The sequence below is a fragment of the Mesorhizobium sp. GW821-FHT07A06 genome, from assembly GCF_059419085.1.
Map to the genome: position 1 here is coordinate 190150 of NZ_JBWKRC010000004.1, position 55136 is coordinate 245285.

General features: G+C 63.5%; 55 protein-coding genes, 1 tRNA gene and 2 rRNA genes (2 of these 58 only partly in view). 20 read left to right on the plus strand and 38 right to left on the minus strand.

Going from position 1 to position 55136, the window contains the following annotated elements; all coding sequences use genetic code 11:
• From AC07SZ_RS15150 to AC07SZ_RS15160, 3 genes are all read left to right on the plus strand, one after another.
• Positions 1-963, plus strand: a 23S ribosomal RNA gene (locus AC07SZ_RS15150) (it extends 1835 nt beyond the left edge of the window).
• A gap of 153 nt (positions 964-1116) precedes the next feature.
• Positions 1117-1231 (plus strand): 5S ribosomal RNA (rrf, locus tag AC07SZ_RS15155).
• A 276-nt stretch (positions 1232-1507) separates the two neighbouring features.
• Positions 1508-1584, plus strand: a tRNA-Met gene (locus AC07SZ_RS15160).
• Positions 1585-2132: 548 nt separating this feature from the next.
• Here the strand turns inward: AC07SZ_RS15160 and AC07SZ_RS15165 are convergent.
• Positions 2133-2930, minus strand: coding sequence for a hypothetical protein (locus AC07SZ_RS15165; protein ID WP_494914872.1), 798 nt, complete (start codon positions 2928-2930; stop codon positions 2133-2135).
• Between the two features lie 163 nt (positions 2931-3093).
• On the opposite strand from AC07SZ_RS15165, the gene AC07SZ_RS15170 reads away from it, so the two are divergent.
• Complete coding sequence (locus AC07SZ_RS15170) at positions 3094-3876, plus strand: DeoR/GlpR family DNA-binding transcription regulator (protein WP_494914874.1); 783 nt, start codon at positions 3094-3096, stop codon at positions 3874-3876.
• A gap of 14 nt (positions 3877-3890) precedes the next feature.
• Here AC07SZ_RS15170 and AC07SZ_RS15175 read toward each other — a convergent pair whose 3' ends face one another.
• The 7 genes from AC07SZ_RS15175 to AC07SZ_RS15205 form a co-directional block, all read right to left on the minus strand.
• Positions 3891-4139, minus strand: coding sequence for a hypothetical protein (locus AC07SZ_RS15175; RefSeq protein WP_494914875.1), 249 nt, complete (start codon positions 4137-4139; stop codon positions 3891-3893).
• Positions 4140-4299: 160 nt separating this feature from the next.
• The gene (locus tag AC07SZ_RS15180; RefSeq protein WP_494914876.1) at positions 4300-4806 is read right to left on the minus strand and encodes an L-2-amino-thiazoline-4-carboxylic acid hydrolase; all 507 of its coding nucleotides are present in this window, start codon (positions 4804-4806) and stop codon (positions 4300-4302) included.
• Between the two features lie 84 nt (positions 4807-4890).
• The gene (locus tag AC07SZ_RS15185) at positions 4891-5667 is read right to left on the minus strand and encodes an ATP-binding cassette domain-containing protein (RefSeq protein ID WP_065005526.1); all 777 of its coding nucleotides are present in this window, start codon (positions 5665-5667) and stop codon (positions 4891-4893) included.
• Positions 5664-6461, minus strand: coding sequence for an ABC transporter ATP-binding protein (locus AC07SZ_RS15190; RefSeq protein ID WP_494914877.1), 798 nt, complete (start codon positions 6459-6461; stop codon positions 5664-5666). The genes AC07SZ_RS15185 and AC07SZ_RS15190 overlap by 4 nt, the downstream gene beginning before the upstream one ends.
• The gene (locus tag AC07SZ_RS15195; protein ID WP_056568261.1) at positions 6458-7288 is read right to left on the minus strand and encodes an ABC transporter permease; all 831 of its coding nucleotides are present in this window, start codon (positions 7286-7288) and stop codon (positions 6458-6460) included. Before AC07SZ_RS15195 ends, AC07SZ_RS15190 begins: the two co-directional genes overlap by 4 nt.
• Positions 7285-8271, minus strand: coding sequence for an ABC transporter permease (locus AC07SZ_RS15200; RefSeq protein ID WP_056568264.1), 987 nt, complete (start codon positions 8269-8271; stop codon positions 7285-7287). Before AC07SZ_RS15200 ends, AC07SZ_RS15195 begins: the two co-directional genes overlap by 4 nt.
• A 132-nt stretch (positions 8272-8403) precedes the next feature.
• Positions 8404-10014, minus strand: a complete 1611-nt coding sequence (locus AC07SZ_RS15205) for an ABC transporter substrate-binding protein (protein WP_494914879.1) — start codon at positions 10012-10014, stop codon at positions 8404-8406.
• A 367-nt stretch (positions 10015-10381) separates the two neighbouring features.
• On the opposite strand from AC07SZ_RS15205, the gene AC07SZ_RS15210 reads away from it, so the two are divergent.
• Complete coding sequence (locus AC07SZ_RS15210) at positions 10382-11569, plus strand: M24 family metallopeptidase (RefSeq protein ID WP_056568270.1); 1188 nt, start codon at positions 10382-10384, stop codon at positions 11567-11569.
• A 157-nt stretch (positions 11570-11726) separates the two neighbouring features.
• Here AC07SZ_RS15210 and AC07SZ_RS15215 read toward each other — a convergent pair whose 3' ends face one another.
• The 3 genes from AC07SZ_RS15215 to AC07SZ_RS15225 are packed head-to-tail and all read right to left on the minus strand — an operon-like array spanning position 11727 to position 14229.
• Entirely contained in the window at positions 11727-12152 is a 426-nt protein-coding gene (locus AC07SZ_RS15215; RefSeq protein WP_056568274.1) for a cupin domain-containing protein, read from the minus strand.
• 5 nt (positions 12153-12157) lie between these two features.
• A complete protein-coding gene (locus AC07SZ_RS15220) occupies positions 12158-13021 on the minus strand; it encodes a phosphoenolpyruvate hydrolase family protein (RefSeq protein ID WP_056568278.1) in 864 nt (287 codons plus the stop codon).
• 11 nt (positions 13022-13032) lie between these two features.
• Positions 13033-14229 (minus strand): Tm-1-like ATP-binding domain-containing protein, encoded by a 1197-nt coding sequence (locus AC07SZ_RS15225; protein WP_172372094.1) that lies wholly within the window; start codon positions 14227-14229, stop codon positions 13033-13035.
• A 51-nt stretch (positions 14230-14280) separates the two neighbouring features.
• Here AC07SZ_RS15225 and AC07SZ_RS15230 point away from each other — a divergent pair, with 51 nt between their 5' ends.
• The 7 genes from AC07SZ_RS15230 to AC07SZ_RS15260 all read left to right on the plus strand — a co-directional run bounded on the left by AC07SZ_RS15230 (position 14281) and on the right by AC07SZ_RS15260 (position 20991).
• Complete coding sequence (locus AC07SZ_RS15230; protein WP_056568280.1) at positions 14281-14976, plus strand: TetR/AcrR family transcriptional regulator; 696 nt, start codon at positions 14281-14283, stop codon at positions 14974-14976.
• 357 nt (positions 14977-15333) lie between these two features.
• The gene (locus AC07SZ_RS15235) at positions 15334-16650 is read left to right on the plus strand and encodes an ABC transporter substrate-binding protein (RefSeq protein WP_172348494.1); all 1317 of its coding nucleotides are present in this window, start codon (positions 15334-15336) and stop codon (positions 16648-16650) included.
• Between the two features lie 68 nt (positions 16651-16718).
• On the plus strand, positions 16719-17624 hold the full coding sequence (locus AC07SZ_RS15240) for a carbohydrate ABC transporter permease (RefSeq protein WP_056568286.1): 906 nt from the start codon (positions 16719-16721) through the stop codon (positions 17622-17624).
• A 1-nt stretch (position 17625) separates the two neighbouring features.
• Entirely contained in the window at positions 17626-18585 is a 960-nt protein-coding gene (locus AC07SZ_RS15245; protein ID WP_172372097.1) for a carbohydrate ABC transporter permease, read from the plus strand.
• A complete protein-coding gene (locus AC07SZ_RS15250) occupies positions 18582-18806 on the plus strand; it encodes a hypothetical protein (RefSeq protein ID WP_056568293.1) in 225 nt (74 codons plus the stop codon). The genes AC07SZ_RS15245 and AC07SZ_RS15250 overlap by 4 nt, the downstream gene beginning before the upstream one ends.
• Complete coding sequence (locus tag AC07SZ_RS15255) at positions 18803-19906, plus strand: ABC transporter ATP-binding protein (RefSeq protein ID WP_056568296.1); 1104 nt, start codon at positions 18803-18805, stop codon at positions 19904-19906. Before AC07SZ_RS15250 ends, AC07SZ_RS15255 begins: the two co-directional genes overlap by 4 nt.
• Complete coding sequence (locus tag AC07SZ_RS15260; RefSeq protein WP_494914884.1) at positions 19906-20991, plus strand: ABC transporter ATP-binding protein; 1086 nt, start codon at positions 19906-19908, stop codon at positions 20989-20991. The genes AC07SZ_RS15255 and AC07SZ_RS15260 overlap by 1 nt, the downstream gene beginning before the upstream one ends.
• 48 nt (positions 20992-21039) lie before the next feature.
• Here AC07SZ_RS15260 and AC07SZ_RS15265 read toward each other — a convergent pair whose 3' ends face one another.
• The gene (locus AC07SZ_RS15265; RefSeq protein ID WP_494914886.1) at positions 21040-22026 is read right to left on the minus strand and encodes an AraC family transcriptional regulator; all 987 of its coding nucleotides are present in this window, start codon (positions 22024-22026) and stop codon (positions 21040-21042) included.
• A 91-nt stretch (positions 22027-22117) separates the two neighbouring features.
• Between AC07SZ_RS15265 and AC07SZ_RS15270 the strand changes: the two genes are divergently transcribed.
• Positions 22118-23332: an MFS transporter gene (locus AC07SZ_RS15270; RefSeq protein WP_494914888.1), complete on the plus strand. Its 1215-nt coding sequence runs from the start codon at positions 22118-22120 to the stop codon at positions 23330-23332.
• Between the two features lie 37 nt (positions 23333-23369).
• On the opposite strand, the gene AC07SZ_RS15275 is transcribed toward AC07SZ_RS15270, so the two are convergent.
• Entirely contained in the window at positions 23370-23948 is a 579-nt protein-coding gene (locus tag AC07SZ_RS15275) for a TetR/AcrR family transcriptional regulator (RefSeq protein ID WP_210261340.1), read from the minus strand.
• A gap of 97 nt (positions 23949-24045) precedes the next feature.
• On the opposite strand from AC07SZ_RS15275, the gene AC07SZ_RS15280 reads away from it, so the two are divergent.
• The gene (locus AC07SZ_RS15280) at positions 24046-24954 is read left to right on the plus strand and encodes an SDR family oxidoreductase (protein WP_494914890.1); all 909 of its coding nucleotides are present in this window, start codon (positions 24046-24048) and stop codon (positions 24952-24954) included.
• Positions 24955-24970: 16 nt separating this feature from the next.
• Here the strand turns inward: AC07SZ_RS15280 and AC07SZ_RS15285 are convergent, their stop codons facing one another.
• Positions 24971-25318 (minus strand): GFA family protein, encoded by a 348-nt coding sequence (locus tag AC07SZ_RS15285; RefSeq protein ID WP_494914892.1) that lies wholly within the window; start codon positions 25316-25318, stop codon positions 24971-24973.
• Between the two features lie 128 nt (positions 25319-25446).
• Between AC07SZ_RS15285 and AC07SZ_RS15290 the strand changes: the two genes are divergently transcribed.
• A complete protein-coding gene (locus AC07SZ_RS15290) occupies positions 25447-26736 on the plus strand; it encodes an amidase (RefSeq protein ID WP_494914893.1) in 1290 nt (429 codons plus the stop codon).
• Positions 26737-26762: 26 nt separating this feature from the next.
• On the opposite strand, the gene AC07SZ_RS15295 is transcribed toward AC07SZ_RS15290, so the two are convergent.
• The 5 genes from AC07SZ_RS15295 to AC07SZ_RS15315 form a co-directional block, all read right to left on the minus strand.
• On the minus strand, positions 26763-27080 hold the full coding sequence (locus tag AC07SZ_RS15295) for a hypothetical protein (protein WP_244494007.1): 318 nt from the start codon (positions 27078-27080) through the stop codon (positions 26763-26765).
• A gap of 101 nt (positions 27081-27181) precedes the next feature.
• Entirely contained in the window at positions 27182-28174 is a 993-nt protein-coding gene (locus AC07SZ_RS15300; RefSeq protein WP_244494006.1) for a hydroxyacid dehydrogenase, read from the minus strand.
• Between the two features lie 2 nt (positions 28175-28176).
• Positions 28177-28893 (minus strand): FadR/GntR family transcriptional regulator, encoded by a 717-nt coding sequence (locus AC07SZ_RS15305; RefSeq protein WP_494914894.1) that lies wholly within the window; start codon positions 28891-28893, stop codon positions 28177-28179.
• A gap of 2 nt (positions 28894-28895) precedes the next feature.
• Complete coding sequence (locus AC07SZ_RS15310; protein ID WP_056568326.1) at positions 28896-30065, minus strand: mandelate racemase/muconate lactonizing enzyme family protein; 1170 nt, start codon at positions 30063-30065, stop codon at positions 28896-28898.
• A 60-nt stretch (positions 30066-30125) separates the two neighbouring features.
• Positions 30126-31013 carry a sugar phosphate isomerase/epimerase family protein gene (locus tag AC07SZ_RS15315; RefSeq protein ID WP_010911615.1) on the minus strand — a complete coding sequence of 296 codons (888 nt, stop codon included), beginning with the start codon at positions 31011-31013 and terminating at the stop codon, positions 30126-30128.
• Between the two features lie 399 nt (positions 31014-31412).
• Between AC07SZ_RS15315 and AC07SZ_RS15320 the strand changes: the two genes are divergently transcribed.
• The 3 genes from AC07SZ_RS15320 (at position 31413) to AC07SZ_RS15330 (ending at position 34862) form a co-directional block, all read left to right on the plus strand.
• On the plus strand, positions 31413-32468 hold the full coding sequence (locus AC07SZ_RS15320) for a sugar phosphate isomerase/epimerase family protein (protein ID WP_056568335.1): 1056 nt from the start codon (positions 31413-31415) through the stop codon (positions 32466-32468).
• A 144-nt stretch (positions 32469-32612) separates the two neighbouring features.
• Positions 32613-33800, plus strand: a complete 1188-nt coding sequence (locus tag AC07SZ_RS15325; protein WP_494914895.1) for a Gfo/Idh/MocA family protein — start codon at positions 32613-32615, stop codon at positions 33798-33800.
• A gap of 210 nt (positions 33801-34010) precedes the next feature.
• Entirely contained in the window at positions 34011-34862 is an 852-nt protein-coding gene (locus tag AC07SZ_RS15330) for a sugar phosphate isomerase/epimerase family protein (protein ID WP_056577920.1), read from the plus strand.
• Positions 34863-35019: 157 nt separating this feature from the next.
• On the opposite strand, the gene phnE (AC07SZ_RS15335) is transcribed toward AC07SZ_RS15330, so the two are convergent.
• From phnE (AC07SZ_RS15335) to phnG, 13 genes are all read right to left on the minus strand, one after another.
• The gene (phnE, locus tag AC07SZ_RS15335) at positions 35020-36387 is read right to left on the minus strand and encodes a phosphonate ABC transporter, permease protein PhnE (RefSeq protein WP_056577966.1); all 1368 of its coding nucleotides are present in this window, start codon (positions 36385-36387) and stop codon (positions 35020-35022) included.
• Positions 36388-36476: 89 nt separating this feature from the next.
• The gene (phnE, locus tag AC07SZ_RS15340; RefSeq protein WP_494914896.1) at positions 36477-37391 is read right to left on the minus strand and encodes a phosphonate ABC transporter, permease protein PhnE; all 915 of its coding nucleotides are present in this window, start codon (positions 37389-37391) and stop codon (positions 36477-36479) included.
• Positions 37392-37503: 112 nt separating this feature from the next.
• The gene (gene phnD, locus AC07SZ_RS15345; RefSeq protein ID WP_494914898.1) at positions 37504-38412 is read right to left on the minus strand and encodes a phosphonate ABC transporter substrate-binding protein; all 909 of its coding nucleotides are present in this window, start codon (positions 38410-38412) and stop codon (positions 37504-37506) included.
• Positions 38413-38513: 101 nt separating this feature from the next.
• Positions 38514-39371 carry a phosphonate ABC transporter ATP-binding protein gene (gene phnC, locus AC07SZ_RS15350; protein ID WP_494914899.1) on the minus strand — a complete coding sequence of 286 codons (858 nt, stop codon included), beginning with the start codon at positions 39369-39371 and terminating at the stop codon, positions 38514-38516.
• 130 nt (positions 39372-39501) lie between these two features.
• Positions 39502-40212, minus strand: coding sequence for a DUF1868 domain-containing protein (locus tag AC07SZ_RS15355; RefSeq protein ID WP_056577911.1), 711 nt, complete (start codon positions 40210-40212; stop codon positions 39502-39504).
• Positions 40213-40301: 89 nt separating this feature from the next.
• Positions 40302-40919, minus strand: coding sequence for a DapH/DapD/GlmU-related protein (locus tag AC07SZ_RS15360; RefSeq protein WP_056577910.1), 618 nt, complete (start codon positions 40917-40919; stop codon positions 40302-40304).
• A complete protein-coding gene (phnL, locus tag AC07SZ_RS15365) occupies positions 40916-41623 on the minus strand; it encodes a phosphonate C-P lyase system protein PhnL (RefSeq protein ID WP_494914901.1) in 708 nt (235 codons plus the stop codon). Before phnL ends, AC07SZ_RS15360 begins: the two co-directional genes overlap by 4 nt.
• A 69-nt stretch (positions 41624-41692) precedes the next feature.
• Positions 41693-42469 carry a phosphonate C-P lyase system protein PhnK gene (gene phnK / locus AC07SZ_RS15370; RefSeq protein WP_056577906.1) on the minus strand — a complete coding sequence of 259 codons (777 nt, stop codon included), beginning with the start codon at positions 42467-42469 and terminating at the stop codon, positions 41693-41695.
• Positions 42466-43365 carry an alpha-D-ribose 1-methylphosphonate 5-phosphate C-P-lyase PhnJ gene (locus AC07SZ_RS15375; protein ID WP_056577904.1) on the minus strand — a complete coding sequence of 300 codons (900 nt, stop codon included), beginning with the start codon at positions 43363-43365 and terminating at the stop codon, positions 42466-42468. The genes phnK and AC07SZ_RS15375 overlap by 4 nt, the downstream gene beginning before the upstream one ends.
• Positions 43362-43781 (minus strand): FosX/FosE/FosI family fosfomycin resistance hydrolase, encoded by a 420-nt coding sequence (gene fosX, locus AC07SZ_RS15380; RefSeq protein ID WP_056577902.1) that lies wholly within the window; start codon positions 43779-43781, stop codon positions 43362-43364. The genes AC07SZ_RS15375 and fosX overlap by 4 nt, the downstream gene beginning before the upstream one ends.
• A complete protein-coding gene (locus tag AC07SZ_RS15385; RefSeq protein ID WP_056577900.1) occupies positions 43778-44890 on the minus strand; it encodes a carbon-phosphorus lyase complex subunit in 1113 nt (370 codons plus the stop codon). Before AC07SZ_RS15385 ends, fosX begins: the two co-directional genes overlap by 4 nt.
• A 2-nt stretch (positions 44891-44892) precedes the next feature.
• A complete protein-coding gene (gene phnH, locus AC07SZ_RS15390; protein ID WP_056577898.1) occupies positions 44893-45504 on the minus strand; it encodes a phosphonate C-P lyase system protein PhnH in 612 nt (203 codons plus the stop codon).
• Positions 45504-45965: a phosphonate C-P lyase system protein PhnG gene (gene phnG, locus AC07SZ_RS15395; protein ID WP_494914904.1), complete on the minus strand. Its 462-nt coding sequence runs from the start codon at positions 45963-45965 to the stop codon at positions 45504-45506. Before phnG ends, phnH begins: the two co-directional genes overlap by 1 nt.
• A gap of 121 nt (positions 45966-46086) precedes the next feature.
• On the opposite strand from phnG, the gene phnF reads away from it, so the two are divergent.
• Positions 46087-46836, plus strand: a complete 750-nt coding sequence (phnF, locus tag AC07SZ_RS15400) for a phosphonate metabolism transcriptional regulator PhnF (RefSeq protein WP_494914906.1) — start codon at positions 46087-46089, stop codon at positions 46834-46836.
• 15 nt (positions 46837-46851) lie between these two features.
• Here phnF and AC07SZ_RS15405 read toward each other — a convergent pair whose 3' ends face one another.
• From AC07SZ_RS15405 to AC07SZ_RS15430, 6 genes are all read right to left on the minus strand, one after another.
• Positions 46852-47868 carry a zinc-binding alcohol dehydrogenase family protein gene (locus AC07SZ_RS15405; protein ID WP_494914908.1) on the minus strand — a complete coding sequence of 339 codons (1017 nt, stop codon included), beginning with the start codon at positions 47866-47868 and terminating at the stop codon, positions 46852-46854.
• A 123-nt stretch (positions 47869-47991) separates the two neighbouring features.
• A complete protein-coding gene (locus tag AC07SZ_RS15410) occupies positions 47992-48960 on the minus strand; it encodes an ABC transporter permease (protein ID WP_056577896.1) in 969 nt (322 codons plus the stop codon).
• On the minus strand, positions 48957-50510 hold the full coding sequence (locus AC07SZ_RS15415) for a sugar ABC transporter ATP-binding protein (protein WP_056577894.1): 1554 nt from the start codon (positions 50508-50510) through the stop codon (positions 48957-48959). The genes AC07SZ_RS15410 and AC07SZ_RS15415 overlap by 4 nt, the downstream gene beginning before the upstream one ends.
• Before the next feature lie 167 nt (positions 50511-50677).
• The gene (locus tag AC07SZ_RS15420; RefSeq protein WP_494914910.1) at positions 50678-51673 is read right to left on the minus strand and encodes an ABC transporter substrate-binding protein; all 996 of its coding nucleotides are present in this window, start codon (positions 51671-51673) and stop codon (positions 50678-50680) included.
• Positions 51674-52002: 329 nt separating this feature from the next.
• Positions 52003-53001 (minus strand): aldo/keto reductase, encoded by a 999-nt coding sequence (locus AC07SZ_RS15425; RefSeq protein ID WP_494914912.1) that lies wholly within the window; start codon positions 52999-53001, stop codon positions 52003-52005.
• 124 nt (positions 53002-53125) lie between these two features.
• On the minus strand, positions 53126-54631 hold the full coding sequence (locus AC07SZ_RS15430; RefSeq protein WP_056577888.1) for a UxaA family hydrolase: 1506 nt from the start codon (positions 54629-54631) through the stop codon (positions 53126-53128).
• A 256-nt stretch (positions 54632-54887) separates the two neighbouring features.
• On the opposite strand from AC07SZ_RS15430, the gene AC07SZ_RS15435 reads away from it, so the two are divergent.
• Positions 54888-55136: the start of a GntR family transcriptional regulator gene (locus tag AC07SZ_RS15435; RefSeq protein ID WP_056577886.1), read on the plus strand. The gene runs 663 nt beyond the window's last position; only the first 249 of its 912 coding nucleotides appear in the window; it begins with the start codon at positions 54888-54890; the stop codon falls past the right edge of the window.

Here is a 55136-nt window from a genome sequence, read left to right on the forward strand (position 1 = left end):
CCTAAGGTAGCGAAATTCCTTGTCGGGTAAGTTCCGACCTGCACGAATGGCGTAACGACTTCCCCGCTGTCTCCAGCATAGACTCAGTGAAATTGAATTCCCCGTGAAGATGCGGGGTTCCTGCGGTTAGACGGAAAGACCCCGTGCACCTTTACTATAGCTTTACATTGGCATTCGTAGTGGCATGTGTAGGATAGGTGGTAGGCTTTGAAACCTGGGCGCCAGCTCAGGTGGAGCCACCCTTGAAATACCACCCTTATTACTATGGATGTCTAACCGCGGCCCGTTATCCGGGTCCGGGACAATGTATGGTGGGTAGTTTGACTGGGGCGGTCGCCTCCTAAAGAGTAACGGAGGCGCGCGATGGTGGGCTCAGAACGGTCGGAAATCGTTCGCTGAGTGCAATGGCATAAGCCTGCCTGACTGCGAGACTGACAAGTCGAGCAGAGACGAAAGTCGGTCATAGTGATCCGGTGGTCCCGCGTGGAAGGGCCATCGCTCAACGGATAAAAGGTACGCCGGGGATAACAGGCTGATGACCCCCAAGAGTCCATATCGACGGGGTTGTTTGGCACCTCGATGTCGACTCATCGCATCCTGGGGCTGGAGCAGGTCCCAAGGGTATGGCTGTTCGCCATTTAAAGCGGTACGTGAGTTGGGTTCAGAACGTCGTGAGACAGTTCGGTCCCTATCTGCCGTGGGTGTAGGAATATTGAAAGGATCTGTCCCTAGTACGAGAGGACCGGGATGGACGGATCTCTGGTGGACCTGTTGTGGCGCCAGCCGCATAGCAGGGTAGCTATATCCGGACGGGATAACCGCTGAAGGCATCTAAGCGGGAAACCCACCTTAAAACGAGTATTCCCTGAGAACCGTGGAAGACGACCACGTTGATAGGCCGGGTGTGGAAGAGCGGCAACGCTTGAAGCTTACCGGTACTAATAGTTCGATCGGCTTGATCGTTCTCATTCCTTATGCTCATCACTCCCAATCGGGACGATGAAGGCACAACAAGACCAGCGAAAAAGCCCCGAGAGGCGACCGACAGCTCCGCTGCCGACGTCTCTCTATGCTTCTTCGCTCAAAAAGCTTCTCGAACAACGTGCGTTTTGCCGACCTGGTGGTTATGGCGGAGCGGCTGCACCCGATCCCATTCCGAACTCGGCCGTGAAACGCTCCAGCGCTGATGGTACTTCGTCTCAAGACGCGGGAGAGTAGGTCGCTGCCAGGTCTGCTAAACGCACGTTCGTCTCTCATCCAGGATCAAAATGATCCGGACGCAGAGAAATCTTCTCTTTATGAACAGGCCCGCCAACGGGATCTCGGGCCGCGAAAGCGGCCCTTTCATTTGGTGAGCCATCTACCTATCTGTAGGCCATCCTATTCGTAGGTGTGCGCTTACCGCCAAAGCAAGCAAACGCTTGCTCGGATCAGCAAGCAAACGCTTGCTCAGTTCGGCAAGCAAACGCTTGCTCAGTTCGGCAAGCAAACGCTTGCCTAGGGTTGACGCGGGGTGGAGCAGCCCGGTAGCTCGTCAGGCTCATAACCTGAAGGTCACAGGTTCAAATCCTGTCCCCGCAACCAAATCAAAAGAGCCCGCCTTGTGCGGGCTCTTTTGTATTTGGCCGTGGTGGCCGACCGGTTTTAACCCGTCATCAGAGCCCCGCAAGGCGGCAAAGCCGACGCCGCGGGACAGAAACCCAAATCCCGTCACCAAAACCAGACAATAAACGGCCCGCCCGGCATCCCGCCGGCGGGCCGTTTTGCTATCCGGATGAACCACAACACCCAAATCAGCCCGCCTGGCTCACAGCCCGCGGGCCGCTCCCGTCCTGGAAGGCGGCCGCCGCCATCAATCCGCTCCCCGGATCCGGGTGCTCAGCCTCCGCTGACGCCGCCGCAAAGCGCAGACCCTTCCGAAGCCGGACCCAACGCCCGACCCAACGGCGAAAGCCGAATCAGAGCGACCATCCCAAACCAAGCCCAGACGAATCTAGCCGCTCAGGGGTCTTTCCCTCCGCCTTCACCGCGCGGAGAACCAGAAGATCGGCCCACCCAAACAATCGCAATCCAAGCTCCAAGACGGCGACAGCGTCACGCTTCTCGCCTCAGGCAAGGGCGGAAAGCCGGGCCTAACGGAGCCCGGCCGATGCCAGTCGCATCAAGGCTTCACGGACATCGACGCGCCGATAGGTTTCGGTGACGAGGCCGTCCCGTCTCAACTCTTGGCGGCGGCGTTCGACAAAGGTGCGTTCCTCGGCGGTCAAATCGTGCTCGCGCTTGCGAAGCCAGTCCTGGTAAGACGAGTCGAGTTCCTTGACCGGCTTGGCCGCCGTTGAAAAAGAAGCCGGCCGGCTCCCGGTGTAACGCGGTCGCAAGGCACTGTTGGGGTTGTATTCGGTTCGCTTGTCGTTGCCAGAAATGACGAGGTCGGGATCCGGGACCCGGCCCGACGGACTGTAGACGAATGCCGAGGCGATGCGGTCCAGCGCGGCATCGACTTCCTTCGGCCGATGGACTACCTCGCGCGGCGGGCGGTCGGGAACGGCCAGCCTTGTGATGCCGCGATCATTGATGGCGTCGAGCACCTCGCGATGATCACGCGAGGTGATCACCTCACGCCTGGCCGGCCAGAAATCATACGGTGCATGCGCGCCATAGCCCTTGCCGATGTGGAAGGCATAGATCTCCGGATAGACCGTGAGTTCGGTGCGCCGGCTTGGCTTGATGTCGTAGAAGGAGGTGATGGCGATCTGCAGCAGATGGGTGGCACCGATGCCGCCAAGCGCATCGTCGATCACCAGGCCGAACCGGTCATGCGGGTTCCAGTCCGGCAAGGCCTGCGAGATCGAAGCGGGCTTGCCGTCGATCTCGACGTCGAACATATCGGCCTTCAGCAATGTCACGACATGCATTGCGATCTCCGGCATTTTGCGGCGATTCGTCAGAACGTCATCTGATCAGCAACGCTTGCGCTTGTCAGCCGGCATCCGGCTTGACCCGTTCGAATCGAGGCAATCAGCCGGGTCTCGCGAGACTCTTTCCCATCTGCTTCGGCATGGTTAATAGTGTCGACTTCGCGGAGGATCGATCATGGAACAAAGCCGGCTATCGAAGAAGGAGCGGCACGAGCTCATTCTCTCGGAAGTGCGGCGCTCGGCCTCTATCCGTATCTCCAGGCTCGCGACTCGCCTTGGTGTCGCCGGCGAGACGATTCGGCGCGATCTCATCGAGCTCGGCGGCGCGGGGCTGCTCAATCGAACCTATGGCGGCGCGACGATCTCGCTGGTGACGTCCGAGCCGGTAATCGCCGAGCGCAGCCAGACCATGATCGAGGAGCGCGCCCGTATCGGGCGTGGCGTGGCCGGACTGGTTGAGAAAGGCCAGGTCGTGATGATCGACGGCGGCTCGACGACTTACGAGGCGGCGCGCAATCTCTCGCAGCTGAGGCGCGACTTGACCATCATCACCAACTCCATCGGCGTGGCCTCGGTGGCCGGCGCCAATCCAACCTTCCGGGTTATCCTGTGCCCCGGCACCTATGACAGTCGCGAAGCCAGCGTGCTCGGCGAGGACACGGTGGAATTCGTCAGGCGCTACAATGCCGATGTTGCGATCATCGGCGCCTCGAGCCTGTCCGTGGACGGGCCCAGCGACATGATCTCGGGGGCGGCCGCGGTGAAACGGGCAATGATTGCACGAGCGCTGTCGACAGCGCTTGTGGTGACCCACGACAAGTTCGGTCGCAACAGCCTCGAACGCGTATGCGCAATCGGCGAGCTTTCCGACATCGTCACCGATCGCGAGCCGCAGCCGGCGCTACGCGCCGTCATCGAAGCGGCTGGGACGGAACTCCACGTCCTGGGCGGCGGCTGAACGGGGCCGTCCGACTATCTATGCGTCGCCAGCAATTTGGGTCGCAGCCAGGCCGTGATGGCGTCGAAGTCGATCGGCCTGGTCGTGGCGACGTCGAAGAGCGGCCCGCGCCGCAGCGGCTTGGCGCGCTTGGCGAGTTCGATCAGTTCGGGGATATAGGCCGCACCGGGATGGCCGGCGGGCGCCGGTCGAGCCTGGCGTGACTGGACAGGGCAAAGGGCGAAACCGGAACCGCTTGCGGCCCCGCCGCCAGCGCCGACCACACCGGCGTCGTCGCCGAGCTGGGCGGGTTCGACCTGACATTGATACCTGGGCGCCAGCGCCGGCGCGCGGCCGAGTTCTGCGTGTGCCGCCCGGCCGAGGCCTCCGCCTGCAAACGCTCGGCCTGACCTGAATCCCGCCGCCCCTTGGACTCTGGATCGCCTAGCCGGCATCGCGGTTGGTCAATGCGATGTGGCAGCAGCCGGAGCCGTGGCCGGGCGTCCAGGTGACGTTGTCGAAGCGCACGCCGGTCGCCTCGAACAGGCCACGGTCGAAGGCGCCGGCGATGCGGCAGAGCGTGGCGAGCTTTTCATCGCCAACGCCGGCCTCGACCCAGGCATCCTTCAGCGGGCAGCGCTTAACCTTGAAGGCGATGCGGTCATCGCCGCGCTCGACATCGGTCGGATACATCTGGCCGCCATCAGGGCTGACGGCCAGGAAGGCCTCGCCGATGGCGCGCGCGTCATTAGCGCCGAAGCTGGCAAAGGCCGCGGCCGCCACCTCCTTGCCGCGCTGTTCGATGGCGCGGATCATGATCGCCTCCGCCCTTTCCGGGCCCAGCTCTCCGGTCAGTTCGTCGAGGAAAAGGCGATAGAGATCGGCGCGGTTGCGGAAGGCGGTATCGAGTTCGCGCGACAGTTTCTCGGCTCTGGCTTGCGGATCAGTCATGATGTGTCCTGGTTTGTTGTTTGACCATGATCTCTGGACAAAACGGTTCCCGTCTGTCCGAGAAAACCGGGTCCCACTTTCGAATCATGGTCTGGTCCTGTTCAATCTCGGCGCCGCCGCCACCAGCGCCTTGCCGATGGCCGATTGCGGTGCATCGATGACGGCACGGGCGTCGCCGCTCTCGGCAATCCGTCCGGCATCGAGAAGGATGACGCGGTGGGCGGCGGCGCGGACGACGCCGAGGTCATGGGAAATGAAGAGATAGGCGATCCGTTCCTGCCTTTGCAGGTCAAGCAACAGATCGAGGATCTGTCCGCGCACCGAGACGTCGAGCGCCGAGACCGCTTCGTCAAGCACGATCAACGACGGTTTCGTGGCGATGGCGCGAGCGATGGCCACACGCTGCCGCTGGCCGCCGGAAATTTCATGGATGGCGCGGGGCGCCAGATCGGCCGTCAGCCCGACGCGCTCGAGCAAGGCGGCGATGCGCCGCGGGCGCTCGGTGCGGGAGGCGACTCCATGGATGCGCAAGGGGTCATCGAGAACACGCGCCACCGTGGCGCGCGGGTTAAAGGCGGCGAGTGGATCCTGGAACACCATTTGCAGGCGAGCGCGGCGTGCTCTCAGTGTCGCTCCGCGCAAGGCCAGGAAGTCATCGCCCTCGAATTCGATGCGGCCGGCATCCGGTTCGATCAGGCGCAGCACCAGCCGCGCGATCGTCGACTTGCCGCTGCCGGAGGGGCCGGCCAATGCCAGTGTTTCGCCGGGTTCAATATGAAAAGAGATATCGTCGGCCGCGATGACGGTCTTGCCGCCGCGACGGTAGCGTTTGGTGAGGTTGGACACCGAGAGCAAGCTCATCCGTGGAGCTCGCTTCGATTCAGTAGCGGTTCAGCGTCGAGCCCGATATGGGCGTCGAGCAAGGCGCGGGTGTAAGTTTGAGTTGGAGCGCCGACAATCCGTGCCGTCGCGCCAAGCTCGACCAGCTGGCCGTGGCGGAAGACGGCGATGCGCTCGGCGAGCTCTGCCGCCAGGGCGATGTCGTGGCTGATGAACAGCAGCGTCATGCCGTCCTCGGCCACCAGCCGGCGGATCAAAGCGACGATCTCGGCCTGCACGATGGTGTCGAGCGCGCTGGTCGCTTCGTCGGCGACCAGCAGTTTCGGTCCGGCAGCGATCGCGGCGGCGATCGCCACGCGCTGCTTCTGGCCGCCGGAGAGCTGATGCGGAAAGGCACGCAGGGCCGAGTCCGGGTCGGGCAAGTGGACGCGTTGGAGCAAGGTTCTTGCCTTCGCGTATGCCTGAGGCCAGGCAAGGCCGAGATGAGTGCGGGCGACTTCGGCGATCTGTTTGCCGACGGTCATGACAGGATCGAGACTGGCGGAAGGGTCCTGAAAGACGAAACCGATGTCGCGACCGCCGAGGGGAGGTTGGCCATGGCCGGGCCATTCAAGTCTCCCACCAACCAATGATGAAGCCGGCAGCAACCCCGCGATCGCCAGCGCCAGCGTGCTCTTGCCGGAGCCGCTTTCGCCGATGATGGCAAGGCGCTCGCCGGCCATAATATCGAAGCTGACGTCTTTCAGCGCCGCCACCTCGCTGCCGTCGCGGCGGTAGGTCACCGTCAGGTCGCGGATCGACGCCAGCACGGTCACGACAGGCCTCTTCTGACCGCCGTCGTTTCGACGATGCCTTCGCCGGCCAGATAGACGCCGAGTACCGTCAACACCAGCGCTATTCCTGGGACGATCGACAGGAAGGGCGCGGTGCGCAGCACGGCGCGGCCTTCCGCGATCATCCCGCCCCAGGTGACGAGGTTGGGATCGCCGAGGCCGAGGAAGGACAAGGCCGCCTCGGTGAGGATCGCGGCGGCGACGATCACCGAGGACATTGCCAAAACCGGCGGCAAGGCGTTGGGCAGCACCTCGCGAAAGGCGATCGCCAGCGGATGCATGCCGATGGCGCGGGCGCTGGCGACATAATCGCGCTCGCGAATGGAGAGGACTTCGGCGCGGGCAATGCGAGCCGGTCCGGTCCAGGTGCCGAGCGCTATCGCCGCGACGACAATGCCGAGCGATGGTCCGACGACGCTGACGAAGGCCAGCGCGAGCAGGAAGCTCGGCACGGTCTGGAAGGCGTCGGTGATGCGCATCAGAACCTCGTCGGCGAGGCCACCGGCAAAGCCTGCCAGAGTGCCTATCACCGCGCCGATGGCGAGTGCCGCCGCCGCTGCTGCAAGGCCGACGGCCAGGGAGGTGCGGGCGCCATGGAAAAGCTCCGCCAGCACGTCGCGGCCGAGCCGGTCAGTGCCGAGCGGCAGCGACCAGTCCTGGAAGGGTGGCAGCAGCGCCGGGCCGGCGATGGCTTGCGGGTCGCCGGGAAACAGCAGCGGCGAGAAGAGCGCCATCGCAATCAGCGCGGCCAGAAGGATGGCACCGGCGACGGCCTCGGGCGTGCGCAGGAAGCGGCGCAGCGGGTTCATGCGCTGGCCTCGCCAGCACCGACGCGCGGGTCGAGGAAGGCATAGGCGATGTCGACGAGAAGGTTGATGATGATGACCAGGACGGCGCTGGTGAGGATGATGCCGAGCAGCAGGGGCGTATCGCGCGAAGCCACCGCTTCCTGCGCCAGCCGGCCGAGGCCGGGCACGGAAAAGACGCTCTCGATAACAACGCTGCCGCCGAGCATCTGCGCCGATTGCAGGCCAAGCATGGTGACCAGCGGCAAGAGCGCATTGCGGGCGACGTGGGCGAGCACGATGCGGCGGCGCGACAGCCCCCTGGCGCGGGCGGCCAGCACGAAATCCTGGCGCCAGGCCTCGGCCATGCCGGCGCGCATCATGCGCAGGTAGAGCGCCAGATAGATGAAGCCAAGGGCGCAAACCGGCAGGACAAGATGGACGGCGATGTCGGCCGCACGGTCGAGACCGGTCTTGTCGGAGGCGAGGCTCTCAATGCCGCCGATCGGCAGCCAGCGCAGGTCGACGGCAAAGATCACGATCAGCACCAGGCCGAGCCAGAAACCCGGCACGGCATAGAGCGCCAGCGAGCCGATCGAGAGGAAGCGGTCGCGGAAACTGCCGGGGCGGGCACCGGCATAGATCCCCAGTGTCGAGCCGAGGCCGAAGGACAGCGCGGTGGCGCTGACCATCAAGAGAAGCGTGTTGGGCAGACGCTCGAGGATGACGTCGCGGATCGGCCTGGAGAAGGTTACCGACTGGCCGAGATCCAAATGCAGCAGCGCCCAGAGGTAGTTGGCGAGCCGCGTCAGTTCCGACTGGTCGAGACCCCAGCGATGACGCAGCAATTCGATCATGCCGGCGTCGCCGCCGGTCGAGACGATGTATGCGTCGACCGCATCGCCGGGTGCGGCCTCGAGCAAGAGGAAAGTGCCGATGACGACGATCAGCAGCACGAAGACACTGCCGAGGAGGCGGCGGCGGATGAGGGTGAGGGCGCGGGTCATGGTCGCCTTACCCTCTCCACAAGGGGGAGGGTGAGGTTGGCGCTGTCCGGCGGGACAGAGGGGGGCACGAAGGAACTCTCATTCTCGAACCTTGAGCACCCGGATTTGCGACGCGCAAGCCTGCAGGGAACGCTAGCCAGCCAGATATGTGTCCGCCCAGTTCGAGACAGCCCAGCGCGGATTGTTGGCGATGTTGCCCACCGTGTCGCGCGCGACGCTGATGAAGCTCCATTCGGCGACGTTGATCAGCGGCAGGTCGGCTGTCACCTCCTTCTGGAACTCCTTGTAGAGGTCGGTGCGGGCCGTGGTGTCGAGCGTTTCCGAGGCCTTGGTGATCAGCGCGTCGAGCGCATCGTTCTTGTAGCCGCCCTGGTTGGAGAACGGCACGCCATCGGGAATGCCGCTCTGCACCAGGATGGTGGTCGAGATCGCCGGGTCGCCGCGGAATACGGGCGGGCCGACGGCGAGATCGAAGGCATGGTCGGTGTAGACGGCCTTGATGTGCGCGGCGGAATCGTTGTTGACCAACTGCGCGTCGATGCCGATGGCTGCCAGTGCCTGGCGCAGATAGTCGCCGAACTGCTTGGTCTCGTTGAAATAGGGCGCCGGCAAAAGTTTCAGCGTGAAGCGCTTGCCGTCCGGGCCTTTCTTGTAGCCGGCTTCGTCGAGCAACGCGTTGGCCTTGGCGACGTCGAAGGCATAGGTCGGCACGTCGGCGGTGTAGAATTGCGGATCGTTCTTCGGCACCGGACCGGTGGCAGTCGCGGCATAGCCGAGGAACACCGTCCTGACGACGAAGTCCTTGTCGATGGCGTGCGCGATGGCCTGGCGCACTTTCAGATCGGCCAGTTCCTTGCGGCGATGGTTGATCTCGACGACGAGCTGATAGGTCAGTCCCTCATAGCCCTTGGAGATCACCTTCAGGCCGGGCACCTTGGAGATGCGGTCGAGGTCGGCCAGCGGCACGGCGGAGAAGGCGGCGAGCTGGATCTCCTCGGCTTCGAGCGCGCTCGCCGCCGAGGTGCGGTCGGGCAGAACCTGGTAGATGATCTCGTCGAGATAGGGCTCGTCCTTCCCCCAGTAATCGGGGTTCTTGATCAGCCGATAATACTGGCCGGCCTTGTACTCGCCGAACCTGAACGGGCCGGTGCCGATGGGGGCGGTGTTGGCCGGGTTGTCCTCGATCTTGCCGACTTCGTAGACGTGTTTCGGCACGACACTGCTCAGCGCCGGCAATGCGTTGCGGATCAGCTGGAACGGGGTCGGCCTGGCGAATTTGAAGACGGCGGTGAGATCGTCAGGCGTCTCCACGCTGGCAAGGTCCTTGAACACGGTGCGGCCGAGATTCTGCAGCGGCTTCCAGATCTGCAGCGCCGAGAAGGCGACGTCGGCGGAGGTGAACGGCTTGCCGTCATGCCATTTGACGCCTTCGCGCAGTTTGAACGTCGCCGAGAGCCCATCGGCGGAACCTTCCCAGCTCAGCGCCAGGCGTGGCGCGAGCCCGTCCTTGCCATCGAAGGAGGCTTCGGCCAGCGTTTCGACGATCTTGCTGGAGATGAAGAAGACGCCGTTGGAGGCGACGATCGCCGGGTTGAGGTTGCGCGGTTCGGAGTCCGCGGCCAATACCAGCCGTCCACCCTTCTTCGGCGTCTGCGTCCAGCCCAATGTCGGCATGGCCGTGGAGGCCAGAAGCATCGCCGAGCCGGCAAGCATCGTGCGTCTGGAAATCGTGGAACCTGGCATGATCGAACTCCGTCCTCTCCGCGACCCCTTCGGGCGCGACAACACCCCTCGAATGCCGGCGTCGGCATCCTTGCGGCGGCGATTATGAGCCTTGCCGAGGGTTTCGCCAGAGACGGAATTGGCGCATCCTCGCTTGGCTTTGAAATTTTCGTCCGCTGGACCAGTTTGACAGAACGGATCCAGGTTCACCAATCTGGTAGGACCAGATTTGGCGCATATGCGACAGATGACGAGTTGGTGACCGTCCGGCAGCGCCGGTCACGTATTTCTGGCTAGACCAGAGTGGGCAAAATGGTGCAGATTTGATCCGCAGCCAAGGGATATGGGCGAAACAGCATCGATCCCAGGCAAATTCAGGGAGAGAGATATGAATATTGCGCCGGGCAAGAATGCCGTCAGCAATATCCCATTTGACCAGGCGAGGGTCGACCGGCTGATGGAGGAGGCCGGCATCGATGTGCTGCTCGCAACTTCCAAGCACAACACCCAGTACCTGCTCGGCGGCTACAAGTTCATCTTCTTCGCCGCCATGGATGCGATCGGCCACAGCCGTTACCTGCCCATCGTCGTCTACGAAAAGGGCGGCCCGGATCACGCGGCCTATATCGGCAACCGCATGGAAGGCGGCGAGCACCAGAACCATCCGTTCTGGACACCGACGCTGCACGCCGCCTGCTGGGGCACGCTGGACGCCGCCAATCTTGCCGTCGAACATCTGCAAAAGATCGGCAAGGCCGGTGCCCGCATCGGCATCGAGCCCGGCTTCCTGCCGTCGGATGCCTACACGCTGATCCGCAAGGCGCTGCCGGAAGCGAAGCTGATCGACGCGACCGACATGCTGGAACGCATGCGCGCCATCAAGACCGACGCCGAACTGGAGAAGTTGCGCACCGCCTCCGAACTGATCACCGATTCCATGCTGGCGACCATCGGCTGGGCGCGCGAAGGCACGACCAAGGTCGAGATGATCGAACATTTGCGGCGCGAGGAAACCAATCGCGGCGCGCATTTCGAATATTGCCTGCTGACGCTGGGTTCAAGCCACAACCGCGCCGCCTCACCGCAGGCTTGGAAGAAGGGCGAGGTGCTGTCGATCGATTCCGGCGGCAATTACCACGGCTATATCGGCGACCTCTGCCGGATGGGCATTCTGGGTGAACCGGACGCCGAACTGGAGGATCTGCTGGCCGAGGTCGAGGCGGTGCAGCAGGCGGCGTTCTCGAAGGTCAGAGCGGGCACGCTGGGCGGTGACATGATTTCGCATGCCGAAGGCGTGCTGAAGAAATCCAAGGTCGCGGCCTATACGGATTTCTTCGCCCACGGCATGGGCCTGATCACGCATGAGGCGCCATTCCTGATGACCAACCATCCGGTGACCTATGAAGGCACCTATGCGGCCAAGCCCCTGGAAAAGAACATGGTGCTGTCGGTCGAGACGACCATGCTTCACCCGACACGCGGCTTCATCAAGCTGGAGGATACGCTTGCGGTGACGGACGCTGGCTATGTGATGTTCGGTGATCGCGGCAGGGGATGGAACCGGGGTGGTCTTTAACGTCGAACGCCGCCGCCGCCCCTCATCTGCCTGCCGGCATCTCTCCCCGTAGAACGGGAGAAGGGTGCAGCGTCGATAGCAGCGCTTTTCTCACAGTCACTATACGGGGAGAAATGTCCGGCAGGACAATGAGGGGCAGCGCTGCCCTCGCATAAATCTAGTCGGTCAGTTGCCCCGCTGGGATCAGCCTGAAATCCGGCAACTCACGCAGCACCAGTTCCGGCCCAGCCGGTGAATAGACAACGAAGAGCTGCATCGGTTCATCGCCAGTGTTCAGAGTCGAATGAAACCGGCTTTCCGGCACATAGATGGTGCAGCCGGGGCCGACCTTCGCCACCACCGGATTGCCGTTCTCGTCCTCGACCATCTGCTCGCCATGGCCCGAGATGACGAAGATGATTTCTTCCGCGCCCGGATGGTTGTGGCGGGTGTGGCCCTTGCCGGAAGGCAGGTCGACGACGCCGCCGGAAAAGCGGGTAGCGCCATTCACTTCCGGTGCCACCGTCAGCGCCAGCCTGCCCCAGTCGAAGCCGAAGGCGCTGACGTCCTTCGGATAGACAAACACCTTGCTCTTGTCCGTCATCTCTCTCATCCCTTCTTTTTCTTCGTGGTCGCTGTGTCGCCCAGTGTGACAGCCTTGAAATCGGCCGTCTGTCTGGCGATCGCGGCTTCCGCCGGCAGCCGCTCCATCGAACTCGCGCCGTAGAAGCCATGCAGGCCCTTGGCGCGAGACAGAATGTAGCGGGCGTCATCCGGCATCGAGATCGGGCCGCCATGGCAAAGCAGGATGACATCCTTGCGCACCGAGCGTGCCGCCTCGGCGATGGCGTCGATCGCGACCACGCAGTCGTCGAGCGACTTGGCCGAGGTGGCGCCGATCGAGCCGCCCGTCGTCACGCCCATATGGGCAACGACGATGTCGGCGCCGGCCTTGGTCATGGCGCGGGCCTCGTCGGGGTTAAAGACATAGGGCGTGGTCAAGAGGTCGAGCTTGTGCGCCTCGGCGATCATGTCGACCTCGAGCCCGAAGCCCATGCCGGTTTCCTCGAAACTCTGCCGCATGGTGCCGTCGAACAGGCCGATGGTCGGAAAGTTCTGCACACCGGAAAAGCCCATCGTCTTCAGCTCGGCCAGAAGCAGCGGCATGATGACGAAGGGATCGGTGCCGTTGACGCCGGCCAGCACCGGTGTCTTCTTGACCACCGGCAGCACCTCATAGGCCATTTCCTTGACGATCTCGTTGGCATTGCCATAGGCAAGCAGGCCGGCGGCGGAGCCGCGACCGGCCATGCGATAGCGGCCGGAATTGTAGATGATGATCAGGTCGATGCCGCCAGCTTCCTCGGCCTTGGCCGACAGGCCGGTGCCGGCGCCGCCGCCGACGATCGGCACGCCCTTGTCGATCATTCCACGGAATTTCTTCAGTATGTCCTTGCGCGGTATTGCGGGCATTTCTTGGAACCTCAGTGTCTGGCTATTTCGAGAAAAGCCGCGACCGCGGCCCTGGCGAATTCGGGGTCGTTGATGTGCAATGGCAAGCGCGTGACGCGGCGGTTGGCGCTTGGCTTGATCGAGCGCTCGATGGCTTCGAACAACACAGCGTCGGCCTGTTGATCGAAGAAGGCACCGCCCTCGATGTCGAGTGCCGAGACGCCTTTTTCAGGAATGAGAAAATGCACCGGCCCCTCGCAGAGGGAGAGCCTGGTGCCGATCCACTCACCGATCGCGCGGCATTCGTCCGCGCTTGTGCGCATAAGCGTGACGTTGGGATTGTGCTCGTAGAAAAGCCGGCCGCGATCGCGTTCCGGTATGGTCGACGGCGCCCAGAAGTTGACCATGTCGAGCGCGCCGACCGAACCGACATAGGGTAGCTTGCTGCGGGCGATCGCGCCGAAGCGATCCTCCGTTGCCGGCAACACGCCGCCGAACAGGAGGTCGCAAACCTCGGTCGTCGTGATGTCGATGACACCGGACAGCAGGCCGCTGTCGGCCAGCTTTTCCATGCTGCGGCCTCCGGTGCCGGTGGCGTGGAAGACCATGCAATCATATCCGGAGCGCAGCTGGTCCGCGATCGCCGTCACGCAAGGCGTGGTGACGCCGAACATGGTGAGCCCGATCGACGGCTTGCCGTCGGGCGCCGGCGCCGGGCTTGTCGCCATGCCCGATATCGCCTGGGCGGCGTTGTGCAGCACGACGCGGGAAAGCCTATTCAGCCCCGCCATGTCGGTCACCGATGGCATCATGATGATGTCGGAGACGTCGACATAAGGCGCCGTGTCACCGGAGGCGAGCGTCGAGACCATGAGTTTCGGCAGACCGAGCGGCAGCGCACGCATGCCCGACGTGATGATTGAGGTGCCGCCGCCGCCGCCTATGCCGATTACGGCGGCGATGTCGCTTCGCGATCGGACGAAGCGGGTGAAGGCGGTGCCCATGGCGGCAACCGCGGCGCCACGGTCATCGCCGCCGAGCACGGCCGCGCTGCCGTCAGGATGATGACCGGCCACCTGCTTCGCGCTGATGTCGACGGGAACGCTTGAAGCACGTGTTCCGACATCAACGCGAGAAACGGCAGCGCCCGTGGCGGCGATAGCGTCCGCCAGGAAGGCAAGTTCCTCGCCCTTGGTGTCGGCGGTGCCCACGACGTAGATGCGCTTCATGGGCGGTTCCCAGGTCATTGCAAATTTTTGAGACGCGCGTATCATATTGATATGGATATCTCACGTCAACGAGCCACTGCACGCGACGACACGGAGCGGGGAAGCGGCCAGGCCGCCGAGCGTGGACCCCGGGCGCGCACGAAACGCCTGATGCTTGAGACGGCGATACGGCTGATGCAGGCGGGCGTCACGCCGTCGGTGAGCGAGGTGGCGGAAGCGGCGCAGGTTTCCCGCGCCACGGCCTACCGCTATTTCCCCAGCCAGGCGGCATTGGTGCAGGCCGTCGTCGACGAGGGGCTGGGACCAATCCTGACCTGGCAATCGACCTCTGCCGACGCCGAGCGCAGGGTCGCGGACCTGTTCGACACGGCGATGCCGCGCATCGAGGCTTTTGAGGCGACGTTCAAGGCGGCGCTGAAACTGTCGCTCGATCAATGGGCGCGACGCCAGGCCGGTACTCTGGGCGGCGAGCCGGCCTTCACGCGCGGTCATCGCGTCGATTTGCTGCAGCAGGCGATCGCGCCGCTCAAGGGCCATTTGCCGCCGCGCGACTTCAAGCGTCTGGCGCAGGCGCTGTCGCTGATCTTCGGCGTCGAGGTGCTGATCGTGCTCAAGGATATCTGGGGTCTGGACAGCCGCAAGACGCGGTCCGTCGCGCAATGGGCGGCAGGCGCCCTGGTGCGCGCGGCGGTGGCGGAATCGATTGGTGATGGAGGCGACGACGGCTCAGGGGTGGCCATGAAGTAGGACCTATCTGGTTCGACCAGATTTGCATGTCGACTATCAATATTATCCCTGACGCAGGGAGCTGTGCAACACCCTTGCGTATCATTGAGTAGGAAAATCATTGGAAAACAGGCAGATAAAGCCTAGATTCCGTCGGAATGGCCAGCCCCGTCTTCCAAGAAAGGGCTTGACGACGATGCAAAATTGGTAATACCAGATTAGAAAAGAAAAGTGGATCAAGTGAGGGCTGCGATCCATTTTCCGGCAGGGCGAGGAGGCCCGGAACCGGAAAGGTGCGATCACGGGAGGAACTACCAGGGCCGGCTTCGTCGCCGGCTCGTACGACAAGGTAGAATGCGCACAAGGGAGGAAATCATTATGCGCAAGTTAGTGACCAGCATGCTTGCTGGTATCGGCTTAACGCTTGCCTGCGGAACGTCCGTCTACGCGCAGGAAAAGTCGCTCACCATCTTCTGGGCGGAATGGGATCCGGCCAATTACCTGCAGGAACTCGGCAACGAGTACGAGAAGGAAACCGGCGTCAAGATCACGGTGGAGACCACGCCGTGGGCCGACTTCCAGACGAAGGCCTTCACCGAGTTCAACGCCCATGGCGACGCCTATGACCTGGTCGTCGGCGACTCGCAATGGCTGGGCGCCGGCTCGACCGGTGGCCACTATGTCGACCTGACGGACTTCTTCAAGAAGCACGATCTCGGCAATGTCATGGCGCCGGCGACGGTGAAATATTACGCCGAATATCCCGGCAACAGCGGCAAGTACTGGGCCATTCCGCTCGAAGGCGACGCCGTCGGCTGGTCCTACCGCAAGGACTGGTTCGAGGATCCCAAGGAGAAGGAAGCGTTCAAGGCCAAGTATGGCTACGACCTCGATGTGCCGAAGGATTTCAAGGCGCTGCGCGACATAGCCGAGTTCTTCTATCGGCCCGACCAGAAGCGCTACGGCATCGCGATCTATACCGACAATTCCTATGACGCGATGGCAATGGGCTTCGAGAACGCGCTGTTCTCCTACGGCGGCGAGCTGGGTGACTATGCGACCTACAAGGTCGATGGCCACATCAATTCCGACAAGGCCGTAGCCGCGCTCGACGCCTACAAGGAACTCTACAAGTTCACGCCTCCCGGCTGGGCCAAATCGTTCTTCGTCGAGGACAACCAGGCGATCACCGAGAACCTGGCGGCGATGAGCATGAACTTCTTCGCTTTCTTCCCCTCGCTGATCAACGAGGCCTCGAACCCGAACGCCAAGAACACCGGCTTCTTCGCCAACCCGCCGGGACCGAATGGCGACCAGTTCGCCGCACTCGGAGGTCAGGGCATCTCCGTCATCTCGTACTCGAAGAAGCAGGACGAGGCGATGAAGTTCCTTGAATGGTTCATCAAGGACGAGACCCAGAAGAAGTGGGCGGCCCTTGGCGGCTACACCTGCAGCGCGGCGGTGCTCAAATCGCCGGAATTCCAGAGCGCAACGCCTTACAACAAGGCCTTCTACGAGACCATGTTCAAGGTGAAGGACTTCTGGGCTGTGCCGGAATACGCCGAACTGCTGCAGCAGCTCAACCAGCGCATCTACCCCTACATGATCGGCGGCGACGGTACCGCCAAGGAAACGCTGGACGCGCTGGCCGCAGACTGGAACGCGACGTTCAAGAAGTACGGCCGCGTTCAGTAACAATCATGCCTCACGGAGGGGGCGGTGGTGCCTCCTCCGTTTCTTTTTCTGCAAATGGGAGAGGGGTCTTGGCGACCACGATGATCACAACGCTGGACAGGTCCTCGCGGGCGGCCACGCGCGGCCTGAGCGACATTTCGATCCGCAACCTCTTCATTGTTCCGACGGTCCTGTTCCTGATCGTCTTCAACATCTTTCCGCTGATCTATTCGCTTGGCTATTCCTTCACCGACTTCCGGGCCTCGACCAACGCGCCGGCGAATTTCGTCGGGCTGCAGAATTATCGCGACCTGCTCAACGATCCCTATGTCTGGTCCAACTTCGCCATCACGGCGAAATACGTCATCATCTCGGTCGCCGGTCAGCTGCTTGTCGGTTTCGGCGTGGCGATGCTGCTCAACCGCGACATCCCGCTAAAGGGCCTTATCACCACGCTGCTGCTGCTGCCGATGATGCTGTCGATGGCTGTTGTCGGCTTGTTCTGGAAGCTTCTCTACGACCCGTCGTGGGGCGTCATCAACTATGCGCTTGGGCTCGGCAATTTCGAGTGGCTGGCCGATCCCAAGATGGCGCTCTACGCCGTCGCGCTGACCGACATCTGGATGTGGTCGCCCTTCGTCATGCTGTTGTCGCTGGCAGGGCTCTCGGCGGTGCCGAAGCATCTCTACGAGGCCGCCGCGATCGACCGCGCCGGGCCGTTCTATACGTTCTTCCGCATCACGCTGCCGCTGGTGGCGCCGATCCTGATGATCGCGGTCATTTTCCGCACCATGGAAGCGTTCAAGACTTTCGACCTCGCCTACATCCTGACCAGCCAGCCGACGGCTGAACTGATCTCGATCCGGCTCTACAAGATGGCGTTCCAGGAATGGCAGACCGGGCGCTCCTGCGCGATGGCCTACATCGTGCTGATCATGGTGCTGGCCATCACCAACATCTACGTCAAATACCTCAACAAGGTGAAGGAGCGCTGAGATGGCCGCCGTGCGCACCTCTTCCGAGATCGGCTTCAACCGCGTCGCCATCGTCGCCGTGCTGGTGGTGACGATCATCTTCCTCGCTCCAATCTACTGGATCGCCTCGACGGCATTCAAGCCGCGCAACCTGGCCACGACCATCCCGCCGACGGTCGTCTTCCAGCCGGAAATCTCGCCTTTCGTGAAGCTGTTCACCAAGCGCTCGCAATTGCGCAGTCCGCCGACGCCCGAAGAGTATGCGGCGGCGCCATGGTGGGAGCGGGTTGTTTTCGATGGCGGCGAGAAGATCGTGCGCGACGGCAAGGGCCAGGTGCAGTGGTCGGGCTATCCGAGCCGTTTCCTGAATTCGCTGATCATCGCCATCACCTCGACGGTGCTGGCGGTCGGCATGGGAACGTTCACCGCCTACGGCTTCTCGCGCTTCAAGGTGAAGGGGGAGGCGGATCTGCTCTTCTTCATCCTGTCGACACGCATGCTGCCGCCGGTGGTGGTGGCGATCCCGATGTTCCTTATGTACCGAGCGGTCGGCCTCAACGATACCCATGTCGGCCTGATCATCCTCTACACCGCCTTCAACCTGTCCTTCTCGGTGTGGCTGATGAAGGGGTTCATGGACGAGATCCCGAAAGAATATGAGGAAGCGGCCCTCGTCGACGGCTATACGCGCATGGAAGCCTTCTTCAAGATCGTGCTGCCGGAGGCCGCCACCGGCATCGCCGCCACCGCGGTGTTCTGCTTCATCACGGCATGGAACGAATACGCCTTCGCGCTGATCATGACCAATCGCCGTGCGCAGACAGCGCCGCCCTTCATCCCCAGCCAGGTCGGCTCCGGCCTGCCCGACTGGACGGTGATCGCCGCCGGGACGTTCCTGTTCCTGCTGCCGGTCGCGATCTTCACCTTCCTGCTCCGCAATCATCTGTTGCGCGGCATGTCCTTCGGAGCGATCCGCAAATGAGCTTTCGCGCCATCAATCAGAAATATCTGGAGCCTGGTTCGCAGGTGCTCATGGTGCTTGGCATCGTGGCACTGTGCCAGCCCTGGAACATGCTGCTGCACACATACGGCCTGACCATCATCCTGATCGGGCTGATCGGCTTCAACATCACCTCGAAGATCGCGCCTGAGGAGGAGGCCGGCACCGGCCATGCAGTGCGAAATCCGGGAGCAGAGCATTGACCCAGATCGAGCTTCGCGGCGTCCAGAAATTCTTCGGCGCCGTCCAGGTCATCAAGGACCTCAACCTCAAGATTGCCGACAATGAGTTCATCGTGCTGCTCGGCCAATCGGGCTGCGGCAAGACGACGACGCTGCGCGCGATCGCCGGGCTGGAGACGATCGACGAGGGCGACATCCTCATCGACGGCAAGCCGGTCCAGCATCTGAAGGCCGCCGACCGTGACATCGCCATGGTGTTCCAGTCGTTCTCGCTCTATCCGCATATGAGCGTCTACGAGAACATCGCCTTTCCCTTGCGCGCCACGCGCAAGAGCAAGGCCGAGATCGACAGCGAGGTGCGCTCGGTCGCCAAGACGCTGCAGATATCGGATCTGCTCGGCAAGAAGCCATCGGCGCTCTCGGGCGGCGACATGCAGCGCGTCGCCATCGGCCGGGCGCTGGTGCGGCGGCCGAAGGCGATGCTGATGGACGAGCCGATCGGCGCGCTCGATGCCAAGCTGCGCGAGGAGATGCGGGCCGAGATCAAACGGCTGCACATCAAGCAGGGCTCGACCACGATCTATGTCACGCACGACCAGATCGAGGCGATGAGCCTCGCCGACCGCATCGTCATCATGCATGAAGGCGTGCTGCAGCAGGTGGGCACGCCCGACGAGGTCTATTCGCGCCCGGCCAATCTGTTCGTGGCGCAATTCGTCGGCAGCCCGGTGATGAATGTCGCCGACGCGGCGGTGGCTGAAAAAGCCGCGTCCGCATCGGTGACGGTCGGCGACGCGGCCACCGGCTTCGAGTTTCCGCGCGTGCTGTTGTCGAAGCTCAACGGCCATGCCGGCGGCCAGCTGGCGCTCGGCATCCGTCCGGAAGGCGTGCTCATTCGCCGTGACGCGGCCGACGGCTTCATGGCCGTCGAGACGCAGATCGTCGAGCCGCTCGGGTCCTTCGATATCGTCGACCTGAAGGTCGGCTCCAAGATGCTGCGCGCGCGTACCAAGAGCGGCTTCATCTCGGGGCCTGGCGAGAAGGTCTTTGCGCGGATCGATCCGACGCAGGCGCATTTCTTCGACAAGGCAAGCGGCAAGTCGCTGGAAGTGAGATTGTGATGGCCCATATCCAGCTCAAGAATATCTCAAAGAGTTTCGGTAATCATACGGCCCTGACCGGGCTCGATCTCGACATCGCCGATGGCGAGTTCTTCGTTCTGCTCGGCGAGACGGGCGCCGGCAAGACGACGACGCTGCGGCTGATCGCGGGCCTCGAGAAACCGAGCGAAGGTCAGGTCGTCATCGACGGCGTCGACGTGGCCGACTGGGGCGCGGCCGAACGCGACGTGGCGCTGGTGCTGCAACAATATTCGCTCTATCCACGCTACACGGTGCGGGAAAACCTCGAATTCCCGTTGAAGCCGAAGATCCGCCGGCTGCCCGATGCCGAGATCAAGGACCGCGTCGACCGCGCTGCCCGCACACTGCGCATCGAGCACCTGCTCGACCGCAAGACCGACCGCCTGTCCGGCGGCGAGATGCAGCGTGTCTCGATCGGCCGCGCCATTGTGCGCAAGCCGCGCGTGTTCCTGATGGACGAGCCGCTGTCGGCGCTCGATGCCAAATTGCGCGAGGCGCTGCGCACGGAACTGAAGAACCTGCAGATACAGCTGGGCGCCACATTCCTGTTCGTCACCCACGACCAGATCGAGGCGATGTCGATGGGCGACAAGGTTGGCGTGCTCAACCATGGCCGCATCGTCCAGACCGGCACGCCGCACGAGATCTACAACAATCCCCGCGACACCTATGTGGCGAGCTTCGTCGGCTCGCCGCCGATGAACCTCATCGACGGCAGGCTGGTCAACAACCGCGCGGTGATGGCGCCGATGAATTTCGAGCTGCCGCTTTCAGGGGGAGCCAAGACGAGTGCGGCGACCGACGGTCGCCCGCTCGTCTTCGGCATCCGTCCCGAAGATGTCTATCTGGAAAGCGGCGCTCCGGTCGAGGCGCGTGTCCATGACGTGGAAAATCATGGCGTCGAGAAGATCCTGACGCTGCGCGTCGGCGACACGACACTGCGCGCCACGGTGCCGGCCAGGACCGATGTCGCGATCGAACAGCCGGTGCGTTTTGCCTGGAACCCGGACAAGGTGGTGCTGTTCGACAAGGGCAGCGGTGTTAGCTTGCGCCACGCCGGGTGAAGCGCCGTTTCTGATCAGCCGGGCAGCCTTGCAACGAAGGACATCGGCTCAACTGGCCTGGCGGATTTCGGCCTGTTCCTCGGCGCGCAGATGGCTGGGCGCCGCGCCGATGACGCGCTTGAAGGCACGGCTGAAAGCGGCGTCCGATTCATAGCCAAGCCGGGCGGCGACGACTGATATTTTCATCCGGTCGCGGACCAGCCACTGACGCGCCTGATGCATCCTGACCTGGGTGACATATCTTGCCGGCGTTTCGCCGACGATGGTGGCGAAGCGTTCGGCAAAGCCCGAGCGCGAGGCGCCCATCATCCGGGCCAGCGACTCGACCGTCCAGTCATGGTCAGGTTCAAGATGGATGGCGGCCAGCACGCGACCGATGTCGCGGTCCTTGACCGCGGCGATCCAGCCGGAAGAGTCGCCGCAACCACGTTCGACCCAGGAGCGGATGACGGTGGCGGCAAGCACATCGGCCAGCCGTGCCAGGATGCCGCCGGAGCCGACACGCTCCATCGTCACTTCGCGCGCCATGGACTCCAGCAAATGTGGAATGCCGGGCTCGTAGGCTTCCAGCTCGTGCGTGCGCATCACGTCCGGCATCATGCCGAGCAGGGGGTGCAGGCCGTCGATGTTGAAATACATCGCGGCGCAGAACAGCAGCGTTCCGGGCTGGCAATTCTTGTCGCACATCTCCGCGTTTGACGTGCAATAGACGTCCTTGCAGACCTCCTCGAGCTCGTAGCCATGGATCGGCCAGGCCTGCGCTCCGGGTTCGCTGGCCAGCACATGCGCCTCGCCTCGTGGAAGCAGCACAGCGTCGCCAGCATTGAGCTGCACCCATTCGCCGGATGGCTGCTTGAGCCAGCAGCCCTTGCGGCCGATGAAATGAAACCGGGCTCCGGGCTGAGCCGGGAACTGGATACCCCAAGGCTCCTTCATTTCGCAGCGGCCATACTCGACACCGTCGAGACGCAGGCCCCGCAATATGTCTGTCAGTGGGTCGCCGGTAATCGGGATTTTGGACGAATGGTCATGCATGATGGGGTTTCTAGCATGGAAACTCCAACCCGTCACTCCCTATGTTGCATCGCAGCCAAATGTTGCGCTGCAAACAAATCGGAGAGTGACCATGGCCGAACCCACGACAGGCGTCATCGACGCCGCACTTCTGAACTCCACAGAATCCGATGAACGAGCCGAGCCGGCATGGGGTGCCGTGGTTTCGTTGGCGCTTGGCGTTTTCGGTCTCGTCACCGCCGAATTCCTGCCCGCCAGCCTGCTGACGCCGATGGCGCGCGATCTCGGTGTCAGCGAAGGCGTGGCCGGTCAAGCGGTGACGGCAACAGCCATAGTCGGCGCCATCGCAGCGCCCACCATGGCCATCATCACAAGGCGCATGGACCGCAGGCTTGTCATGTGGATGCTGACGGCATTCCTCATCCTGTCCAACCTCCTGGCAACCTTTGCCTCATCGCTGTCCATGCTTCTGCTTGCCCGCGTCGTGCTCGGCGTTGCGCTAGGCGGTTTCTGGGCGATGTCGGCGGCAATGGCCTTGCGGCTGGTGCCGATGCGGCTGATGCCGCGCGCCATGTCGATCATCCTCACCGGCGTCTCGCTGGCCACCGTCACCGCCGCTCCGGTCGGCGCCTATGTTGGCGACATCTGGGGATGGCGCACGGCGTTCATGATTGCGACCATCGTCGGCGCCTTGGCGCTGCTGGTGCAATTGGCCACCATTCCAAAGCTGCCACCGGTGGGCGTCGCAAGCTTCCGCACCTTGCTCGATGTGCTGGAGCGGCCGTCGATCCGGGTGGCCCTGCTGGTCGTGCTGCTGGTCGCGTCCGGGCATTTTGCCGGCTTCACCTATGTGCGCCCGTTCCTCGAAAAGGTGCCGGTGCTCGACATCGAGACGATCTCGCTGGTGCTGCTGGCCTATGGCGTCGGCGGTTTCTTCGGCAATATCGCCGGCGGCATCCTGGCGGAGCGTAATCTCAAGGCGGCCGTTGCCCTGGCGCCCTTGCTGATTGCGCTGGCCGCCGCCTCGATGCTGATCTTTGGCGCCTCGCCGACGATTGCCGCCACCGCCGTCGCCGCCTGGGGTTTTGCCTTCGGCGCGGTGCCGGTCGGGCTGCAGAGCTGGCTGGTGCGGGCAGCACCGGACCAGGCCGAAAGTGCCGGCGGCTTGATGGTGGCAACCTTCCAGGTGGCGATCGCGCTGGGCGCCGTCTTCGGCGGCTTGCTGGTCGACCATACCGGCGTGGCCAGCGCCTTCGCTTATTGCGGCATTGCAACGCTGCTGGCGGCGATCGTCGTGTTCCTGCGCGGCCCGAAGCGGGCCGAATGATCTCCCATCCCTGACCTGCCCAGCGGCCCGAGAGCCATTATGGTTCTCGGGCCGCTGCCGTTGTGATGGCGGCAACGAAGCGGTTGAGACTGTCCTCGATATAGGTGGCGACTTCAGTGGTCGGGTCGAAGCTCCACCACAGGAGGGCGCCTTGCCAGTGCGACGCCATCAGCAGGCCGATGTCCGGGGGCGGTGTGGGCGTTGCCGCGAAACAAGCCGCCAGTGCCTTGCAAAGGGCTGTCTTCCAGGCCGCGCCGCGCGTCCTGAGCACGGGGTCACGCAGATCCTCGCGCAAGACGAGCAGGCCTTCGGCATAGGCTTCGATGCCGCCATAACCTTGCGACAGAGCCACCAGCAATTCAATGGCGCCGGCCGGGGTCTTGGGCACGCTGGCGGCCAGCGTCCTGGTCCTGTCGTCGAGACCGTCCCAGGCATGCAGCAAAGTGCGCTGATTCAACCGCGCCTTATTTCCAAAGCGCTGCACCAATGTTGCACCGGAGAGGCCACAGGCCTTTGCCAGACGCTCGAAGGTAAGCGCCTCCGGGCCATGCTCGTGGATCAGCCGCAATGCGCTCTCCAGCACCTGCTCGTCGGATTGGGTCTTGGGGCGGGTCATCTTGACATTCCAATATAACCGAATGATCATTTATATATGATGGACGTGGCGCAAGCCATCCCCATTTGATCGATGGTGCTGTTTTTGGGAGCGTTCAATGACGTTGCAAGGAAAAGTTGCCCTGGTTGCCGGTGGCACACGAGGTGCCGGGCGCGGCATAGCGGTCGAGCTCGGCGCTGCCGGCGCCACTGTCTATGTCACTGGGCGAAGCACGCGCGCGCGGCAATCCGAGTATGCCCGGCCCGAAACAATCGAGGAGACGGCGGAAATGGTTACGGCGAGCGGCGGCAGGGGCATCGCCGTGCAGGTGGATCATCTCGTGGCCGACGATGTGCGCAGTCTGGTCGAGCGCATCCGCACCGAACAGGGCCATCTCGATATCCTGGTCAACGATATCTGGGGCGGTGAAAAGCTGTTCGAATGGGACAAGCCAGTCTGGGACCACAATCTGGAGAACGGTCTGCGCATGCTGCGTCTGGCCATAGACACGCATCTGATCACCGCCCATCATGCGCTGCCCCTCATGATCGAGCAGCCAGGCGGGCTGCTGGTCGAAGTCACGGACGGCACCGCCGAATACAATGCCGATCACTACCGCCTGTCGCCTTTCTACGATCTTGCCAAGGTTGCCGTGAACCGCATGGCTTGGGCCCATGCCAAGGACCTTGCGAAACACGGAGCCACCTCAGTCTCGCTGACGCCCGGCTGGTTACGGTCGGAGATGATGCTGGAAGCCTTCGGGGTGCGCGAGGAGAACTGGCGTGATGCGACCGCGACGGTGCCGCATTTCGTCATTTCGGAGACGCCGCGCTTCGTTGGGCGCGCCGTTGCCGCGTTGGCTGCGGATCCCAATCGCTCACGCTGGAACGGGCAGTCGCTGTCCAGCGGCGGGCTGGCGCAGGTCTACGGCTTTACCGATCTCGACGGTTCGCGGCCCGACGCCTGGCGCTATGTGCCGGAGGTCCAGGACGCCGGCAAGCCAGCCGACGCAACGGGTTACCGGTGATGCGGCCTGGCGTCGCTCAGGCCGAGCGCCCGTCGAAATCGAAGACCGGCAAGGTGGACGGGTCGATATCGGCGACGCAGTTGAGGTTGATGTAGGCGGTGCGTTCGCTGCTTTCGCGGATATCCTCGGCGAAAGGGTGGATGCCGCAGGTGCGGCAGAAGCGGTGCGCCATGGTGTGGTTGCCGAATGTGTAAGTGCCCAGATCATCGCCCCAGGCCAGGACGGTCAGGCTCTCATGCGGGATGGCGCACAGCAAGGCGCCCTTGCGTGAGCAGATCGAACAATTGCACCGGACGGCACCGGTCAGTTCCGCCTTGAATTCGAGGCCGACCTTGCCGCAGTGACAGCTGCCCTTGTACAGCATCAGTATCTTCCTATCGCTGGCAGGTGCAAAGGCACGCTAGCCGGGCTATGCCTTTCGCAGGCCCAACCGGCTGCTTGCCTTGCCGATTGCCTTAAAGACGTTGCATCCTGGCGGAGTCCGACATCGACATGCAATCCATCCGCGACCGTCTCGAAATCATCCTGTCACGTCTTGCCAATCGTGCGGCCGAGGAGAAGGTCTTCACCAGGCTCTATGTCGAACCCGCGCGGGCCGCGGCGGACGCCAGTGACGCCCGTAAGCGCGCCGGTGTGACACTCGGACCGCTCGACGGCACCGTGGTCTCGATCAAGGATCTGTTCGATGTCGCCGGCGAGCCAACCAGGGCCGGCTCGCTGATGCTGAGAACCGGCGCGCCCGCGTCGGGTGACGCCGCCATCGTCCTTCGTCTGCGGCAGGCCGGTGCGGTCATCATCGGCAAGACCAACATGACCGAATTCGCCTTCACCGCGATCGGCGACAACATGCACTACGGCACGCCAGGCAATGCCGTTGACGCCACACGCATCCCCGGCGGCTCGTCGTCCGGTGCCGGCGTTTCCGTCGGCGAGGGAACGAGCGACATCTCGATCGGATCCGACACCGGCGGGTCGATCCGCATTCCCGCCGCGCTCAATGGCGTCGTCGGCTTCAAGCCGACGGCGCGGCGCGTGCCGCTGGCCGGCGCCTTTCCGCTGTCTGGCACCTTGGATTCGATCGGGCCGCTTGCCCGAACCGTCGTGCAATGCGCCGCCGCCGACGCCGTGATGGCCGGCGAGGCGCCGACCGAGCTGGTGGCCATGTCGCTCGCGGGACTTCGCGTTGGTGTGCCGCGGGGCGTTCTTTTCGGCGACACGGACGGTGAGGTCATGACGTCGTTCGAGCGTTGTCTCGGCAAGATCGAGCAGGCTGGCGCGCGCATTGCGGATCTGTCGATCGACGACATGATCGCCGATCTGCGCGCGGCGACCAAACGTGGCTCGATCGCTGCCATGGAGGGGGCCGAGGTGCATGCCGACTGGCTGGCGACAGGCGCATCGGTGCCGGTCGACCCGCACGTCAGCGGGCCTTTGTCGCGAGCGGCAATGCTGCCGGTGCCGGTCTACATCAGGGCCTTGCGCCGCCGCCGCGCGCTTGTCGCCGCCATGGATGAGCGGCTGGCGTCGGTCGATGTGCTGGTGCTGCCGACCACGCCGGTGACGGCGCCGACCATCGTCTCCATGGCTGAGAATGCCGAGTTGCGCGACCACGTCGAAGGCCTGCTGTTGCGCAACACACAGGTCGCCAACCAGTTCGACCTCTGCGCGATCTCGCTGCCGATGCCTGATATGGCGCTGCCGGCCGGACTGATGCTGGTCGCGCGCAATGGCCACGACCGGCATCTGCTGCGGATTGCCGCCGAAGTGGAGCGCCTGTTCTGACGGGGCGGTGTGCCTCAGATAGGCAATCAGTGCGCCGCGCAGCGCTTGCGTTCGCCTGTCTTGGAAGCGCGTTCGACATTGGTAACGACCAGCATCGGCGGGTCGTTTGGCTCACCGCGATGCTGGATGGATCCTCGGATGACGAGCTTTCCCGCATGGAGCTTGTCGGAGAAGCCAGGTTCGGATCTGTTCAGCGGCGACAATTCGGTGGTGTTCAGCGCCACGCCCTTGATGATCTTGCCAGTGACCAAGTCGAGTGCATTGCCCGACGGGCAGGGGTCCCTGATGCAGACGATCCCATTGCTGCAGTAGACATAATCGCTGCTTTGTGCCGCAGCGAGCACGGGCAAGCCCGCAGTCAAACATGCGGCAAGACCAAGAAATGCAAGGCGAACACCGGACATGGCCGCACCGTCACGAAGAATTGCGGCGAAACCGCGATGCTCTAGATATCGACCGGAAACCGTCTCCGGTAATGATCGACAACTTCCGGATTGCGCAGATTGACCGGCAGCTTGCCGGCCAGCACGAGCAAGGCTTCGCCCGCCGCGCCGACGCCCATGCGCATCATCGATTCCTCGGTAATCCCTGCCATATGCGGGGTGATGATGACGTTGTCGAAGCCGAAATAGGGATGATTGGACGGCAGCGGCTGCGTCGAGAACACGTCGAGCGCGGCGCCGCCGATGCGGCGCTCCCGCAAGGCCTCGATCAGGGCGTCGTCATCGACGACCGGCCCACGCGAAACGTTGATGAGCAGCGCGTTGGGTTTCATGCGCGCGATACGCTCGCGGCTGATCAGGCCACGCGTCTCCGGCGTCAGCGGACAGCAGAGCACGATGATGTCGCTCTGCTCGACCAGCGCGTCGATCGACAGGAAGCCGACCTTGTCCGGCGCCGGCTGCATGCTGCGCGTCGTTGCCACCACTTTCAGGTCGAAACCATGCGCCGCGATATGACCGACGGCCTGGCCGACGGCGCCGAGGCCGACGATCCCGATGGTCTTGCCGGCAAGCTCGACATTGGTGTTGGCATGCTCGCGTCCGGCGAGCCAGCCTTTTGCGCGCAGGTCGCGGTCGACCCTGCGGAATTGCCGCAGCAGCGCCAGCGCGGTGAACATGACGTGCTCCGCGACCGAGCGCGCGTTGACCGCCGGCACGTTGGCCACCAGCACGCCGGCGGCGGCCGCCGCTTCCATTGGTATCATGTCGAGCCCGGCGCCATGGCGGATCGCCGCCCGCAGCTTCCAGGCACCCTCGAACAGGGCTGGTGGCAGCGGCGCGCGCACGATGACGATGTCGGAATCCTTCGCCTCCCGGGTCAAGGTGGCGGCATCGAGGGCCGAAGCGATGACGAGTTGACCGGCGCCGGCGAGCTTGGCCGAGGCGCGCGGGTGCAGCGGATGGGTCGACAGGATCTTTGGCACGGACTGGACCACGGTCAGGCCCTTTCGAGCGCCGGGCTCGCGGCAACCGCGTTGCCGCCCTCGATCAGTCCCTTCCAATAGCTCTCCGCGCCTTGAAGGTGGGCACTCATCAGCGCCTGGGCGAGATTGCCGTCGCGGCGCAGCAAAGCCTCGTAGATCTGCACATGCTCGGCATGCGAGCGCACGCTGCGTTCGGGATCGTTGAAGTAGATCGGCAGGCGCTGTTCGCCCATCAGATAGTAGACGCTGCAGATGTTGTGGAAGACGCTGTTCTTGGTGGCGCGAACGATCTCGAGGTGGAACTCGCGGTCTTCCTTGGCGAGGCCTTCGCCGGCGGCGATGCGCTCCTCGGAAGCCTTGAGGATCTCGCGCAGCCGTTCGAAATTCTCCTCGGTGGCGCGCGAACAGGCAAGCTCGGCGGCCTTGATCTCATGGATCTTGCGCAACTCGACCGTCTCGTAGATCTGCAACGGATCGAGCGGCAGCCCGGCGCGCGCGAACAGGGCCAACGCCTCGACGCTCGCCTGCTTGGTGTCGATGTAGATGCCGGACTTCGCCCGACGCTCGACGATGCGCATGGCTTCCAGAATGGCCAGCGCCTCGCGGATCTGGCCGCGGCTGACGCCGAAATGCTCGGCCAGTTCACGCTCCGACGGCGTGCGGCCGGTCTCGCTGTCCGAGTGGGAGAACAGATAGGCGGCGAGTTCCGCGAGGAGGTTCTTTTCTTTCATCGTCAACTGCGTTGCGCGTGCGCCTCCAGGAATCGCTCCGAAATGGTGAACCCCAATCCGGGCTTTTCCGGGATCGCTATCATACCGTCCGTTGCTTCGACAGTCTCTTCGATCAGATCATGGATCATCGGGTTGGCGCCTAGCGAATATTCGACGATGAAACTCGACGGCGAGGCGGCGCAGACATGCAAGCCGGCGAAGAAGCACGGCGCGCCGGCCCACAGATGTGGCGCAAAGCGCAGGTTGAAGGCGCTGGCGATGGTGCCGATCTTCATCGCCTCGCTGATGCCGCCGCAGAAGGCGGGATCGGGCTGGAAGATATCGGCTGATTTGAGCACGGCAAGATCGCGGAAGGCATAACGCGTCGCCTCGCTCTCGCCGGTGGCGATCGGAACAGCGCCGGAGGCCCGCACTTCCGCCATGCCCGGTTTGTCGTCGGCAATGATCGGCTCCTCGAACCAGGCGAGATCGAGGTCGTTGACAAGGTGAATGAAGCGCTTGGCTTCCGCCACCGTATAGGTGCCGTGGGCGTCGACCATCAGTTCGACATCGGGGCCGAGCGCCTGGCGTGCGGCGCGCACACGCGCGGCGGAGACGTGTGCTGCCCCATCCATGGCGCCGACCCGCATCTTCAGCGCCTTGAAGCCGCCCCGGGCGATGTAGGATTTCAATTGCTCGCCGATGGCATCCGCGGACGCCCAGCCGCCCGAGGCATAGGCCTGCATGCGGTCGACCTTGCGGCCGCCGAGCAGCCGCCAGACCGGCACGCCGAGCGACTTGCCCAGGATGTCCCAGAGCGCGATGTCAATCGCGCTGATGGCGGCGATGCTCATGCCGCGCCGGGCCAGCTGCGGCATGGCGTGGCCGGTGCGCGCGGCACTGTCGTGGCGCACGCCATTGTAGAGCATCTCCCAGATGATTCCGATATCGGCCGGATCGCGGCCGATCAGCTGCGGACCGACCTCATGGTTCAGCATGTGGACGAGGGCGCCGTAGCTGCCGGCGCTGCCGGCGGCGTTCTTGCCTTCGCCCCAGCCGACCAGCCCGTCATCGGTTTCGATGCGCAGGATGGCGGCGTCGAAGGTCGTCACCTGGCCGAAATCGCTGCGGTGCTGCCGAGCGGCTTCGATCGGGATGCGGACCCACCAGGCTTGGACGGTCTTGATGCGCATGTCTTTCCCCAGCCCTGCCGCCGGTCAGGGCGGGAGGGCAAATTTCCCAAAAGCTATCGACTACTTGATCAGCGGCAGCAGCGTTTCGGCGGTGATGCGCATCTGGTCGGTGTAGAATTTCTCGGTGAGCACGCTGGAGCCGTGATCCTGGATGAACTTCAGCTGCTCCGGCGAGATATCGACCGGGTGGCGCTCGACCATTTCGGGATAGGGCGCCGCCGGCGTGCGGTCGACCGGGGCGACGAACTCGTTGGTCAGCGCGCCGTCGTAGCCCACTTCCTTCAAGGTGGCGACGATCTTCGGCCAGTCGATTTGGCCAAGGCCGGCGGCGAAGCGGTTGTTGTCGGCGACATGGAAGTCGAACAGGCGCTTTCCGACCTTACGGATGGCGTCGTAGACGTTAAATTCCTCCATGTGGATGTGGTAGGCGTCGAGGCAGACGCCGCATTCGGGGCTCACGGCATCGGCCAGCGCCAGCGCCTGGGCGCCACGATTGAACAGGTAGGTCTCGAAGCGGTTGAGCGGCTCGACCGCGATCTTGACGCCGACCTTCTTGGCATGGGTGAAGCACTCGCGGGTCGCGTCGACCACCCACTTCCATTCCTCTTCCTCGGTGCCGTCCGGCACTACCTTGCCGACCGTTGCCGGAACCAGCGTGATGATCTCGCCGTCGAGTTCGCTGACCATGGTCAGGACGTCCTTGACGTACTGCACCGAGCGCTCGCGCTGGCCCTGGTTCTTGGCGGCAAGGTTGCGTTCGCCCAGCATCAAGGTCACCGCGCCCCAGCAGCGGATGCCATGCTCCTTCAGCAGCGCCCGCGTCTCCTTGGTCTTGTACTGTTCGGGCTCACCGGAAATCTCGATCGACTCATAGCCGAACTTCTTGATGCGCTTTAGGGTCGTCTCCAAGGGTTCCGCGCGCATCCAGTTGTGCGTCGAAAGATGCATGGTCTGTCCTTCCCAATTCGTCCGTATGGTTTGCCTGCGACATGCATCGCCGAAACGCGACGCAAGGGTTCCTCCCCAAGGCACCCCCAGCCTTTTCCTGCAAACTGGTTCGACCAATTGGGCCTGAAGTGAGGTCTACAGCAAATTTCCTGGAACGGCAAGAAGCGCGGAAGCGCAACTTCGTGTGCGAATTATTCCATTGATTGTATTGTGATATATGGCGATATTTCGAGCTTGCCGACGGCTTTGATGATACGTTGCGAGGCTTGACCAAATTCCGCTATTTGGTAATACCAGAATGGCAGTGCCTGCAAAGCGCCTGGTGCGAAAGACCAAAATGGCTGGCCCTGCTTCCAATCGGCGCTATGCTTGGTCGCGACAAAATGAGGGAGGATGCCGATGCCAACGACAATGAAGGGCCCTGGGCTGTTTCTGGCGCAGTTCGCGGGTGATGCGGCGCCATTCAATTCGCTGGCCTCGATCACCAAATGGGCCGCCGGTCTCGGCTATAAGGGCGTGCAGATCCCGACCTGGGACGGGCGCCTGTTCGACCTCAAGAAGGCAGCTTCTTCCAAGACCTATTGCGACGAGGTCAAGGGCATCTGTGCCGATGCCGGCGTCGAGATCACCGAACTGTCGACGCATCTGCAGGGGCAGTTGGTGGCGGTCCATCCGGCCTATGATACGCAGTTCGACGGCTTCGCGCCGGCCTCGGTCCACAACAATCCCAAGGCGCGGCAGAAATGGGCGGTCGAGCAGATGAAGTTCGGCGCCAAGGCATCGCGCAATCTCGGGCTGAATGCCTCGGTGTCGTTCACCGGCTCGCTGGCTTTCCCTTACCTCTATCCCTTCCCGCAGCGGCCGGCCGGACTGATCGAGGAGGCCTTTGGCGAACTCGGCAAACGCTGGAAGCCGATCCTCGATGTGTATGAGGACAATGGCGTCGATGTCGGCTACGAAATTCATCCTTCCGAGGACGTGTTCGACGGCGCCACCTTCGAGATGTTCCTCGATGCGGTCGGCGGCCACAAGCGCTGCAACATCAACTACGACCCGTCGCACTTCCTCTTGCAGCAGCTCGACTATCTCGAATTCATCGACATCTACCACGAGCGCATCAAGGCGTTCCACGTAAAGGATGCCGAGTTCAACCCGACCGGCCGGCAAGGCGTCTATTCCGGCTATCAGAGCTGGACCAACCGCGCCGGCCGCTTCCGCTCGCTTGGTGACGGGCAGGTGGATTTCGGCGGCATCTTCTCCAAGCTGACGCAGTACAATTATGATTCCTGGGCGGTGCTGGAGTGGGAGTGCTGCCTGAAGCATCCGGAAGACGGCGCGGCCGAAGGCGCGCCCTTCATCCAGCACCACATCATCCGCGTGACGGAAAAGGCATTCGACGACTTTGCCGGCGGCACCACCGACAAGAAGCTGCTGCGCTCGATGATGGGCATCTAGCGCGACTTTTCCCTCCCCCTCGAGGGGAGGGTGCTCCGAGTGGCTGGGTCGGTTCATCCCGAACTCCGCCCTTTACGACCCATCAGATCCGCTGCGCGGATCGACCCCTCCTCGAGGAGGGGTAATAGCACGAGGGAGAGAGACATGGTCGGCGCATCGAAGGCGGAAGCGGGAGGCGGCCCGATCCGCTACGGCATGGTGGGTGGCGGGCAGGGCGCCTTCATCGGCGCGGTGCATCGCATCGCGGCGCGCATGGACAATGATTTCGTGCTGGTCGCGGGCGCCCTGTCGTCCGATCCGGCGCGTGCCAAGGCGTCGGCGGTCGAACTCGGCCTCGATCCGGAGCGCAGCTACGCGTCCTATGCCGAGATGGCCAAGGCCGAGGCGAAACGCCCCGACGGCATCGAGGCGGTGGCGATCGTCACGCCCAACAACGTGCACGTGCCTGCAGCCAAGGCCTTTCTCGAGGCCGGCATCCACGTCATCTGCGACAAGCCGCTGGCAACGACACTGGCCGAAGCGAAGAAGCTGGCGGCGATCGTCGAGAAGACCGGCAAGGTGTTCGTGCTCACCCACAATTACACCGCCTATCCGATGGTGCGGCAGGCGCGCGAAATGGTGGCCAAGGGCGTGCTCGGCGACATCCGCATCGTGCAATCCGAGTACCCGCAGGACTGGCTGACCGAGGACCTTGCCGCGACAGGCCAGAAGCAGGCGTCATGGCGAGGCGATCCCAAGCAGGCGGGCGCCGGCGGCGCGCTGGGCGACATCGGCACGCATGCCTACAATCTCGCCCGCTTCGTTTCCGGACTGGAGCTGGATTCGCTGTCGGCCGATCTCGACGCCTTCGTGCCGGGGCGGCAGCTCGACGACAATGTCAACGTCATGCTGCGCTTCAAGGCGCCGGGCAAGGCGCATCCGGCCAAGGGCATGATCTGGGCCAGCCAGGTGGCGCCGGGCCACGAAAACGGGCTGAAGCTGCGCATCTATGGTTCGAAGGGCGGGCTGGAATGGGTGCAGGCCGACCCGAACTATCTCTGGTACACGCCGTTCGGCCAGCCCAAGCAATTGATCACCCGCAATGGCGCCGGCGCGCTGCCGGTGGCGGGCCGTGTCAGCCGGGTGCCGTCGGGCCATCCCGAGGGCTATCTCGAAGGCTTCGCCAACATCTATCAGGAGGCCGCGCGCGCCATCCGCGCGGCGCGCCGCAAGGGCGGCAAGCCGGGCAAGGAGGTCGTCTTCCCGACCATCGACGATGGCGTCGAAGGCATGGCCTTCATCAAGGCCTGCGTGAAGTCTTCCAAGAAGAATGGGGCGTGGACGAAGCTTTAGGCGCGCGCCCCTCACGCTGATTGCCAGCCGAATTGCAAAGGGTAATTCGGGGCAATCCGACCTCTCCCCACGGGAGAGGAGGTGACCGGCGCCAGTGCCAAGTCTTTTCTCCCTTCGGGAGAGGGTGGCCGCGAAACGGCCGGATGAGGGGACTGCCTGGCGCAGAGCTGGAGGCAACAGCCGGCGCGCCATCAAAAAGGGGAGGCGTCGATGAAAATCGGCATGTGCATGTTTTTGTGGACCACGGCCGTATCGAAGAAGCACGAGCCGCTGCTGCGCGACATCAAGGCAACCGGCTTCGACGGCGTTGAGATACCCATCTTCGTCGGTGCGCCGGACGACTACAAGAAGCTCGGCGACCTGCTCGATCGCATCGGTCTGGAACGCACGGCCGTCTCCGCCATGGGCGATCCCTCGATGAACCTGATCTCAGCCGACGCCGCGACGCGCAGGGCCGGCGTCGATTACATGAAATGGGCCATCGATTGCTCCGATGCGCTTGGCGCAAGGACGCTGAGCGGGCCGCTGCATTCGACACTCGGCGCCTTTTCGGGTTCCGGGCCGACGGCGGCGGAGAAGAAGCGCTCGGTTTCCTCGCAGCGCACCATCGGCGACCATGCCGGCAAGAAGAATGTCGCCATCGGGCTCGAGGCGCTGAACCGCTTCGAATGTTATCTCCTCAACACGATGGCCGATCTCTCGGAACACATCGACGCCATCGACCGGCCGCACATCAAGGCGATGTACGACACTTTCCACGCCAATATCGAGGAGGCCGATCCGATCGGCGCCTATACGAAGCACCGCAGGAATGTCGTGCACATCCACATATCGGAAAACGATCGCGGCGTGCCGGGGCGCGGCAATATTCCGTGGAAAGAGACGTTCGCGGCGATCCGCAAGAGCGGCTATGACGACTGGCTGACGATCGAGTCGTTCGGCCGCTCGCTAAAGGATTTGGCGGCCGCGACCAAGGTGTGGCGCGATTTCTCGGAAACGCCGGAAGCGGTTTATCGCGAGGGCTACAAGCATATCAGGAACGGCTGGAAGAAGGCCGCTTAGGGTATGTCGATATTCGGGTGAGGCCGGCCTGCAGATGCGGGGTTCCTGCGCTTCCGGTGCTCACGTACCCAAAAGTACGCTCCGCTCCGGTTCTCGTAACCCAGCCTTTTCGACGCGGCCTGACCCGAATCTCAACATGCCTGAGATGCCGAGATCGCTACCCCTGCTCGGCCTGGATCCGGTTGTAGTCGTGGATGGTGCGGCTCAGCCGCCGGCGCAGGAAGTTCGAGATGTTGTCGAAGATGAAGACGACCAGCAGGATCAAAAGCACCATGTAGAAGACATTGGCCCAGTTGGAGTTGGTGCGCATGGCTTCCCAGAGTTTCAGGCCGATGCCGCCGGCCCCGACCGCGCCGATGATGGTGGCGCCCCTGGTGTTGGATTCCCACTGGTAAAGCGTCTGGCTGATGAACACGGGGATGACTTCCGGCATGACGCCGTAGCGCTGCACCAGAAGGCCGTTGGCGCCGGTTGAAACCACGCCTTCGCGCGGCTTGTCGTCGATATTTTCCAGGGCCTCGGAATAGGTTTTGCCGAGCGTGCCGATCTCGGTGAAGAAGATCGCCGCACTGCCGGCCAGCGGGCCAGGGCCGAAGGCGCGGGTGAAGAACAAGGCCCAGATCAGCATGTCGACCGAGCGCATGAAGTCGAAGAAGCGCTTGAGGACCTGGCCGAGCACGCCGCTCGGCGTGATGTTGCGGGCGGCGAAGAAGGCAAGCGGAAAGGCGACGATGCCGCCGAGCAGCGTGCCCAGAAACGCCATGACGATGGTCTGCAGCAGCTTCGTCCAGACGTCGCCATGCTGCCACTGGGCATTGTTCCAGATGTTGTCGGCGGCGAGCGCAAGGTTCGAGGTGCCCGGCTTGAGTTCGGGGCCGGACATGAGGAGCGAGATCACCTCGCCGGCCGGCTTGCCGAAGAAGGGTGAGCGGGTGTCGAAAACGAAGTTCGCCCAGCCGAGGAAGCGCTTGCGCACCTTGACGCGGTCGACGGTGACGCGGACCTCGCCGACGAAGCCCATCTTAGCGACCACTTCGTCGTCATGCGCCGTCACCCATTCGGGCACCGGACCCTGGACGACCGGCTTACCGCTGGTCAACAGGACGGGAACCGTCTGGCCGTTGGCCGTGATCGTCGCCCGAGTCTTGTCGAAAGTGACGGATTTCGCCGGCCCGTCGATCAGGATCGTATAGGTGCCGTCCGGATTTTTCATCACCCAGTCGGGGTTGGGATTCTCGCCGAGTGCCGAGAAGCGCGGATATTTCGGCGTGATCTCAGGCTGGTCGAGGCGGAATTCCGGCTGCAGGTCGTAGCTGATCCACTGCGTCAGGAAGAGCGGCAGGCGCTCCCAATGCGACTCCCGCAGCACCTGCGGCAGGTTGAAGAACCAGAGGACATAGACGAGGTAAAGCAGGATGCCGGCGAACAGGAACAGCGGCGAGAAGCGCTTGTACAGCGGGCGCCGGAACACTTGAGGGTAGCGCTCCTCGATCGACAGGATCTCGTCTGCGGTCATGGAAGCCATGATTTCTCTTTCCATTTGACCATGATCTCTTGGACAAAACGGTTCCCGTTTGTCCGGGAAAGCCGGATGCCACTTTTCGGGATCATGGTCTAAGCGCCCATCATGAAGGCCTGTTCGCCAACCAGCTTGCGGCGCAGCCAGGCGGAAAACTGGTCGATGATGAAGATGGTGGTGAACAGGAGAAGCACCAGCGCCAGCGTCTTGGCGCCGAAGCCGCGTGAGATGGAAAGCTTCAATTCCTCGCCGATGCCGCCGCCACCGACGGCGCCGATGATGGTGGAGGCGCGGACGTTAATCTCGACGCGCAGCAATGTGTAGGACATGAAATTGGGCAGGACCTGCGGCAGGTCGGCGAAGCGCACCCGCTCGAACCAGTTGGCGCCCACTGCGCGCAGGCCTTCCTCGGCCCGCATGTCGATGTTTTCGTTGATCTCGTAGAACAGCTTGCCGAGCGCGCCGATCGAATGCAGGCCGATGGCGATGATGGCCGCGATCGGGCCGATGGAGACGATTGCCGCGAACAGGCCGGCGATGACGATCTCCGGAAAGGCGCGCAGCAGTTCCATGACGCGCTTGACGACCAGCCGCAGCAGCGGGTGCGGCGTCAGGTTGCGCGCCGCGATGAAGGAGAATGGCACGGCGAGGACGAAGCCGATGACGGTCGAGACGAGCGCCACGTTGACCGTGGTCAACATCAGCTCGAAATATTCGGGGACGTAGAGACCGCCCCAGACATAGACGCGGCCAAGCGGAAAGTTGAATTCCTGTGAGCCGTTGTCGTGCGGCGAGGCAATATCGAAGAGCGCCCGCCAGACGTCGTTCCAGTCCTTGGGGACGAGCCAGCTCAGGAAATCCAGAATATGCGGCAGCCGGTCGAAGAAATGGCCGGCATTGGCTTCGTCGGCGAACCACATGCTTGCCAGCATCGCGGCGAGAAGCAGGCCGACGCCGAGCACGGTATAAAACCGGCGCAGCGACGTCTGGCGTCGCCAGGCATCGGCCATCTGATGGGCGGCGCCAGACGGCGTTGTCAAAGAGGGGGCTGTCACGGAGAGGGTCATGGTCGGAGATGCAAAAAGGGCGGTACCTGAGGTACCGCCCCCTGCAATTTCGCCGTTAGCCGCCGATGGCTGCCTTACGGGCTTCGACGATGACGTTGTAGAAGTCCGGCTTCACCGGCACATAGCCGGTGAAATCGCCGCCTTCGACGCCTTCGAAGCAAGCCTTGTCCTTGGTCGGGAGTTCGGTGAAGAAGGCGGCGAGCTTGGCGGTCATGTCCTCACCGATCGCCGTGCGCACGACCAGCGGGCCATTCGGGATCAGGCCCGAGCGCCAGACTTCGACGAAGTCGTTCGGGTCGACGGCGCCCTTGGCGACGACCTTGTGGAAGGTGCCCGAGGTGAAGCCGTTCTTGAAATCGCCGATGCCGGAGGAATCGTCCACCGCCACGTCAACCTTGCCGTCGCGTACGGCCAGGATGTTGTTCTCGTGGCCGCCGTTGAACTGGGTCGAGGCGAAGAAGGTTTCGTTCGACGCGCCGGTGTCCTTCGGGATCTGGGTCAGCGGGATCAGGTAGCCGGAGGTGGAGTCCGGATCGGCATAGCCGAGCTTCTTGCCCTTCGCGGACTTGATGTCGGTGATGCCCGAGGTCTTCAGCGCCAGGCCGATCGAGTAATAGCCGGTGGAGCCGTCGGTCTGCTTGGTGGTGAGGATCGGGGTGACCGCCTTGGGGTCCTTGAGATAGACGCTGGCATAGCCGGAGGCGCCGAGTTCGGCGAAGTCGAGGGTGCCGCCGAGCAGGCCCTGGATGACGCCGTCATAGTCGGCGGCCGGGAACAGCGAGACCTTCTCGAAGCCGAATTCGGCCTTCAGGTGATCGGCCAGGCACTGGTAGTTGCGCAGGCGGTCGGTTTCGTTCTCGCCGCCGAGGATACCGACACGGAATTCCTTCATGTCGGCCGCGTGGGCCATGCTGGTCGCCATCGCGAGCACCGAAACGGCGCTCAAAACCATCTTCCTGAACATTGATGTCTCTCCTGTAAGTTCCGGCCCCGCGCCGGCAGCGTTCTTGATCTTGACAAGTGCCCTTGACGCGGGCGGACGATCCAGGCCGCTCTTTCTTGAACTCAGTAACCTGGGAAAGCAGGTTCGAGCGGTCCGGCGGATGCTGCGATCTTTTGCTTGAAGGCAACGCTGGTGGAGGTGATGGCCTCCGATATCTCTGCGCCGTTGCTGTCGGCGCCATAGACGAGGCGCACGGCCTCGCGGTTCAGTTCCTCGGGCGGACCGTCGAAGACGACCTTGCCGGCGGCCATGCCGATTATGCGGTTGCAATAGGCGCGCGCGGTATCGAGCGTATGCAGATTGGTGACGACGGTGATGCCTTCGCGCAGATTGATGTCCTGCAGGGAATCCATCACCACCTTGGCGTTGAGCGGGTCGAGCGAGGCGATCGGCTCGTCGGCGAGGATAACCTTGGGCTGCTGCATCATGGCGCGGGCGATGGCGACGCGCTGCTGCTGTCCGCCGGACAGCGTGCCGGCGGGCTGCAAGGCGGTACGGGCGATGTCGAGCCGCTCCAGGGCCGCGACCGCCTCGGCGCATTCGGCGCGCGAGAACATGCCGAGAAGGTTGGACAGGGTCGAACGATGGTTCAACTTGCCGAGCAGCACGTTGGTCAGCACGTCGAGGCGCGGCACCAGGTTGAACTGCTGGAAGATCATGGCGCAATCGCGCTGCCAGCGCCGCAGCGGTGAGCCGCGCAACTGGGAGACCTCGGCGCCGTCAAAAAAAATCGACCCCTGGCTGGGGTCGACGAGACGGTTGATCATGCGAAGAAGGGTCGATTTGCCAGCGCCCGAACGGCCGATGACGCCGACCATCTGACCCTGCGGGATCGAGATGGTGACGTCGCTGACGGCGGTGTTCTTGCCAAATCGTCGGCTGACACCGCGGATTTCGAGCGTGGCAGGGCTTGCTGACATGGGCTGGTTCCAGTCCGGTCCATATTGATCGTCAGGCATTCGCCTAACGCAGCCACATGAACCTGCCGTGTCGCCAGCATGTCAGTTTTGTTACACTCCACAGGCTTGGCGAACGGCGACTTGCGGGCAATCAGCCGAGCACCAGCAATTCCTCGAAATGCTTCATGTCGCGGAAGGCGCAGAGGGCGGGCGCCTTGATCTCGATTATCGGAGCCTGCCTTGCGAAAAGCGCCAGGCAATCGTCGAACAGTGCCTGCCAGGCCGCGGCCCTGTCGTCGGCGAGACGCTGAATCTGGTAGGCGAAGGTGATGTGGAAGACGTATGTGTCGTGATCGGGATGCCGGTAGCCGAACGGCACCGCCAGCGCATCGCGCCATTGACGCATGATGCGCACATCCTCGTCCGTCGCGCCGGCAACGGTGAGGCCGGTGGGCACGACCTCGATCACCTTGATGTTGAAGGGGCCGAAGCCCTTGAAGCCCTTCAGGCGCTCCAGATAGAGGCGAGTCATCGCATCGATGCTGGTGTCTAGCGGCACGTCGTGCGGCCAGAAGGGCAGGCGGCGGCGATATTCGATGATGCCCTGGAACAGCGTCATGTGCAGGCTGGAGACGGGCGTGAAGGCGAGCCGGTGGGCGTCAGGCATCGCCAGCATCTTCTCACGCACGCCAAGCACCACGGCCTCGGATGGCGAACCTCCGACCAGGTGGCTGACGACGGTGTTGCCTGGCTCGGTCAGGAAATTGCCCGATGTGTCGTACCGGGTACCGAGATGCGTCGGTGGGGTCGGATTGGAGCCGGCAAAGAATCCGGCGAGCGAGGGTCTGAGGGTGTCGGGCATGGCTATCTCCTTGGGGAGATGGCGTCCTGTCCGAGTCCTGTGTCAAGGATGTGAACAGGCTCCCCGATGACGATGATGTGGGGATTCACCTACCCCTCGTATTTCTCCAGGAAGGCCTCGGCCGAAAGCTCGCGAAAATCATCAAGTGACGCGCGCAGCCTGGCATGGTCCCAGTCCCACCAGGCAAGCGCCTGATAGCGTTCGGCGGTGCGGCGGTCGAAGCGCTCGCGGATCGGCCTTGCCGGCACGCCGGCGACGATGGTGTAGGGCGCGACATCCTTCGACACGACGGCGCCGGCGCCGACCGCGGCGCCATCGCCGACACTAACGCCGGGCAGGACGGTCGAACCGTGACCGAGCCAGGTGTCGTGGCCGATGCTGACGCGCTTGGCGCGGCGCTGGGCGAAGAACTCGCTCTCATGCTCGGCATCGTCCCAATAGTCCGAGGCGCGGTAGGTGAAATGGTGCAGCGTCGGCCGCCAAGTCGGGTGATTGGTGGCATTGAGGCGCACGCTTGCGGCGATGTTGGCGAACTTGCCGATCGTCGCGCACCAGACGGCGCAATCCTGCATCATGTAGGAATAATCGCCGAGCTCGCTTTCCGAAACCCGGCTGCGGTCGGCGATCTCGGTCCAGCGGCCAAGCGTCGAGTTGTGTACCTCCGCCGTCGGGTGGACCAGCGGCGTCTCCGACAATTTCCTGGTCATGCGGCGAGTTTTCCCGGAGCAAAGGCGGTGACGTCGATGATGCGGTCGGCAACCGCCTCGCGCACATCGTGATCGTGGAAGATGCCGAGCAGGGCGACGCCAGCCGCCTTCTTGGCGGCGATGAGTTCGATCACCACGTCGCGGTTGGTGGCATCGAGCGAGGCGGTCGGCTCGTCGAGCAGCAGGATCGGGTGTTCGGTGATGAAGCCGCGCGCGATGTTGACGCGCTGTTGCTCACCGCCGGAGAAGGTCGCTGGCGGCAGCGCCCAGAGTTTTTCCGGCAGGTTGAGCTTTGCCAACAGTGCGCGCGCCTTGCCTCTGGCCGCCTCGCGCTCCTCGCCGCGTTCGACCAACGGCTCGGCGACGACATCAAGCGCCGAAACGCGCGGCACGGTGCGCAGGAACTGGCTGACATAGCCGATCGTTTGCCGGCGCACGGCAAGCACGGTGCGCGGGCTGGCATTGGCGAGATCGATCAGCCCGTCCTCGTGACTGACGATGATCTGACCTTCATCGACGGCATAGTTGCCGTAGAGCATTTTCAGGATCGAGCTCTTGCCGGCACCGGACGGACCGCCGAGCACCGTGCATTCGCCAGCCTTGATCGAGAATGAGACACCAGCGACGACGGGCAGCTTGATGCCGTCACGCAGGTGCATGGTGAAGCTCTTGGCGACGTCGGAAACAACGAGCGGGGTTGGCATGATCAGTGTCCTTTGTCTTGCCGCATGATCCGGTCCGAAAACCGGCTTCCACTTTTCGGGATCATGCGGCTACACCTGCAGAATCGAGGAAACGAGAAGCTGCGTGTAAGGCGCGCGCGGATCATCGAGCACGCGGTCGGTGAGTCCGCTTTCGACGACGCGGCCGTCCTTCATCACCATCATGCGCTGGGAGAGAAGACGTGCGACGGCAAGGTCGTGGGTGACGACGATGGCCGCGAGACCAAGATCGGTGACCAGTCCGCGCAGGAGATCAAGCAGTCGCGCCTGCACCGAGACATCGAGGCCGCCCGTCGGCTCATCCATGAACACCAGCCGTGGGCCGGTGACGAGGTTGCGGGCGATCTGCAGGCGCTGGCGCATGCCGCCGGAAAAGGCGCGCGGCTCGTCGTCGATGCGGTCTTCCTCGATCTCGACGCGTGACAGCCAGTCGACGGCCGTGGCGCGGATCTTGCCGTAGTGGCGGTCGCCGACCGCCATCAGCCGTTCGCCGACATTGGCGCCGGCCGACACCGTCATGCGCAGGCCATCGGCCGGGTTCTGGTGGACAAAGCCCCAGTCGGTGCGCATCAGGAAGCGGCGCTCGGCCTCGCTCATGCGGTAGAGCTCACGAAACTGGCCGTCGCGCATGCGGTAGCTGGCGGTGCCGGAGGAAGGTAAGAGCCGCGTCGACAAGCAGTTGAGCAGCGTCGTCTTGCCGGAACCGGATTCGCCGACGACAGCCAGGACCTCGCCCGGCCACAGGTCGAAGGTGACGTTGTCGCAGCCGACGCGCGAACCGTAGAATTTGGAGAGCGCCGAGACGCGCAGCAACGGTTCGTCGGTCATTGTGCCGGCTCCATTTTTTCCGAGGCATGATCGGCATCGGGGGCAAGGTGGCCGCGATGGCCGTCGGCTCGCCGCTTCTCGCAGTGGTCGGTGTCGGAGCAGACGAACATGTGGCCGCCATGGTCGTCGAGGATGACCTCGTCGAGATACACGTTCTCGGCGGCGCACAGCGCGCAAGGCTGGTCGAAGGTCTGCACCTCGAAGGGGTGGTCCTCGAAGTCCAGGCTGACAACATCGGTGAAGGGCGGCACCGCGTAGATACGCTTTTCGCGACCGGCGCCGAACAGCTGCAGGGCAGGCGAGCGGTGCATCTTGGGATTGTCGAATTTCGGCGTCGGCGAGGGATCCATGACATAGCGGCCTTCGACCTTCACCGGATAAGCATAGGTGGTGGCGATGCGGCCATGCTTGGCGATGTCCTCGTAAAGCTTCACATGCATGAGGCCGTATTCCTCCAGCGCATGCATTTTTCGCGTTTCGGTCTCGCGCGGCTCGAGGAAGCGCAGCGGCTCGGGGATCGGCACCTGGTAGACCAGCACCTGGCCCGCGGTCAGCGGATGTTCGGGAATGCGGTGGCGGGTCTGGATGATGGTGGCGCTGGCGGTATCGGTGGTGACAGCGACATTGGCGACCTTCTTGAAGAAGGCACGGATCGACACCGCGTTGGTGGTATCGTCGGCGCCCTGGTCGATGACCTTCAGCACATCATCCGGACCTATGATCGAAGCGGTGACCTGGACGCCGCCGGTGCCCCAGCCATAGGGCATCGGCATCTCGCGCGAGGCGAACGGCACCTGATAGCCGGGGATGGCGATGCCCTTGAGGATCGCGCGGCGGATCATCCTTTTGGTCTGCTCGTCGAGATAGGCGAAGTTGTAGGTGGCTATGTCGGTCATGATGCTATCTCCAATCCCTTGGCATAGCGCGCCAGCCGGTCCGCAAGCGTGCCGGTGTGCAGTTCGAACATGTGGTTGTCGTCGTCGTAGAAATAGATCGAGCGGCCTTCGCCCTCGACGCGCGGACGCGGCGGGCGCATGTGGAGGCCTAGCTTGGCGACACGCTCGGCGTAACGGTCGAAATCGGCGTCATCGATCTTGAAGGCGATGTGGTTATAGCTGCGCTCCGGCAATGCCTCGCCTTCCATGATGGCGATCCAGATGTCGCCGATCAGGAAGAATTTTTCGCGCGACAGCGAGAACTGGTCGGCGTCGCTGGCATAGACCTCGCGCGCGTCGAAGACGCCCTCGAGGATGGCGCTCATCCGGTCGAGGTCGCGGACGATGAAAGTCATGTGGGACAGGCCTTCGATCATTCCGCGGCCTCCCGCTTTTCGTCCACCTTTGTGGGGTGCTCCCGAGCGTCGTACTCGGCGCGCATACGGCGCACGAGGTCGAGTTCGGCCTGGAAGTCGACATAGTGCGGCAGCTTCAGATGCTCGACGAAGCCGGTCGCCTGGACATTGTCGGAGTGCGAGATGACGAACTCCTCGTCCTGGGCGGCGGCGACAATGTCCTCGCCGAGTTCGGAGGCGCGCAGAGCCCGGTCGCAGAGCGCCATGGCCATCGCCTTGCGCTCGCTCTGGCCGAAGACGAGGCCGTAGCCGCGGGTGAATTGCGGCGGCGCCTTGGCCGATCCCTTGAACTGATTGACCATCTGGCATTCAGTGACCCGCACCGTGCCGAGCGGGGCGGCGAAGGGCAGTTCGGGAGTGTCGAGTTCCAGTTCAACCTCGCCGATGCGGATTTCGCCGACAAAGGGATGGTTGCGGGCATAGCCGCGCTGGGTGGAATAGCCGAGCGCCAGCAGGAAACCCTCGTCGCCGCGCGACAGCGCCTGCAGGCGGATGTCGCGCGCCATCGGGAATTCCAGCGGCTCGCGGGTGATGTCGCCAGGCACGTGGTCCTGCGGCATCTCGCCATCCGGTTCGATCAGGCCTTCGCGGGCAAGGATCGCCGAGACGCGCGGCATGGCCTGCGCTTCCGTCTCGCGCTGCAACGGCTCGGCGACATCGGCGCCGGCGGCAAGCTCGGGATCGAGCAGCCGGTGGGTGTAGTCGAAGGTCGGGCCGAGAAGCTGGCCGCCGGGCAGGTCCTTGTAGGTTGCCGACACGCGCCGCTCGACCCGCATCGTGCCGGTGTCGATCGGCTTCGAATAGCCGAAGCGCGGCAGCGTGGTGCGATAGGCGCGCACCAGGAAGATCGCCTCGATCATGTCGCCGCGCGCCTGGACGATGGCGAGTGCGGCCAGTTCACGATCATAGAGCGAGCCTTCGCTCATCACCCGATCGACGCCGAGCGACAGTTGCTCGACGATCTGGTCGAGGCGCAGGGCGGGCACCGAACGGTCGCCGCGCCGGCGGTCGGCGAGAAGGCTGTGGGCATTGGCGATTGCGGCCTCGCCGCCCTTTACCGCGACATACATCTTCAAGCCTCCATCGTCTTGATACGCGTCGTGCGCGGAAGGCAGGCTATGCCTTGCGATGTGGCGAGGATGATGTCGACGCCGCGCGGAAAGCGCTTGTTGTTCTGCTTCCACTGCTCGATGAAATGACGCGGCATCTGTGCCGGCGCGATCACGGCGCTGGTTTCGATGCCGGGGCCTTCAAGCAAGAGCGGCGCACCTGAAGCGAGGTCGCTGACCTGGAGAATCAGTGTGGTCGATCTGTCGGGATAATCTTGCGTGCCTTGCGCAAAGCCGTCGAGCGCCATCATCTCGGCCGGTGTTGCGACAAACGCGAAATGCGCGTCGGCCGGCGTGTTGGCGAGCGGCGCGCCGGTGTGGAAACCAAGCCAGGAGCCGATCGCGGAGGAGGTGTGAAGGGCCGGGTCGAGCCAGAGCGGCGTGTCGTTGTCGCACAGCGCCAGTGCCACCGCGCCTGACGTTGCCGAGAGCGGCGCCGGCGGACGGGCCAGGACAGGCAAAGCCTGCACGCTGCCTGGCCGCGCCATCGCATCCATGATTGCGCGGAACACGGTCTGGGCGTTGAACACCGGATCGGCGAAGCCGCCCTCGATCGATTGTGCTGCGATATCCATCAGTCCTCTCCGCGAACCATGGTGAAGAAATCCACCTTCGTTGCCGCCGTCTCGGCGCGGCGTTTTTCGTTGGCAGCGGCAAGCGCCGACCTCAGAGGCGCAATCAGGCTGGTCTCGACTTCGGCGCGGCTGGCAGGGTCCTGCCACAGCGCGTCGGCTATTGCCGCCAGCCTTGCCTTCTGCTTGTCGCGACCAAGCGCGTAGCAATGGCCGACCTGACCGGACGGCAACCGGACGGTGGCGCGGGTGACGGTCGCCTCGCCGACATTGAAGGGCGCACCGCCGCCGCCGATACGGCCGCGCAGCGTCACCAGGCCGGTCTCGGGGCCACGCAGCAGTTCGGCCTGCGAGGGCAGGCCGGCCTCGTTCCAGAGCCGGACGATGTCGTCGCCGCTCGATTGCGCCAAAGTCGCCATGGCGGCCTTGCGCTCGGCCTGGTCGCGGGCTTCCTGTCCTCGCATCAGCAGCATTCCTCTTTGCCAAATTTGTCTATTGATATAGACAACTATACAAATTATACATATTACCTAACGCGAGTCCATGACGCGTGGATGACAGGCGATGGAAGGCGGGGGCAAATTCATGGCCGGACGACAGGAAGCCGACAGTATCGAACGGCGCAGCGGCGTCTCACTGTGGCGCCAGATTGCCGACAGGATCCTGCAGGCGATCGCCGCCGGGGATTTCGCCGAGAATGCCGCGCTGCCGCCGGAGGTGGCGCTCGCCGAGCGCTATGGCGTCAACCGTCACACGGTGCGCAGCGCCATATCAACGCTCGTGCAGGAAGGGGTGCTGCGGGCCGAGCAAGGGCGTGGCACCTTCGTCTTGTCACGCAAGCGGCTGTCCTATCCGATCGGCGCGCGCACGCGCTTTTCAACAGGCCTGCAGGGGCAGACATCGGAACGGCATATCGTGCTGCTCACTTCATTGGTCGAGCCCGCAAGCCAGCGTGTCGCCGAGGGTCTTGGGTTGGCCAGGGGTGCCGAGGTGATCCGGCTCGAGACACGCGGTGAAGCCGATGGACGGGCGGTGTCGCGTGCTGCCGGCTGGTTCGATGCCAGTCGTTTCGCCGGCATCGACAAGGCGATGGCCGAGACCGGGTCTGTCACCGCGTCGCTGGCTCGTTTCGGGATAGACGATTATCTCCGGCAATCGACCGTGCTGTCGGCGCGCCATGCAGATGCCGCCGATCTTGCCGACCTGGACCTGCAACCGGGCGCTATCGTGCTGGTCACCGTGGCCGTCAACGTCACCCCGGACGGCCAGCCGATCCAGTTTTCCGAATCGCGGTTTCCGGCCGAGAGGGTGGAGTTGAAGCTGTCGGCGCTGTGAGTCGGCGGCGGCGGGCTACCCCACCTCGATCACAGCCTTGATCAGGCCGGATTTCTCGTGCGCCCAGCGGGCGAGATCGCGCGGGGTGCCGCCGAGTGTGGTGCGGTGTGTGACGAGCTTGGCCAATGGCACGGCACCATTGCGGATCGAGGCAGCGACATGGTCGAAGTCGGCGCGCAAGGCGTTGCGGCTGCCGATCAGCGTCATTTCACGCTTGTGAAATTCAGGGTCGGAAAAGACGATGTCGTCCTTGACGACGCTGACCAGCACCAGCGTCCCGCCGTGGGCGACATGGGCGAAGGCCGACTGCACCGATTGGGTGTTGCCGGTGGCATCGAAGACCACGTCGAAGCCTTCGCCTGATGTCGCTTCCCTGACCAGATCCGGCGCCGCGCCGCGCGAGCCATCGAGGGTCTTGAAGCCGAGTTCGGTTGCGGCGAAGGCGAGCCTCTCGCTGCTCATGTCGAGGAGGGTCACGTCAAGCTCGGCGATGCGGGCGAAGATGGCGGTGCCGAGCCCGATCGGGCCGGCGCCAATAACCAGCGTGCGGGCACCGGGATCGGCGCGGGCGCGCCGCACGGCATGCGCGCCGATGGCCAGGAATTCGACGGCGGCGGCGTCGGCCAGCGACAGGCCATTGGCCGGATAGAGATTCTGCGCCGGGACAAGAATGCGTTCGCACATGGCGCCGTCGCGATGGACGCCGAGCACCTCGATCCGGACACAGCAGTTCGGCTTGCCGTGCCGGCAGGCGATGCACTTGCCGCAGGAGAGGTAGGGGTTGATGACGACCGGCTCGCCAACGGGAAGGTCGACGCCCTCGCCGGTCTCGACGATGGTTCCCGACACCTCATGGCCCATGATGCGGGGGTAGGCGAGGAAAGGGTGCTTGCCCTCGAAGATGTGGTAGTCGGTGCCGCAGATGCCGACATGGCTGACCGCGACCAGCGCCCAGCCGGCCGGTGGCGCGCCAGGCTCGGGACGGTCTTCCAGGACGAGTTCGCCAGGCGAGCGGCAGACGACGGCTTTCATGTTTTCAATCCAGTCTCCAATGAAATCGCCGGCCTGAAACGATTGACGCAATTCCGCACGGAAAACCGTTTCACACTTTCCTGGAATGCTTCAGACAGGCCGGCGATCGCTTTCGGTTTGTTGCTATTTACCGCCGCGGCGGCGCAGACCGTCGAAATAGACGATGACGATGATCAGCGCGCCGGTGATGATGCGCTGCCAGAAGGCGTTGACGTTGAGCAGGTTGGCGCCGTTGTTGATGGTGGCGAGAATGAACGCGCCGAGCAACGGGCCGTGCACCGAGCCGACAGCGCCGAACAGCGAGGTGCCGCCGATCACCGAGGACGCGATCGCCTGCAGCTCCCAGCCCTCCGCCTGGGTCGGGTTGCCGATGCCGATGCGCGAGGCCAGGAGCACGCCGACAAAGGCCGCGCAGAGGCCCGACAGCGTGTAGGCCATGTAGATGGTGCGCTGGACGTTGACGCCGGAAAGGCGCGAGGCCTCGGCGTTGGAGCCGACCGAGAAGAGATAGCGGCCCCAGCGGCTGTGATGCAGGAAGATGTAGGCCGGAATGCCGACCAGGATCACCATCCAGAACAAATTGGGGACGCCAAGGAAGGAGTTGCGCGAGAATTCCTGGAAGGCATCGTTGTTGATGGAGATCGAATTGCCGTTGGTCATCAAAAGGCCGATGCCGCGCAGCGAGGTCAACGTCGCCAACGTGATGATGAAGGGCGGCAGGCCCATCTTGACGATGCCAAAGCCGTGGAACAGGCCGATAGCGACGCCGACCAGCAGCGTGATCAGGATGGCGAGGAAAACCGGTATGCCGGCATTGATCAGCATCGCGGCGATGACGGTGGCAAAACCGACCACGGCACCGACCGACAGATCGATACCGCCGGTGATGATGACGAAGGTCTGACCGACCGCCAGGATGGCGATCATCGAACCCTGACGCAGAAGGTTCGAGATGTTGTTGGCCGAGGCGAAGCTCGATGTCGACAGCGACAGGATGACCCAGAGCAGTACCAGCAGCGCCAGCAGCGTCAGCCCGAAAAGGGCGTTGTAGTTGCGCTTGGGTTTTTCGGCAGGAATCGCCTCGGTGCTCATATCTTTCCTCCCAGCTTTTCTTGTTTCTCGGCGAGCGCCTGTGTGAGAATTTCCTCGTGATCGGCGGTGCGGAACCCATGTGTCGCCACCAGTTTGCCGCGGCGGAACACATGCAGCGTGTCGGCCAGTTCATAGACTTCGGGCAGATAGGACGAGATCAGGATGATGCCTGCACCCTTCGACAAGAGCGCGCCGAACAGGCGGTAGATCTCGGCCTTGGTGCCGACATCGACGCCGACCGTCGGCTCGTCGAAAATGAACAGCTTGGCGCCATGCGCCAGCCATTTGCCGATGACGATCTTCTGCTGGTTGCCGCCCGACAGGCTGGAGGCCAGCGCATTGCGTGTCGGCGTCTTGATGCGCAGATCGGCGATCTGGCGGTCGGCCTGGGTCTTTTCCTGCGCGCCGGAGATCAGCAGGTTGTTGGAGATGCGCTTGTAGATCGGCAGGTTGAGATTGAGGCCGACCGGCAGGTTGAGACAGAGGCCCTGGTCGCGGCGGCTTTCCGGCGCCAGCGCCATGCCGAGCTTGATGGCGTCGTGCTCGGAGTTGATCTGAACCGGCTTGCCTTCCCACAAAATCTCGCCGGCCGATTTGCGATGGCGGCCGTAGAGCGTGGTGACGAACTCGCTGCGTCCGGCGCCGATCAGGCCGTACAGCCCGACGATCTCGCCGGCGCGGACCGTCATCGAGACATTTTCGAAGCCCTTGCCCGACAGGTTCCTGGCCTCGACGATCACGGCGCCGGGGGTGAAATGTTCCTTGTGGTAGACCTGCTCGATCGAACGGTTGATCATCAGCTTGACCAGTTCGGCGTCGTTGGTCTCACCGATGTTCCTGGTGCCGACCAGCGTGCCGTCGCGCAGCACGGAGACGCGATCGGCCAGCTCGAACACTTCCTCCATGCGGTGGCTGATGTAGATGATGGTCACGCCTTCGGACTTCAGCCGGCGGATCAGGGTGAAGAGCTGGTCGGCCTCCTTGCGGGTGAGGTAGGCGGTCGGCTCGTCGAAGATCAGGAATTTGGTGCCGCGCACGGTGGCGCGGGCGGCGGCGATCAGCTGCTGCTGGCCTATGGTGAGGTCGCCGAGCACGACATGCGCCGGCAGATCGAAGCCGAGATCGTCGATGATCTTCTGCGCTTCCTTGACCATGGCGCGCTGCTGCAGGATGCCGAAGCGCGAATTCTCCTCGCCGAGGAACATGTTGGCGGCGACGGTCAAATGCCGGCAGAGCACGACTTCCTGGTGCACGGCGTTGATGCCGAGCGCCATCGCTTCATGCGGGGTCGCCAGCGCCGCCGGTTTGCCTTCCCAGACGACCTCGCCGGAGGTGCGCGGCATGACGCCGGTCAGGAGCTTGATCAGGGTGGATTTGCCGGCGCCGTTCTCGCCGACGATGGCGTGGATTTCGCCCGCCTTGAAGGCCAGCGTCACCGGCTTCAACGCATGGGTGCCCGGATATTTCTTCTCGAGGCCACGCAGTTCGAGGATCGTCCTGCCGGGCTCCAGCACGGGGGCAGGATGCAGGTCTTGCGCCGTCGATGTCATGACAATCCTCCCAGATTGGCCTCCCAGATTGGTCTTACAATCCGGTGCGCGGCAAGGCTCTTAAAACGCCCGCCGGAGCAGCCTAGCCCAGGCTGGCGGATTTCCAAGCGATATGGCTGTCGTTTCCGGGGCACGAGGCCCCGGAAACCGTGCGGCTGCGCCTAGGCTTAGTTGAGCTTCGGGTTGAGCAGCGCGTCAATCTTGGGATCCTTCATGTTGGCCTTGGTGACCAGGTTGGCGCCTGTGTCGACATTGGCCTCGACCTTCTCGCCCTTGGAAGCGGCGAGCGCGGTCTTGATGCCGTCATAGCCCATCCGGTAGGGATCCTGGACGACGAGGCCGGAAATGACACCGTCATTCAGGAACTTGATCAGCTTCTCGTCGCTGTCGAAGCCGATCAATCCAACCTTGCCGGCAAGCTTGTTCTCGGCGATCGCCTGGCCGACGCCCTGCGCCATGATCAGGTTGGAGGCGAAGATGCCCTTCAGGTCGGGATTGGCGGTGATCAGGTCGGTCGCGATGTTGAGGCCGGTCGTGGCCTGACCGTCGGCATATTTGTCGGCGACCAGTTCGAGACCGGGATACTTGGCCTTGAGCTGTTCCTTGAAACCCTGGGCGCGCTGCTCGAGCGAGCCGGCGCCAGGCAGTGCGGTGATCAGCGCAACCTTGCCTTCGACCTTGCCGCCATTGGCCGCGCCGATGGCCGCCGCGAGACCATCCGCGGCGACGCGGCCGCCCTGGACGTTGTCGGTGGTCAGGAACGAGGTGAAGGCCTTGGAGTCGGCGCTGGAGTCGATGCCGATGACCTTGACCTTGCTTGCTGCCTCGTCGATCGGCTTGCCGAGCGCCTTGGCTTCAGTCGGCGCGATGACGACGGCGGCCGGGTTGCCGGCGACGGCGTTCTCGAGGATGGAGATCTGGCCGTTGACGTCGGTTTCAGCCTGGGCGCCGAGTTCCGGCACGTTGACGCCAAGATCCTTGCCGGCCTTGCGGGCACCGGCGAGCACGATCTGCCAATAGAAGGACGTGGTGTCCTTGACGATGATCGGAATGGTCACATCCGCCGCCGAAACCGGCGCCGAATGCATGACGCTGGCGAGCATCGAGGCTGCTGCCATCGCCATCACGGCACGGCGGTTGAGAATGCTGGTCACGAATTTCATAGGATTCCTCCCTAAGTCGCCCGGTGAACGTTACGGAAGTTCCGTTCGGATAGGCGCGGCCCAAACGGAACTTTATCAATAAAAAACATTTACGCTGTTTTGATAGTGCATCGATCTGGACGATGCAAGCGGTGTTTCGCGCCCGACCTCCCAATGGCAGGCACAGACTCATGCCGCTCCTCCCCGGACGCAGCCAACGCTCCCGTTCCGTTCTGTAAACGCATGGAATATTAATTCCATGTATTAGTCAATATGGAACATTCATTCTTTCTTCGATGTCGCGGATTTGTGAAGGGGAGCCCCTCCCATCAAGCTGATGGATGCCGGCGTCACGCCAGGCTCTGCACCACCGTGTAGGGACGATATTTTTGATATTCCGTCTGCGGCACGTCGATGTCGAGCAGGTCGAGGTTGCGTGTCAGGTTCGCAAGTTTTGCGGTCCCGGTCAGCACGGTGGCGACCGTCGGCTCGTGCAGGGGAAACTGGAAGGCGGCGGCCGCCAGCGGATAACCGCCTTCGCCGGCGATCTTCTCCATGGCATCGACCCGGCCGAGCACATCGCGGCTGGCGGGCTGGTAATCGAAATGCGCGCCCTGCACCGGTCCGGTCGCCAATATGCCGGAGTTGAAAACGCCGCCGATCACCAGCGACGTCCGCTGCGCCCGGCATAGCGGCAGCAATTCGGCCTCCGCGCTGCGGTCGAGCAGGGAATAGCGGCTCGCCAGCAGGATGCAGTCGAGCGGCGCCCGGCGCATCACGTCAAGGCAGATCTGGACTTCGTTGACGCCCAGTCCATAGGCGGAAATCGTGCCGGCCCGCTTCAGGTCCTCGAGCGCCTTGAGCCCGCCGTCCATCAGCTGGCGAAAGTGCAGTTTTGTCTTCTCGACGCCATGCGTGTAGACGCCGATGTCGTGCACATACAGGATATCGATCTTGTTCAGGCCAAGCCGCGCATAGCTGAAGTCGACCGACCGCATGATGCCGTCATAGGAATAGTCGTAGTCGAGTGCGAACGGCAGCGGATCGACATAGGAGTGATCGGGTACCTGGTCCTCAGGCACCGGACGGAATAGGCGTCCGACCTTGGTGGACAGCACGTAGGAATCGCGCGGCTTGTAGCGCAGGAAATCGCCGAAGCGTCGCTCCGACAGGCCGAAACCATAGAAGGGCGCGGTGTCGAAATAGCGCAAGCCGGCCTCCCAGGCGCCTTGCAGCGTCTCCATCGCCGCCTCACGCGAGCAGGTGCGGTAAAGGCCGCCAATCGCGGCGCCACCGAAGCTGACCTCGGTGACCCCGAGCGCCGTCTGGCCGATGCGGCGTTTTTCCATGCAAACCCTCCCCGTTGCCGGCCGCTGTCTCGCCCGGCAGTCTACCACATGTCAGGTGAATGCTGAGCAATTCCAGGGAAAGTGTGTAGCGGTTTTCCGTCCGGAATTGCGCAGAAACAAAGAGTTAGAGCGTCGCGCCGAGATGCCAGGGCACGAACTCGTTGTCGCCATAGCCAAAATCCTCGCTCTTGGTCTTGCGGCCCGAGGCCGTCTCGACGATGAGTTCGAAGATCTCGCGGCCCATGCCGGCGATGGTCTTTTCACCCGAGGCGATGACGCCGCAATTGACGTCCATGTCCTCTTCCATCTGGTGATACATGGTGGAATTGGTGGCGACCTTGATCGAAGGGGTCGGCCGGCAGCCGAAGCAGGAACCGCGACCTGTGGTGAAGACGATGACATTGGCGCCACCCGCGACCTGGCCCGTGGCCGAGACCGGGTCGTAGCCGGGAGTGTCCATGAACACCAGTCCGTTGCCGGTGACCTTTTCGGCATAGCCGAACACGCCGTTGAGCGGCGTCTGGCCGCCCTTGGCGACCGCGCCAAGCGACTTTTCCAGGATGGTGGTGAGGCCGCCCCGCTTGTTGCCGGGCGAAGGGTTGTTGTCGATCGAGGCGCCATGCTTGGCGACGTGATCTTCCCACCATTTCACATAGCCATCGAGCTTCTTGGCGATTTCTGGCGTCGCCGCGCGATAGGCGAGCAGATGCTCGGCGCCGTAGATTTCAGTTGTCTCGGAGAGGATGCCGATGCCGCCGACGCCGGCCAGTATGTCCACCGCAGCACCCAGCGCCGGATTGGCCGTGATGCCCGACATGCCATCGGAGCCGCCGCATTGCAGGCCGACGACGATCTCGCTGACCGGGATCGGCTCGCGTTTCAACTGGCCGACTTCCTCGGCGATCTCGGCCAGCACGCCCATCGCCTTTTCCACCGATTTGCGCGACCCGCCGGCGTCCTGGATGTTGAAGTGGCGCTTGCCGGCGGCGACGCCCTTCTGGCCGTAAAGGGTGAGCTGGTTGACCTCGCAGCCGAGGCCGACCATCAGCACGCCGCCGAAATTCGGATGGCGGGCATAACCGGCGAGCGTGCGGTGCAACACCATCATGCCGTCGCCGGTGCCGCTCATGCCGCAGCCCTGGCCGTGGACGATCGGCACGAAGCCGTCGATGCCGGGATATTTCGGCAGCAAGGTCCGGTTGGCTGTGTCGGCGATCGAATGGCAGACGGTGGCCGAACAATTGACGCTGGCGATGATGCCGATGAAATTTCGCGTGCCGGCGCGGCCGTCGGCACGGCGGTAGCCCATGAAAGTGCGAGCGCGATCGGCCTCGGTCGCGTGCTCGGCCTCGCTCGGCGGCACCACCGGCAAACGGCCGGCCTCGAAAACCAGATTGTGCGAATGGACATGCTCGCCGGGCGCGATGTCCTGCGTGGCGCGGCCGATTGCCTGGGCATATTTCACCACGGCTTCACCGGCGGCAATCGGCTTGATCGCGACCTTGTGGCCGGGCTCGATGAGGGCGGTGGCAAGCGCGCCGCCCGGCAGGACGGTGCCGATCTCGATGCGGCCATTGGCAACGGCGACATTGTCGGCGGGGGACAGAAGGATGGTGTTCGACACGTTCACGGGCGGTTTCCTGGGTGATCCTGGGATGCGCGCGGATTGACACGCGCCTGTTAAGAGTTAATGTCTTTTATCGTGAAAAAACAATTTTGCGTCAATTGTTTTTTCGCGGCGGTACCGGGTGCTCCTCGGCAAATGGTAGCGCCGCAAACAATGGATCGGATCCCGGCGAAAGCAATTCCTGCTTTTCAGGGTCATGGGAACGTCATATTGCGCTTCAAGCCGGCCGCCGCAAGCGCCGGCATGAATGGGTCAGGGGATGTCGAAGAGCAACAACGTCTACAAGGACGCCTATAACAGGTGCCTCAGGCTGCTTGACGAGACGCGCAGCCTGCCGTCGGAGCCGGAACTGGGCGCGCTGCTCGGGGTCAGCCGCACCACCGTGCGCAGTATCCTGGCGCGCATGGAGGAAACCGGGCTGATCGCCTGGAACAAGCGCGCCAAGACGGTGCTGCGGGACCCAGGCCCCGGCGATTTCTTCCCCGAGGAAGAGACCGACACGCTGGCC

Excerpts from the sequence above, each read along its gene's own strand:
- AC07SZ_RS15165 (WP_494914872.1), bottom strand. The coding sequence starts at position 2,930 with ATGCCGGAGATCGCAATGCATGTCGTGACATTGCTGAAGGCCGATATG.
- AC07SZ_RS15170 (WP_494914874.1), top strand. The coding sequence starts at position 3,094 with ATGGAACAAAGCCGGCTATCGAAGAAGGAGCGGCACGAGCTCATTCTC.
- AC07SZ_RS15180 (WP_494914876.1), bottom strand. The coding sequence starts at position 4,806 with ATGACTGATCCGCAAGCCAGAGCCGAGAAACTGTCGCGCGAACTCGAT.
- AC07SZ_RS15185 (WP_065005526.1), bottom strand. The coding sequence starts at position 5,667 with ATGAGCTTGCTCTCGGTGTCCAACCTCACCAAACGCTACCGTCGCGGC.
- AC07SZ_RS15195 (WP_056568261.1), bottom strand. The coding sequence starts at position 7,288 with ATGAACCCGCTGCGCCGCTTCCTGCGCACGCCCGAGGCCGTCGCCGGT.
- AC07SZ_RS15200 (WP_056568264.1), bottom strand. The coding sequence starts at position 8,271 with ATGACCCGCGCCCTCACCCTCATCCGCCGCCGCCTCCTCGGCAGTGTC.
- AC07SZ_RS15205 (WP_494914879.1), bottom strand. The coding sequence starts at position 10,014 with ATGCCAGGTTCCACGATTTCCAGACGCACGATGCTTGCCGGCTCGGCG.
- AC07SZ_RS15210 (WP_056568270.1), top strand. The coding sequence starts at position 10,382 with ATGAATATTGCGCCGGGCAAGAATGCCGTCAGCAATATCCCATTTGAC.
- AC07SZ_RS15215 (WP_056568274.1), bottom strand. The coding sequence starts at position 12,152 with ATGACGGACAAGAGCAAGGTGTTTGTCTATCCGAAGGACGTCAGCGCC.
- AC07SZ_RS15220 (WP_056568278.1), bottom strand. The coding sequence starts at position 13,021 with ATGCCCGCAATACCGCGCAAGGACATACTGAAGAAATTCCGTGGAATG.
- AC07SZ_RS15225 (WP_172372094.1), bottom strand. The coding sequence starts at position 14,229 with ATGAAGCGCATCTACGTCGTGGGCACCGCCGACACCAAGGGCGAGGAA.
- AC07SZ_RS15230 (WP_056568280.1), top strand. The coding sequence starts at position 14,281 with ATGGATATCTCACGTCAACGAGCCACTGCACGCGACGACACGGAGCGG.
- AC07SZ_RS15235 (WP_172348494.1), top strand. The coding sequence starts at position 15,334 with ATGCGCAAGTTAGTGACCAGCATGCTTGCTGGTATCGGCTTAACGCTT.
- AC07SZ_RS15245 (WP_172372097.1), top strand. The coding sequence starts at position 17,626 with ATGGCCGCCGTGCGCACCTCTTCCGAGATCGGCTTCAACCGCGTCGCC.
- AC07SZ_RS15250 (WP_056568293.1), top strand. The coding sequence starts at position 18,582 with ATGAGCTTTCGCGCCATCAATCAGAAATATCTGGAGCCTGGTTCGCAG.
- AC07SZ_RS15260 (WP_494914884.1), top strand. The coding sequence starts at position 19,906 with ATGGCCCATATCCAGCTCAAGAATATCTCAAAGAGTTTCGGTAATCAT.
- AC07SZ_RS15265 (WP_494914886.1), bottom strand. The coding sequence starts at position 22,026 with ATGCATGACCATTCGTCCAAAATCCCGATTACCGGCGACCCACTGACA.
- AC07SZ_RS15270 (WP_494914888.1), top strand. The coding sequence starts at position 22,118 with ATGGCCGAACCCACGACAGGCGTCATCGACGCCGCACTTCTGAACTCC.
- AC07SZ_RS15275 (WP_210261340.1), bottom strand. The coding sequence starts at position 23,948 with ATGACCCGCCCCAAGACCCAATCCGACGAGCAGGTGCTGGAGAGCGCA.
- AC07SZ_RS15280 (WP_494914890.1), top strand. The coding sequence starts at position 24,046 with ATGACGTTGCAAGGAAAAGTTGCCCTGGTTGCCGGTGGCACACGAGGT.
- AC07SZ_RS15285 (WP_494914892.1), bottom strand. The coding sequence starts at position 25,318 with ATGCTGTACAAGGGCAGCTGTCACTGCGGCAAGGTCGGCCTCGAATTC.
- AC07SZ_RS15290 (WP_494914893.1), top strand. The coding sequence starts at position 25,447 with ATGCAATCCATCCGCGACCGTCTCGAAATCATCCTGTCACGTCTTGCC.
- AC07SZ_RS15305 (WP_494914894.1), bottom strand. The coding sequence starts at position 28,893 with ATGAAAGAAAAGAACCTCCTCGCGGAACTCGCCGCCTATCTGTTCTCC.
- AC07SZ_RS15310 (WP_056568326.1), bottom strand. The coding sequence starts at position 30,065 with ATGCGCATCAAGACCGTCCAAGCCTGGTGGGTCCGCATCCCGATCGAA.
- AC07SZ_RS15315 (WP_010911615.1), bottom strand. The coding sequence starts at position 31,013 with ATGCATCTTTCGACGCACAACTGGATGCGCGCGGAACCCTTGGAGACG.
- AC07SZ_RS15320 (WP_056568335.1), top strand. The coding sequence starts at position 31,413 with ATGCCAACGACAATGAAGGGCCCTGGGCTGTTTCTGGCGCAGTTCGCG.
- AC07SZ_RS15325 (WP_494914895.1), top strand. The coding sequence starts at position 32,613 with ATGGTCGGCGCATCGAAGGCGGAAGCGGGAGGCGGCCCGATCCGCTAC.
- AC07SZ_RS15330 (WP_056577920.1), top strand. The coding sequence starts at position 34,011 with ATGAAAATCGGCATGTGCATGTTTTTGTGGACCACGGCCGTATCGAAG.
- phnE (WP_056577966.1), bottom strand. The coding sequence starts at position 36,387 with ATGGCTTCCATGACCGCAGACGAGATCCTGTCGATCGAGGAGCGCTAC.
- phnE (WP_494914896.1), bottom strand. The coding sequence starts at position 37,391 with ATGGCCGATGCCTGGCGACGCCAGACGTCGCTGCGCCGGTTTTATACC.
- phnD (WP_494914898.1), bottom strand. The coding sequence starts at position 38,412 with ATGTTCAGGAAGATGGTTTTGAGCGCCGTTTCGGTGCTCGCGATGGCG.
- phnC (WP_494914899.1), bottom strand. The coding sequence starts at position 39,371 with ATGTCAGCAAGCCCTGCCACGCTCGAAATCCGCGGTGTCAGCCGACGA.
- AC07SZ_RS15355 (WP_056577911.1), bottom strand. The coding sequence starts at position 40,212 with ATGCCCGACACCCTCAGACCCTCGCTCGCCGGATTCTTTGCCGGCTCC.
- AC07SZ_RS15360 (WP_056577910.1), bottom strand. The coding sequence starts at position 40,919 with ATGACCAGGAAATTGTCGGAGACGCCGCTGGTCCACCCGACGGCGGAG.
- phnL (WP_494914901.1), bottom strand. The coding sequence starts at position 41,623 with ATGCCAACCCCGCTCGTTGTTTCCGACGTCGCCAAGAGCTTCACCATG.
- phnK (WP_056577906.1), bottom strand. The coding sequence starts at position 42,469 with ATGACCGACGAACCGTTGCTGCGCGTCTCGGCGCTCTCCAAATTCTAC.
- AC07SZ_RS15375 (WP_056577904.1), bottom strand. The coding sequence starts at position 43,365 with ATGACCGACATAGCCACCTACAACTTCGCCTATCTCGACGAGCAGACC.
- fosX (WP_056577902.1), bottom strand. The coding sequence starts at position 43,781 with ATGATCGAAGGCCTGTCCCACATGACTTTCATCGTCCGCGACCTCGAC.
- AC07SZ_RS15385 (WP_056577900.1), bottom strand. The coding sequence starts at position 44,890 with ATGTATGTCGCGGTAAAGGGCGGCGAGGCCGCAATCGCCAATGCCCAC.
- phnH (WP_056577898.1), bottom strand. The coding sequence starts at position 45,504 with ATGGATATCGCAGCACAATCGATCGAGGGCGGCTTCGCCGATCCGGTG.
- phnG (WP_494914904.1), bottom strand. The coding sequence starts at position 45,965 with ATGCGAGGACAGGAAGCCCGCGACCAGGCCGAGCGCAAGGCCGCCATG.
- phnF (WP_494914906.1), top strand. The coding sequence starts at position 46,087 with ATGGCCGGACGACAGGAAGCCGACAGTATCGAACGGCGCAGCGGCGTC.
- AC07SZ_RS15405 (WP_494914908.1), bottom strand. The coding sequence starts at position 47,868 with ATGAAAGCCGTCGTCTGCCGCTCGCCTGGCGAACTCGTCCTGGAAGAC.
- AC07SZ_RS15410 (WP_056577896.1), bottom strand. The coding sequence starts at position 48,960 with ATGAGCACCGAGGCGATTCCTGCCGAAAAACCCAAGCGCAACTACAAC.
- AC07SZ_RS15415 (WP_056577894.1), bottom strand. The coding sequence starts at position 50,510 with ATGACATCGACGGCGCAAGACCTGCATCCTGCCCCCGTGCTGGAGCCC.
- AC07SZ_RS15420 (WP_494914910.1), bottom strand. The coding sequence starts at position 51,673 with ATGAAATTCGTGACCAGCATTCTCAACCGCCGTGCCGTGATGGCGATG.
- AC07SZ_RS15425 (WP_494914912.1), bottom strand. The coding sequence starts at position 53,001 with ATGGAAAAACGCCGCATCGGCCAGACGGCGCTCGGGGTCACCGAGGTC.